Annotated in this window: 48 protein-coding genes (2 of these 48 cut by a window edge); 20 read left to right on the forward strand and 28 right to left on the reverse strand. The window is 61.0% G+C overall.

The features are described 5' to 3' along the window. Window positions 1–1,499, reverse strand: the 5' portion of a protein-coding gene (locus QD357_RS13045; RefSeq protein WP_107107054.1) for a methyl-accepting chemotaxis protein. Its footprint begins 148 nt before the window's first position; only the first 1,499 of its 1,647 coding nucleotides appear in the window; the start codon lies at window positions 1,497–1,499; its stop codon lies beyond the left edge, outside the window. A 726-nt stretch (window positions 1,500–2,225) separates the two neighbouring features. Between QD357_RS13045 and QD357_RS13050 the strand changes: the two genes are divergently transcribed. Beyond that, entirely contained in the window at window positions 2,226–3,722 is a 1,497-nt protein-coding gene (locus QD357_RS13050; RefSeq protein WP_414124415.1) for an ArnT family glycosyltransferase, read from the forward strand. A gap of 95 nt (window positions 3,723–3,817) precedes the next feature. Here the strand turns inward: QD357_RS13050 and QD357_RS13055 are convergent, their stop codons facing one another. Next, a complete protein-coding gene (locus tag QD357_RS13055; RefSeq protein WP_414124462.1) occupies window positions 3,818–4,087 on the reverse strand; it encodes a helix-turn-helix domain-containing protein in 270 nt (89 codons plus the stop codon). A gap of 79 nt (window positions 4,088–4,166) precedes the next feature. Here QD357_RS13055 and QD357_RS13060 point away from each other — a divergent pair, with 79 nt between their 5' ends. From QD357_RS13060 to secD, 3 genes are all read left to right on the forward strand, one after another. Beyond that, window positions 4,167–6,020: a cation:proton antiporter gene (locus QD357_RS13060; RefSeq protein ID WP_414124416.1), complete on the forward strand. Its 1,854-nt coding sequence runs from the start codon at window positions 4,167–4,169 to the stop codon at window positions 6,018–6,020. 66 nt (window positions 6,021–6,086) lie between these two features. Further along, window positions 6,087–6,458: a hypothetical protein gene (locus tag QD357_RS13065; RefSeq protein ID WP_245407407.1), complete on the forward strand. Its 372-nt coding sequence runs from the start codon at window positions 6,087–6,089 to the stop codon at window positions 6,456–6,458. 93 nt (window positions 6,459–6,551) lie between these two features. After that, entirely contained in the window at window positions 6,552–9,107 is a 2,556-nt protein-coding gene (gene secD / locus QD357_RS13070; RefSeq protein ID WP_107106961.1) for a protein translocase subunit SecD, read from the forward strand. A 62-nt stretch (window positions 9,108–9,169) separates the two neighbouring features. On the opposite strand, the gene QD357_RS13075 is transcribed toward secD, so the two are convergent. Then, window positions 9,170–10,039: an SMP-30/gluconolactonase/LRE family protein gene (locus QD357_RS13075; RefSeq protein WP_107106960.1), complete on the reverse strand. Its 870-nt coding sequence runs from the start codon at window positions 10,037–10,039 to the stop codon at window positions 9,170–9,172. 268 nt (window positions 10,040–10,307) lie between these two features. Here QD357_RS13075 and QD357_RS13080 point away from each other — a divergent pair, with 268 nt between their 5' ends. Then, window positions 10,308–12,377, forward strand: a complete 2,070-nt coding sequence (locus tag QD357_RS13080) for an ATP-dependent helicase (RefSeq protein ID WP_414124417.1) — start codon at window positions 10,308–10,310, stop codon at window positions 12,375–12,377. Between the two features lie 224 nt (window positions 12,378–12,601). On the opposite strand, the gene mmsB is transcribed toward QD357_RS13080, so the two are convergent. The 8 genes from mmsB to QD357_RS13120 all read right to left on the reverse strand — a co-directional run bounded on the left by mmsB (window position 12,602) and on the right by QD357_RS13120 (window position 20,955). Beyond that, window positions 12,602–13,483, reverse strand: a complete 882-nt coding sequence (gene mmsB / locus QD357_RS13085; protein WP_107106958.1) for a 3-hydroxyisobutyrate dehydrogenase — start codon at window positions 13,481–13,483, stop codon at window positions 12,602–12,604. 22 nt (window positions 13,484–13,505) lie between these two features. Next, entirely contained in the window at window positions 13,506–14,564 is a 1,059-nt protein-coding gene (locus tag QD357_RS13090; RefSeq protein ID WP_107106957.1) for an enoyl-CoA hydratase/isomerase family protein, read from the reverse strand. A gap of 39 nt (window positions 14,565–14,603) precedes the next feature. Next, window positions 14,604–16,199, reverse strand: coding sequence for a GMC family oxidoreductase (locus QD357_RS13095; protein WP_414124463.1), 1,596 nt, complete (start codon window positions 16,197–16,199; stop codon window positions 14,604–14,606). 162 nt (window positions 16,200–16,361) lie between these two features. After that, window positions 16,362–17,351 (reverse strand): branched-chain amino acid ABC transporter permease, encoded by a 990-nt coding sequence (locus QD357_RS13100; RefSeq protein WP_107106956.1) that lies wholly within the window; start codon window positions 17,349–17,351, stop codon window positions 16,362–16,364. Window position 17,352: 1 nt separating this feature from the next. After that, complete coding sequence (locus QD357_RS13105) at window positions 17,353–18,240, reverse strand: branched-chain amino acid ABC transporter permease (RefSeq protein ID WP_107106955.1); 888 nt, start codon at window positions 18,238–18,240, stop codon at window positions 17,353–17,355. Window positions 18,241–18,244: 4 nt separating this feature from the next. Next, window positions 18,245–18,946: an ABC transporter ATP-binding protein gene (locus QD357_RS13110; protein WP_107106954.1), complete on the reverse strand. Its 702-nt coding sequence runs from the start codon at window positions 18,944–18,946 to the stop codon at window positions 18,245–18,247. Between the two features lie 2 nt (window positions 18,947–18,948). Next, on the reverse strand, window positions 18,949–19,731 hold the full coding sequence (locus QD357_RS13115; protein WP_107106953.1) for an ABC transporter ATP-binding protein: 783 nt from the start codon (window positions 19,729–19,731) through the stop codon (window positions 18,949–18,951). Between the two features lie 15 nt (window positions 19,732–19,746). Beyond that, window positions 19,747–20,955 carry an ABC transporter substrate-binding protein gene (locus QD357_RS13120; RefSeq protein WP_414124418.1) on the reverse strand — a complete coding sequence of 403 codons (1,209 nt, stop codon included), beginning with the start codon at window positions 20,953–20,955 and terminating at the stop codon, window positions 19,747–19,749. A 172-nt stretch (window positions 20,956–21,127) separates the two neighbouring features. On the opposite strand from QD357_RS13120, the gene QD357_RS13125 reads away from it, so the two are divergent. After that, window positions 21,128–22,045, forward strand: a complete 918-nt coding sequence (locus QD357_RS13125; protein WP_107106951.1) for a LysR family transcriptional regulator — start codon at window positions 21,128–21,130, stop codon at window positions 22,043–22,045. A gap of 61 nt (window positions 22,046–22,106) precedes the next feature. Here QD357_RS13125 and QD357_RS13130 read toward each other — a convergent pair whose 3' ends face one another. From QD357_RS13130 to QD357_RS13150, 5 genes are all read right to left on the reverse strand, one after another. Then, complete coding sequence (locus QD357_RS13130; protein ID WP_107106950.1) at window positions 22,107–24,068, reverse strand: putative bifunctional diguanylate cyclase/phosphodiesterase; 1,962 nt, start codon at window positions 24,066–24,068, stop codon at window positions 22,107–22,109. A gap of 143 nt (window positions 24,069–24,211) precedes the next feature. Further along, window positions 24,212–25,246 carry a UDP-glucose 4-epimerase GalE gene (galE, locus tag QD357_RS13135; protein WP_107106949.1) on the reverse strand — a complete coding sequence of 345 codons (1,035 nt, stop codon included), beginning with the start codon at window positions 25,244–25,246 and terminating at the stop codon, window positions 24,212–24,214. A 192-nt stretch (window positions 25,247–25,438) separates the two neighbouring features. Then, on the reverse strand, window positions 25,439–26,605 hold the full coding sequence (locus tag QD357_RS13140) for a pyridoxal phosphate-dependent aminotransferase (protein WP_107106948.1): 1,167 nt from the start codon (window positions 26,603–26,605) through the stop codon (window positions 25,439–25,441). 143 nt (window positions 26,606–26,748) lie between these two features. Continuing rightward, window positions 26,749–27,183, reverse strand: a complete 435-nt coding sequence (gene mscL, locus QD357_RS13145) for a large conductance mechanosensitive channel protein MscL (RefSeq protein WP_107106947.1) — start codon at window positions 27,181–27,183, stop codon at window positions 26,749–26,751. Between the two features lie 226 nt (window positions 27,184–27,409). Next, window positions 27,410–28,012, reverse strand: a complete 603-nt coding sequence (locus tag QD357_RS13150; RefSeq protein WP_107106946.1) for a TetR/AcrR family transcriptional regulator — start codon at window positions 28,010–28,012, stop codon at window positions 27,410–27,412. Window positions 28,013–28,155: 143 nt separating this feature from the next. Between QD357_RS13150 and QD357_RS13155 the strand changes: the two genes are divergently transcribed. Beyond that, window positions 28,156–29,367, forward strand: a complete 1,212-nt coding sequence (locus QD357_RS13155) for an MFS transporter (RefSeq protein WP_107106945.1) — start codon at window positions 28,156–28,158, stop codon at window positions 29,365–29,367. A gap of 7 nt (window positions 29,368–29,374) precedes the next feature. On the opposite strand, the gene QD357_RS13160 is transcribed toward QD357_RS13155, so the two are convergent. From QD357_RS13160 to QD357_RS13180, 5 genes are all read right to left on the reverse strand, one after another. Further along, the gene (locus QD357_RS13160; protein WP_414124419.1) at window positions 29,375–29,818 is read right to left on the reverse strand and encodes a YybH family protein; all 444 of its coding nucleotides are present in this window, start codon (window positions 29,816–29,818) and stop codon (window positions 29,375–29,377) included. Window positions 29,819–29,940: 122 nt separating this feature from the next. Continuing rightward, on the reverse strand, window positions 29,941–32,151 hold the full coding sequence (locus QD357_RS13165; protein ID WP_107106943.1) for a 3-hydroxyacyl-CoA dehydrogenase NAD-binding domain-containing protein: 2,211 nt from the start codon (window positions 32,149–32,151) through the stop codon (window positions 29,941–29,943). 14 nt (window positions 32,152–32,165) lie between these two features. Beyond that, the gene (locus tag QD357_RS13170) at window positions 32,166–33,374 is read right to left on the reverse strand and encodes an acetyl-CoA C-acetyltransferase (RefSeq protein ID WP_414124420.1); all 1,209 of its coding nucleotides are present in this window, start codon (window positions 33,372–33,374) and stop codon (window positions 32,166–32,168) included. Window positions 33,375–33,471: 97 nt separating this feature from the next. Continuing rightward, entirely contained in the window at window positions 33,472–35,268 is a 1,797-nt protein-coding gene (locus tag QD357_RS13175) for an acyl-CoA dehydrogenase C-terminal domain-containing protein (RefSeq protein WP_107106941.1), read from the reverse strand. 257 nt (window positions 35,269–35,525) lie between these two features. After that, complete coding sequence (locus QD357_RS13180; protein ID WP_146143972.1) at window positions 35,526–36,554, reverse strand: acyltransferase family protein; 1,029 nt, start codon at window positions 36,552–36,554, stop codon at window positions 35,526–35,528. A gap of 466 nt (window positions 36,555–37,020) precedes the next feature. On the opposite strand from QD357_RS13180, the gene QD357_RS13185 reads away from it, so the two are divergent. From QD357_RS13185 to QD357_RS13195, 3 genes are all read left to right on the forward strand, one after another. Beyond that, window positions 37,021–40,761: a peptidoglycan-binding protein gene (locus QD357_RS13185; protein WP_414124421.1), complete on the forward strand. Its 3,741-nt coding sequence runs from the start codon at window positions 37,021–37,023 to the stop codon at window positions 40,759–40,761. A 367-nt stretch (window positions 40,762–41,128) separates the two neighbouring features. After that, window positions 41,129–42,055 carry a sulfite exporter TauE/SafE family protein gene (locus QD357_RS13190; protein WP_107106938.1) on the forward strand — a complete coding sequence of 309 codons (927 nt, stop codon included), beginning with the start codon at window positions 41,129–41,131 and terminating at the stop codon, window positions 42,053–42,055. Then, window positions 42,052–42,861: a TIGR02186 family protein gene (locus QD357_RS13195; RefSeq protein ID WP_107106937.1), complete on the forward strand. Its 810-nt coding sequence runs from the start codon at window positions 42,052–42,054 to the stop codon at window positions 42,859–42,861. Before QD357_RS13190 ends, QD357_RS13195 begins: the two co-directional genes overlap by 4 nt. Before the next feature lie 78 nt (window positions 42,862–42,939). Here the strand turns inward: QD357_RS13195 and QD357_RS13200 are convergent, their stop codons facing one another. Beyond that, window positions 42,940–43,443 carry a winged helix-turn-helix transcriptional regulator gene (locus QD357_RS13200; RefSeq protein ID WP_107106936.1) on the reverse strand — a complete coding sequence of 168 codons (504 nt, stop codon included), beginning with the start codon at window positions 43,441–43,443 and terminating at the stop codon, window positions 42,940–42,942. A gap of 111 nt (window positions 43,444–43,554) precedes the next feature. Here QD357_RS13200 and QD357_RS13205 point away from each other — a divergent pair, with 111 nt between their 5' ends. Further along, window positions 43,555–44,115, forward strand: a complete 561-nt coding sequence (locus QD357_RS13205; RefSeq protein WP_107106935.1) for a dihydrofolate reductase family protein — start codon at window positions 43,555–43,557, stop codon at window positions 44,113–44,115. On the opposite strand, the gene pdeM is transcribed toward QD357_RS13205, so the two are convergent. Together pdeM and QD357_RS13215 are read right to left on the reverse strand one after the other, a co-directional pair. Beyond that, the gene (gene pdeM / locus QD357_RS13210; protein WP_107106934.1) at window positions 44,112–44,852 is read right to left on the reverse strand and encodes a ligase-associated DNA damage response endonuclease PdeM; all 741 of its coding nucleotides are present in this window, start codon (window positions 44,850–44,852) and stop codon (window positions 44,112–44,114) included. The genes QD357_RS13205 and pdeM overlap by 4 nt on opposite strands. A 32-nt stretch (window positions 44,853–44,884) precedes the next feature. Continuing rightward, on the reverse strand, window positions 44,885–47,395 hold the full coding sequence (locus tag QD357_RS13215) for a ligase-associated DNA damage response DEXH box helicase (protein ID WP_414124422.1): 2,511 nt from the start codon (window positions 47,393–47,395) through the stop codon (window positions 44,885–44,887). Between the two features lie 202 nt (window positions 47,396–47,597). On the opposite strand from QD357_RS13215, the gene QD357_RS13220 reads away from it, so the two are divergent. Both QD357_RS13220 and QD357_RS13225 read left to right on the forward strand, forming a co-directional pair. Further along, a complete protein-coding gene (locus QD357_RS13220) occupies window positions 47,598–48,098 on the forward strand; it encodes an RrF2 family transcriptional regulator (RefSeq protein ID WP_107106932.1) in 501 nt (166 codons plus the stop codon). A 23-nt stretch (window positions 48,099–48,121) separates the two neighbouring features. Further along, entirely contained in the window at window positions 48,122–48,583 is a 462-nt protein-coding gene (locus QD357_RS13225) for a carboxymuconolactone decarboxylase family protein (protein ID WP_107106931.1), read from the forward strand. An 88-nt stretch (window positions 48,584–48,671) separates the two neighbouring features. Here the strand turns inward: QD357_RS13225 and QD357_RS13230 are convergent, their stop codons facing one another. Further along, window positions 48,672–49,712: a glutamine synthetase beta-grasp domain-containing protein gene (locus QD357_RS13230; RefSeq protein ID WP_107106930.1), complete on the reverse strand. Its 1,041-nt coding sequence runs from the start codon at window positions 49,710–49,712 to the stop codon at window positions 48,672–48,674. Window positions 49,713–50,155: 443 nt separating this feature from the next. Between QD357_RS13230 and QD357_RS13235 the strand changes: the two genes are divergently transcribed. Beyond that, a complete protein-coding gene (locus tag QD357_RS13235) occupies window positions 50,156–50,347 on the forward strand; it encodes a DUF2735 domain-containing protein (protein WP_107106929.1) in 192 nt (63 codons plus the stop codon). A gap of 161 nt (window positions 50,348–50,508) precedes the next feature. Here QD357_RS13235 and QD357_RS13240 read toward each other — a convergent pair whose 3' ends face one another. After that, entirely contained in the window at window positions 50,509–51,453 is a 945-nt protein-coding gene (locus QD357_RS13240) for a methyltransferase domain-containing protein (protein WP_107106928.1), read from the reverse strand. Between the two features lie 181 nt (window positions 51,454–51,634). Between QD357_RS13240 and QD357_RS13245 the strand changes: the two genes are divergently transcribed. The 3 genes from QD357_RS13245 to QD357_RS13255 are packed head-to-tail and all read left to right on the forward strand — an operon-like array spanning window position 51,635 to window position 53,773. Further along, a complete protein-coding gene (locus QD357_RS13245; protein WP_107106927.1) occupies window positions 51,635–51,901 on the forward strand; it encodes a DUF6460 domain-containing protein in 267 nt (88 codons plus the stop codon). A gap of 4 nt (window positions 51,902–51,905) precedes the next feature. After that, on the forward strand, window positions 51,906–52,406 hold the full coding sequence (locus QD357_RS13250; protein ID WP_181316003.1) for a CAP domain-containing protein: 501 nt from the start codon (window positions 51,906–51,908) through the stop codon (window positions 52,404–52,406). A gap of 17 nt (window positions 52,407–52,423) precedes the next feature. Further along, complete coding sequence (locus tag QD357_RS13255; protein WP_107106925.1) at window positions 52,424–53,773, forward strand: MATE family efflux transporter; 1,350 nt, start codon at window positions 52,424–52,426, stop codon at window positions 53,771–53,773. Here QD357_RS13255 and QD357_RS13260 read toward each other — a convergent pair. Then, on the reverse strand, window positions 53,749–54,837 hold the full coding sequence (locus QD357_RS13260; RefSeq protein WP_414124423.1) for a quinone-dependent dihydroorotate dehydrogenase: 1,089 nt from the start codon (window positions 54,835–54,837) through the stop codon (window positions 53,749–53,751). The genes QD357_RS13255 and QD357_RS13260 overlap by 25 nt on opposite strands. Continuing rightward, window positions 54,834–55,190 carry a DUF952 domain-containing protein gene (locus QD357_RS13265; RefSeq protein WP_107106923.1) on the reverse strand — a complete coding sequence of 119 codons (357 nt, stop codon included), beginning with the start codon at window positions 55,188–55,190 and terminating at the stop codon, window positions 54,834–54,836. Before QD357_RS13265 ends, QD357_RS13260 begins: the two co-directional genes overlap by 4 nt. 117 nt (window positions 55,191–55,307) lie before the next feature. Here QD357_RS13265 and QD357_RS13270 point away from each other — a divergent pair, with 117 nt between their 5' ends. The 3 genes from QD357_RS13270 to QD357_RS13280 all read left to right on the forward strand — a co-directional run. Further along, window positions 55,308–55,736: a hypothetical protein gene (locus QD357_RS13270; protein ID WP_107106922.1), complete on the forward strand. Its 429-nt coding sequence runs from the start codon at window positions 55,308–55,310 to the stop codon at window positions 55,734–55,736. Window positions 55,737–55,877: 141 nt separating this feature from the next. Beyond that, window positions 55,878–56,543 (forward strand): helix-turn-helix transcriptional regulator, encoded by a 666-nt coding sequence (locus tag QD357_RS13275; RefSeq protein WP_107106921.1) that lies wholly within the window; start codon window positions 55,878–55,880, stop codon window positions 56,541–56,543. A gap of 15 nt (window positions 56,544–56,558) precedes the next feature. Continuing rightward, window positions 56,559–57,671 carry the 5' portion of a thermonuclease family protein gene (locus tag QD357_RS13280; protein WP_107106920.1) on the forward strand. It continues 51 nt past the right edge of the window, so the window shows 1,113 of its 1,164 coding nt (coding positions 1–1,113); the start codon lies at window positions 56,559–56,561; its stop codon lies beyond the right edge, outside the window.

Consider the following 57,671-nt stretch of genomic DNA (forward strand, 5'->3'; position numbering starts at 1 on the left):
GCATGGCGACGCTCGCGCTCCAGGCGGAATTCGCGGATCGTCTGGCCAAGTTCCAGGATGACGGTATGAAGATGATCGGCGCCCTCATTCGAGCGACGGGCAAGGCTTTCGGTGGCAGCGGCGCGTTCGCCGAAGCCGCCGATATCCGTCGTCACTGTGCGCAAGCCGGCTGCCTGTTCATCGGTGGCGGCGGCGATGCCGGAAATAGCATCGTTGATATCGGTCACCTGACGGACGATGCCGCCGATCGCTTCCTGCGTGCGGCCGACCATCTGCACGCCGGCATCGACCTGCGCCTTGGTGCCCGTCACCAGCACCTTGATCTCGCGAGCCGCATCGGCGGAGCGTTGGGCAAGCGCGCGGACTTCCTGCGCGACGACGGCAAAGCCGCGGCCGCTATCGCCGGCGCGCGCGGCTTCGATACCGGCGTTGAGCGCCAGCAAATTGGTCTGGAAAGCGATCTCGTCAATGACGCCGATGATCTGGCCGATCTTTTCCGCCGACGTCTCGATATCGGCCATGGCGGAAATCGCCTGGCCGACGACCCGGCCGCTGTCTTCGGCAGCAACACGGGTGGAGGCGGCGGCGCGCTCGGCCGACCGAGTGGTCGCGGCATTGCTGCGAACCTGATCGGCCAGTTCGGCGAGCTGCCTTGCCGACAAGGCAAGCCCTTGGGATTGCTCCATGGAATTTTGAGCGAGGGAACGGGAATCGCGTGCGAGCGCATCCGTCGCCGCATCGGCGGCCTGCACCCTGCCGGACAGTGCCGCAAATTGCTCCTGGATGTCGTCCAGAGCGGCATTCAGCGTCTGCGCCAGTTCTGCATAGGCTTCTGGACCATCAGCAGGCAGGCGGGCGGTCAGATCGCGTTCCGCAAGGCTGCGAATGACATCGGCAAAGAGTCCGGCAGCTTCGGCATGATCGGAGCTACGCTGTTCGGCAAGCGCCCGCTGATGGTTGAGCCGCAGCTCGTTGAAACGCAGCGACACGGCGATTTCGACATCAACCATGACGAGGCGGACGGCAGCCGTGATCAGTTCGCTCAGCTCACGGGCGCGGCGCTTGGTGCCGGGCAGGATGGCGCGGCCGCCCATCTCCTCGACGATCCCAGAGAGAAGATGCTCCAGCACCACGCCGTGACCGGCGACGTGCCAGCGCGGGTCGAGCCCCATCTTGCTTTCGGTATCGGAGAGAACCTTGACGCGCTCGGCATAGAGGCTGTCAAAACGGGCATCCGTCAACACGCCCCAGTGCGAGGATTGCAGGTCCTGCAGCCGTTCGAGCTGGCTTTCACTGTTAAAATTACGGGAGGCGTCCGGAAAAGTCTGGAGGCGGTGGAAGAGATCGCGCAGGCCGGCTTTCAGATGCGCGTCGAACATCGGCCGGTTGCGGCGCACGATTTCGCATTGCTCGGCATCGAGACCAGCAAAACGCAAACGGTCGCGAAGGCTGCCCGCCTGCGCCCGTCCTGCCTGATCTGATGGCGAATCCTGCGCCAAAATCGTCCCCACCGAACTGCCGGGCGTAGAAACGCCGGCGAAACCACTGAATGATCCGGTTCAGACGCGATGAAGAGACGAGGACAGGTGCACGCCGCCTCCGGTTTATTGACCGGGACGCTGAAGCTCGCTCGTTCATCAAGGCCTGTTCGGACCGTTTGATGACATTGATACCGGATCTGACCCGGTACGACGGGGCGGCTTCATGCCTGGTGAGAACGAGTGACAGTTTTCCCATTCCGACGTGCTAGTCCAATGTTTATGGTTAATTCCTTGCTTGAAGGTTAATAAGACCCGGTAGCTATCCCGTTTTGATTTAAACTATCTCGGTTCGATTTCCGTTGGCGGTCGTTTTGAGTAAAAACCGCAATATCCGCAAGTCACGGGCAAGCTTCATATTCTAAATTGCTAAGTAGAGACACTTTCGATGTCGATACGGAGAGAGCAATGATTGTTCTTGGTTTGACTGCTTCGCTGACGGCCGGCATGACGCTTGCTGCCTTCGTGTTCCTAAGCCTCATCGATGAGGCTCGCAGCAAAATCGCTCCGCGCGTCCTCTGAGAATCCTGCCTCAAACGCCTTTAGGCGGCAGAAACCTCTTACAAAGAGGCTTTCTTCGCGGCATCCGGGCGCGCTTTTGCCATCGTTCTCTCTCGGCCAGAGCTAGCGTCGGGCTCGATAGTTCCGTATGAAGCCTGACGACCCGGCACAGAGATCGACCTGTTGATGTCCGACACCACCTATTCCGAAACGAGCCACAAGACACTGTCGCTGCCGCTTGCTCTTGCAATCATCTTCGGCGTCACGCTTTGGCGCGTGGTAATGCTGTTCTTCAACAGGACGGATCTCTTCGTCGACGAGGCACAATATTGGTTCTGGGGTCAGAACCTCGACTTCGGCTATTATTCCAAGCCGCCGATCATCGCCTGGGTCATTCGCTTCTTCAATGCGATATCGGGGTCGGACTCGACCTTCTGGATCCGCGTGTCCGCGCCTCTCTTCCATCTTGCCACCGCCCTGATGCTGATGCGGACGACGCGGCGACTGTTCGAGGGGGATGCCGGGCGGGAGATCGAGCCCTGGGTCGGCGTCATCTTCGTTACCCTGCCGGCGGCCTCGCTTTCGGCCGTGCTGATGTCGACGGATACGATTCAAATCCTGTTCGTCACCATTGCCATCTGGGCTTTTCTCGGCCTCACCAAGCGCTCCTCGATCATCGAAGCGCTAATCCTCGGCGTTAGCCTCGGGATCGCCTTCCTAACGAAATATTCGGTGCTTTTCCTGCTGCCCGGCGTCGGTATCGCGATGCTGACGCTGCGTTCGGCACGTATTGCCTGGCGCGACGTGCTCATCGCCGCCATCGCCGGCGCGATCGTCGTTTCCCCTAATCTCTGGTGGAATTTCGCCCATGATGCGGCGACGGTGCGTCACACCGAAAGCATTGCCCACTGGAACGGCGAAGGAAACGGTGGCGGTTTGGCGAAGCATCTGCTCGGCGCGCTCGGATTCCTCGGCGCGCAATTCGGTGTCGTCGGCCCCGTCATGTTCTATGGCATGCTCTGGGCCGCCTGGCGGATGATCAGCGGACAAAGCGACGACCGGGAAAAGCTGCTCGTCTGGCTGTCCATCCCCGTTATCGCATTGATCACGCTGCAGGCGCTGTTTGCAAAGGCCTATGCCAATTGGGCGGTTACCGCCTATGCCGCCGGCACCATCCTCGCCGTCTGGGTGCTCTACCGCCTGACGAAGAAGGGGCTTGCCGTCTCGCTGATCATCGGCTCGGTCGTCGCCTTCCTGCTGCCGATCCTGACCGTGTTTGCCTATGACATCAAGCTGCCGAACGGCGATCTCGTCATGAAGCGGTATGTCGGCCGCAGCGCCATCAGCCTGGAGATCGCCGATATCGCTGCCCAGGCGAATGCCTCGACCATCGTCGCCGATAACCGCGATATACTCGCCGATCTCTTCTATACGCTGAAGGGCAAGCCCTATCATATCTACGCCCGTAACTCTGGCGGCTTCCCGAAAAGCTATTACGAGCAGAATTTTTCGCTGCCATCCAGCGCGACTGATGATGTGCTTTATGTCGATGACGAACCGTTCGATTGCACCACGGGCCGGTCGGAGCTCATCAAGAGCTGGTCGCCCGATTTCGGCAACATGAAAGGCAGGACGCTCTACGCCTACCATCTTTCGCCAAGCTGCCTGGCGCCGAAACCTTAGAGCAATTCCAGGAAAAGTGCAGGGCGGTTTTCCGTCCAGAATGCAAAAAACAAAGGGATAGAGCGGGAAACGATTCCGTGAAACACTAAACCGCTCTAGCCGCGGTCGGAAGTCGGGCGCAGGCAGACGCCCCAACCAAATTCCTGCATTTTCACGAAGACGACTCCACCCTCTTCGAAGGCCAGACGCAGTTGCGCCTCGGTTGCCCGATGAATGTCGTGGCGCCCGCCTTCGTAGTCGCGGATCGTGCTTCGTGATACGCCTGCTCTCTCGGCTATGTCCAACTGGGTCCAGTCGAGCAGCCCGCGTGCCGCGCGGCAGAGCGCAGGAGTGAGAATCGTTGGGTTGCCGCCTTGATTCACGATGAAAAACTGCCCATATTGGTCAACTTAAGCCAAATATGTCATAAACCACACGGGATTTCCAGTATCGAAGGAGACAGCGATGCCACACGATACGCCTTTGATTTCGACCATCGTCATGGGCCTTGTGCTGGCATTCATCTTCGGCGCCATCGCCAATCGCTTCAAACTGCCGCCGCTTGTCGGCTATCTCATTGCGGGCGTGCTCGCAGGCCCGCATACGCCGGGCTTCGTCGCCGACCAGAGCCTTGCGCCGGAACTCGCCGAAATCGGTGTCATCCTGCTGATGTTCGGGGTCGGCCTGCATTTTTCGCTGAAGGATCTGCTGTCAGTCCGTGGCATCGCCGTTCCCGGCGCGATCGTCCAGATCGGCTTCGCAACGCTGCTCGGCTGGGGCCTCGGCGCGCTGATGGGCTGGCCGCTCGGCGGTAGCCTCGTCTTCGGCCTAGCGCTCTCCGTCGCGTCGACGGTCGTTCTCCTGAAAGCCCTGCAGGAGCGGCGGCTGATCGAGAGCGAGCGCGGCAAGATCGCGGTCGGATGGCTGATCGTCGAGGATCTGGCCATGGTGCTGGCCCTCGTGCTCATTCCGGCCGCCGCCAGCATCTCCGCCGATGGTCATGGCGCTACGGAGCCGCTATCGGCCGGCCTCAACCGATTGCTTGGCCTCGATCTCGGCATCACCGGCATTATCGCCATGACGTTGCTGAAAGTCGCGGCCTTCGTCGGGCTCATGCTGGTGTTCGGCCGGCGGATCATTCCCTGGATCCTGCACCTCATCGCTCATACCGGCTCGCGTGAACTCTTCCGCCTCGGTGTCCTCGCCATTGCGCTTGGCGTCGCGTTCGGGGCTGCGAAACTCTTCGGCGTGTCCTTGGCGCTCGGCGCCTTCTTCGCCGGCATGATCCTGTCGGAAAGCGAGCTCAGCCACCGGGCCGCACAGGAAAGCCTGCCGCTGCGCGATGCCTTCGCCGTGCTGTTCTTCGTCTCGGTCGGCATGTTGTTCGACCCCAACATCCTGATCGACAATCCGCTGCCGCTGCTGGCGACTATTTTCATCATCATCATCGGCAAGTCCGTCGCCGCCTTTTTTATCGTGCTCGCCTTCCGCAAGCCGATGAGCACGGCGCTGACCATCTCCGCCAGTCTGGCGCAGATCGGCGAATTCTCCTTCATCCTCGCCGCGCTCGGCTCCGATCTCGGGCTGCTGCCGGCCGAAGGCCGCGACCTGATCCTTGGCGGCGCGATCATCTCGATCATTCTCAACCCGCTTGTCTTCATTGCCTGCGACTGGCTGCGGAAGATTCAAGAAACTAAGCCGCACGCCGAAATGCCGGAAGGCACGGAACCGGCCATCCAGGCAGAGCAACCGACGGCGGGCGAAGCCTCGCCTTCCCCTACCAATCCGTCAACGCCCGACGATGTCGGTGAGGAACTGCACGCCGTTACACTGACGGATCATGCGGTGCTGATCGGCTTTGGCCGCGTCGGCAGCATTGTCGGAGAGAAGCTCAAATCTTCCGCCACACCCTTTGTGGTCATCGAAGATTCCGACAAGCGGATCGGCGACCTCGCGCGGCAGGGAATCGAGGCGATTTACGGCAATGCCGCCTCCCCGGAAGTTCTGGCATATGCCAATATTTCCGCCGCGAGCAGCCTGGTCATTGCCATTCCGAATACCTTCGAGGCCTGCCGCGCCGCCGAGCAGGCACGCGCCATCAACCCGTCGATCCTGATCGTCGCCCGCGCCCATTCCGACGCCGAAGTCGATGTGCTCAAGCAATATGGCGCCGATACGGTGATCATGGGAGAGCGGGAAATTGCGCTGGGGATGGTTGACCGGCTGGCGCAAGTGCATCATGACAGGCCGCACTATGAAGACGCGCAGCGTCCTGATATCATGACCGAACCGTCGGAACCCGCTCCGGCAAAGGAATGAAGGCCCTTTTAACCGTTGAACCCGTTCGAATTCGGCGCTGCCGACAGCGAAGAGAACGATAGCAGGATGACGCGACGTGCCGGAGCGCGCGTGATCGCCTCGCTGTTCGTCGCCTTCTTCGCCTACCTCGGACTGGCGCTCGGCGGCGGCATCAATCTTGCCGCGCGGGCCGATGCGGAGGCCTTCTCTTCCGGCAGGGACAACCAACCGCTCTATCTCGCCCTGCGCGATCCGGTGCGTGGCACTGTCGTCGCTGACCGTACGGTCACGCCGAAAGCCACCTGGCACGATATCGGACCGGCGGCGCTTACAGCCGTTCCGTCGCTCGGGCTCCTGACCAATCCGGGGCAGCCGCGCACCCGCGGCGAACTCGCGCGGCATGAATCGCTTGCTTTCCGCGCCTATCTCGCCCGCGCTCCACCGACCGCTTTCATCTGACCGGTTCGCGCGCCTGACGGCGCATTTTCGACATGACCTTACGTCCGCCGGCGGCATGCTCTGCTGGTATCAGTGTATTCAAGGATAATACTCATGCGCACCTCACCATGGCTGGTGTTCACCTATACGGTGATCATCGTGCTTGGCCTTTTCATCGCCCTGCCGAACGTGCTGCCACAGTCGGTCTTAAGCAAAATGCCGTCCTGGCTGCCGCATAGCCAGGTTTCCCTCGGCCTCGACCTTCGTGGCGGCTCCTACCTCGTCCTCGAAGTCGACGAGAAGGACCTGACCAATGGCCGGCTGCAATCGCTGCTGCAAGACTCGCGCCGTGTCCTGCGCGACAAGAACATCCTGACCCGTTCGATCGTCCGCAATGGTGACCAGATCGTCGTCACGCTGACCGATCCGTCGCAGAGCAACGATGCGGTGACGCAGTTGCGGACCCTCGCCAATACGATCTCGTCCGGCCTTTCCGCCGGCCAGTCTGATCTGACGATTACGCCAAATGGCGGCGCGATTGCCATGTCCTTCTCGCCGGCCGGCATCGCCGCCAACGTCGATTCCGCCGTCCAGCAGAGCTTGGAAGTCATCCGCAAACGCGTCGACCAGGTGGGCGTCGCCGAACCGACCATCCAGCGCGTCGGTCCCAATCGCGTTCTCGTGCAGCTTCCGGGCGCACAAGACCCATCGCGCCTGCGCGAACTGCTCGGCTCGACCGCGAAGATGTCCTTCCATCTGCTCGCCGAGAACGTCGATCCGAAGAACCCCGGTCCTGGCGTTTCCATCCTCAAGGATGATCAGGGCAACAGCTTTCCGGTTCTCGATCGCATCGAGCTCGCCGGCGACCGCCTGACCGACGCCCGCGTCAGCTTCGATCCGAACACGCACGAGCCGCTCGTCACCTTCCGCTTCGACAGTGCCGGCGCAAACCGCTTCGCGGAAATCACCCGCGAAAACGTTGGCAAGCCTTTCGCCATCGTGCTCGACAACAAGGTGCTGAGCGCGCCGAATATTCGCGAGCCGATCACCGGCGGTTCGGGCCAGATCTCGGGCAACTTCACCGCCGACAGCGCGACGACGCTTGCAGCCCTGCTGCGCGCCGGCGCCCTGCCGGCCAAGCTCACCGTCATCGAAGAACGCACTGTTGGCGCCGACCTCGGCAGCGACGCGATCCAGAAGGGTATCTATAGCGGCCTGATCGGCTTCGCCTTGGTTGCCGCCTTCATCTTCGTGCTCTACGGCGCCTGGGGGATTCTCGCGAATGTTGCACTGCTCATCCACACGATCCTGACGTTCTCGGCCCTGACGCTTGTCGGCGCCACGCTTACGCTGCCCGGCATCGCGGGCGTCGTCCTTGGTATCGGCCTGGCGGTTGATGCCAACGTTCTGATCAACGAGCGCATCCGCGAAGAAACCCGCAAGGGCCGCGGCGCCTTCGCCGCCATCGATAACGGCTTCAAGAAGGCTTATTCGACGATTATCGACGGCAACATGACGGCCCTGATCGCCGCCGCCATCCTGTTCTACTTCGGCTCCGGCCCGGTTCGCGGCTTTGCCGTGACTATGGGTCTCGGCCTCATTATCTCGATGTTCACCTCCGTCGCCTTCGTGCGCGTCGTGATGATCGCCATCACCCGTCGCCGCAAGCTGAAGGTGCTCAACATCAGGCCGCTGATCCCCTTCAGCCCCTATGACAAGCACATCCAGTTCATGAAGGCCCGCTTCTTTGGCGTCACCGTCTCGGCGATCCTGTCGATCGCCTCGGTGGTCCTGTTCATCCATCCGGGCCTCAACTACGGCGTCGATTTCCGCGGCGGCATCCAGATGTCCGTCAAGACCAAGGACGCGGCCGATTTGGCTACGTTCCGCGAGGGCCTGAACACGCTCGGCCTCGGCGAAATCGCACTGCAGTCCTTCGGCGACAACAACAGCCTCCTTGTCCGCGCCCAGCGCCAGGACGGCGGCGAAGAGGCGCAGACGGCCGCGGTCACCAAGCTCAAGGCAGAAATCATCAAGATCGACCCAACCGCGACCATCGAAGGCACGGATGTCATCGGTCCGAAGGTTTCGGGCGAGCTTGCCTGGGCCGGCATCCTGTCGGTCGTGATCGCCAGCTTGGCGATGCTGTTCTACATCTGGTTTCGCTTCGAATGGCCGTTCGCGGTCGGCGCCATCGTCACTCTGGTACTCGACGTCACCAAGGCGATCGGCTTCTTCGCGATCACCGGCCTCGATTTCAACCTGACGGCCATCGCCGCTATCCTGACGCTGGTCGGTTACTCGGTGAACGATAAGGTCGTGGTCTATGACCGCATGCGTGAAAACATGCGGCTCTACAAGTCGATGCCGCTGCGCGACATCATCGACAAGTCGATCAACGAGACCCTGGCGCGAAGCCTCTATACCAACGCCACCGCCTTCCTGGCGCTGGTGCCGATGGCAATCTGGGGCGGCAGCGCCGTCTCCAGCTTCGCGATCCCGATGGTGTTCGGCATACTCGTCGCTGGTGCCTCGTCGGTCTTCATCGCCGCTCCGATCTTGCTGTTCCTCGGCGATTGGCGCCGCCGCCATGCCAAGGCGGTCGCCAACGACGCCGAGTCGGACGACAAGTCCGGCAAGGACAACAAGCAAATCCCCGCCGCCGAATAAGCGACAGACGGACACGAACAAGGGCATGCCCGGTTTCCGGGCATGCCCATTCTGCCTCCGGATCAGATGGACGGCATGTGCAGCGGCAGTCCTGGACGCGGTGCCGCTATTCTCTCCAAAACACCGTTTTCCTGCTCTGTGATGAGCGCATATTTGCCATCGAGGGTGAAGGCGATATTGCCCGGCCGGGTACCATTGGTGCGTATACGGCCGGCGATCTTCCCGGTGGGATCGATCAGGCAGATCTCGCCTTGCCCGTAGATCGCACAATAGAGCGTGCCATTGCGGTCGAAGGCCATGCCGGCCGGCCCGCGCAACGCCTTCACGGCAGGCGTCTGCATCACCTGTGCAAACAATTCCTGCCGCCCGCCGACGATCTGGCGATAGATTTTCCCGGTCAAGGTCTCGCTGTAGTAGAGCAAGCCATCCGGCCCGAAGGCAATGCCGTTGGCATAGAGCAAGCCGGCCGCCAGCACGCGCAGCACCCGTCCCTCCGCCGGATCGATCTGGTAGACACGACCGTTATAAGGCGCCCGGAAGAAATCAGGATTGATGTCAGCGCCGTCGAGCAGATCGGAGATGCGGACGCCGGAATCGGTCATGTAGAGCAGGCCGTCCGGGCCGAAGGCGAGGTCGTTCGGATAAAGAAACGGGCCATCGCTGCCGCCTTCGATCACCTGCAGGGTGCGGCCTTCTGGAGAGACCTTAACAAGGGAGTTTTCCGGACCGCCCGCCACCCAGAAACATTGATCGCCATCGACCGCGAGCCCAGTCGGTCGGCCGCCGGGCCGGCAGATTTCGCGGCGGACACCGGCCACAACCATTGTCAGGCAACGGCGGCTCTCACCGGTCTCCACAAGCGCGATACGCCCGTCCGTCAGGGCTACCGGCCCCTCAGGCTGGCGCAGTCCGGTGGCGATCGTCTCGTTCATGGTCGGGAACCCTCACCCAGCGCGCCGAAACCCCAAAATCATGTGTCAAAATGGTAAATAAGTACCCCAAAGGCTTTTTTCGAGCCGACGTTGGTTAAATCTGAACCAATTTCATGACGGGAGGGTCACATCTCTGTGCAGATCCGGCCGAGCTTGACAGTTTCAGTCAATTCGGAACATTCATCGAACATTCGGATATTATTGCGAACTTGATTCGTCACCGATTCTGTGGTCGCGCGCCTGCCGTCCGAAGCCTTCAGGAGAGCCCATGACTGCTGCCTATCTGGAAAAGCTGAACCCGGAGCAGCGGCTGGCGGTGGAGCACGGCACGACGGTCGAAGGCAGCCATATCGCCGGCCCGCTGCTGGTGATTGCCGGTGCAGGCTCCGGCAAGACCAATACGCTGGCCCATCGCGTCGCGCATCTCATCGTCAAGGGCGCCGATCCTCGCCGCATCCTGCTGATGACCTTTTCTCGCCGGGCGGCGGCCGAAATGGGCCGCCGCGTCGAGCGCATCTGTCGCGATGTGCTTGGCGCCAATGCCGGCATCATGGCCGACGCGCTTGCCTGGACCGGCACGTTCCATGGCATCGGCGCGCGGCTCCTGCGCGATTATGCCGAACAGATCGGCCTTGATCCGGCCTTCACGATCCATGACCGCGAAGACAGCGCCGACCTGATGAACCTCGTGCGCCACGAGCTTGGCTTCTCCAAGCTGGAAAACCGCTTTCCGACCAAGGCGACCTGCCTCTCGATCTATTCCCGCGCCGTCAATTCGGAAGCGCCGCTCGAAGAGATGCTGCGTGATTTCTTCCCCTGGTGCGCCGCCTGGGAAAAGCAGTTGCGCGACCTCTTCGCGGCCTATGTCGAGGCCAAGCAGGCGCAGAATGTGCTCGATTACGATGATCTGCTGCTCTATTGGGCGCATATGCTGCATGAACCGCTGATCGCCGAAGATATCGGCGGTCGCTTCGACCATGTATTGGTCGACGAATATCAGGACACCAACCGGCTGCAGTCGTCGATCCTGCTGGCGCTGAAGCCTGACGGTCAGGGACTGACCGTCGTCGGCGACGATGCGCAGTCGATCTATTCCTTCCGCGCGGCCACGGTGCGCAACATCCTCGACTTCCCGACCTCCTTTACCCCGGCTGCCAACATCGTCACGCTCGACCGCAACTACCGCTCGACACAACCGATCCTGGCCGCCGCCAACGCGGTGATCGATCTTGCTTCCGAGCGTTTCACCAAGAACCTGCGTACCGAACGCCAGAGCGCGGAGCGGCCGCGGCTGGTAACGGTGCGCGACGAAAGCGATCAGGCGCGTTACATCGCCGATCAGGTACTGGAAAATCGGGAGAGCGGTGCGAAGCTGAAGCAGCAGGCCGTGCTTTTCCGCGCTTCGCATCACAGTGGACCGTTGGAAGTGGAGCTTACCCGCCGCAATATCCCCTTCGTCAAATTCGGCGGGCTGAAGTTTCTCGACAGCGCCCATGTCAAGGACATGCTCGCCGCCCTGCGCTTTGCACAGAACCCGCGCGATCGCGTCGCCGGCTTCCGGCTGATGCAGCTTTTGCCGGGCGTCGGCCCTTCGACCGCCCAGCGCGTACTCGACCACATTGGCGAACAGGCCAGTCCAATGGCGGCCCTTGCCGATTTTCCGGCGCCGCCGCGCTCGGGCGAGGACTGGACGACTTTCGTAGCAACCATGCAGGAGCTCAAGACCGGAAAAGCGGGATGGCCTGCGGAAATCGGTCTCGTTCGGCAATGGTACGAGCCGCATCTGGAGCGGGCGCATGAGGATGCGGCGACACGCCAGGCGGACTTGATCCAGCTCGAACAGATCGCCGGCGGCTATGGCTCGCGAGAGCGCTTCCTCACCGAACTGACGCTCGATCCACCCGATGCTACTAGCGATCAAGCGGGCGTGCCGCTGCTCGATGAGGACTATCTCATCCTCTCGACCATCCATTCCGCCAAGGGTCAGGAATGGACGAAGGTGTTCGTCCTCAATGCCGTCGACGGCTGCATTCCGGCGGATCTCGCGGTCGGCTCTTCCTCCGAGATCGAGGAGGAACGACGGCTGCTCTATGTCGCCATGACACGGGCGAAAGACAATCTCGATCTTGTCATTCCGCAACGGTTCTTCGTGCACGGTCAGCATGCGCAAGGCGACAAGCACGTCTTTGCCTCACGCACGCGCTTCATTCCGGCGACATTGCTGCAGTTTTTCGAGGTTTGCGGCTGGCCGCAGGCAAGGGCCGAAAGCGCCGCCGCCATTAGGGCGCGGCAGGTGCGCGTCGATGTCGGCGCGCGGATGCGCGGCATGTGGCGGTAAGTGGGGCTTATTTGTAGAGGTCGCTGTTCCGGCAAGGCCCCTCACCCTAGCCCCCTCCCCGCTCGCGGGGAGAGGGGACGACCTCACAAAGAACTAAGCCTCCCCCGAGCCGAAACTACCTGGGGCACAACTCCCCCTCACCCCGGCCCTCTCCCCGCCTGCGGGGAGAGGGCCGGGGTGAGGGGCATCGGGCTTTCAACTCGCTCGATCGTCACGAGCAATCCTCAGCCCGCCTCCCGAAACATCTCGATAATGGCCGAAAAATCGCGGCCTCCATTGCCGAGCTTCTCGAAGAGCGCATAGAGCTGCGCCGCTTCCGCGCCCAGAGGTGTCGATGCGCCGCTCGACAAAGCGGCCTCCTGTGACAGGCGCAGATCCTTCAGCATCAGGGCTGCCGAGAAGCCGGGCTTGTAGTCGTTGTTAGCCGGCGAAGTCGGCACGGGGCCTGGCACCGGGCAATAGGTGTTGATCGACCAGCACTGGCCGGACGACGTGGAAGCCACATCAAAGAGAGCCTGATGCGAGAGGCCGAGCTTTTCACCGAGCACGAAGGCCTCGCAGACGCCGATCATGGAAATGCCGAGGATCATGTTGTTGCAGATCTTCGCTGCCTGCCCGGCGCCAGCGTCGCCGCAATGGACGATCTTCCGGCCCATGACTTCCAGCAGCGGCTTGGCGCCCGCGAAACTTTCCTTTGAGCCACCGGCCATGAAGGTGAGCGTTCCGGCCGCAGCTCCGCCGGTGCCGCCGGAGACCGGCGCGTCGAGCGATAGGCAGCCGGCATCGCCAGCCATGGCATGGGCCTTGCGGGCGCTGTCGACATCGATGGTCGAGCTGTCAATCAGCAGAGTACCCTTCGGCACGGAGCGCAGGATATCGGTCCAGACCGTCAGCACATGTTGCCCCTTGGGCAACATGGTGATGACCGCTTCCGCATTGGCCAAGGCCTCGGTCAGCACGTTTGCGGCCTTGACGCCCGTCGCCTCCGCGGCCTTCAGCATATCATGGGAGAGATCGAAGCCGATGACGTCATGGCCGGCCTTGACCAGATTGGCGGCCATGGGACCGCCCATATTGCCGAGCCCGATGAATGCGATCCGTGTCATGATGCTTTTCCTCCCATTCTCTTTACATCGCGAAAAGCGGCGGCTGCGGCGGTACGAAGAAGCGATCGATGGCGGCATCTTCGACCTCGGCAAGGCTCGCCGGCGACCATTTCGGATTGCGGTCCTTGTCGATGACGGCTGCGCGAACGCCTTCGTAAAAGTCGGGATTATACAATATCCGCATGCAGGCGCCGAGTTCACGATCCAGGCATTCGGCGAGGTTTGCGCTATTGCGCCCGGCGCGCAGCAGCCGCAACGTCAGTTTCAGGCTGGTCGGCGAGCGCGTGCCGATGATCTGCAGGGTCTCGGCAGCGAAATCGCCCGCCTCCCGCGCCAGCGCCTCCTGAATGTCCTCGACAAGATCATAGGCCAGCGCCCGATCGATCATGTCGCGGTTGGCGGCCAGGCGGCTTTCGCCGGCGGAAATCGCCATGCCGGCAATCACCCCGTGCACATCGTCCGGCGATGCAGAACCGGGTAGCGCCCCGATCGCCTCGATCAGTGCGGAGAGATCGGAGGACGCAACACAATGATCGGCCAGCCGCGCATGGATCGCATCGGCCGCATGGATGGCGAGGCCGGTCAGGCCCATCCATGTGCCAGCTTCTCCGGGCGCTCGCGGCAAAAGCCAGGTAGCGCCGACATCGGGAAAATAGCCGATGCCGGTTTCCGGCATAGCGAGCCGGGTGCGCTCGGTGACGACGCGATGGCTGCCGTGCGAGGACAGTCCGACGCCGCCGCCCATCGTGATGCCGTCCATCAACGCCACATAGGGTTTGGGATAGCGGGCAATGGCATGGTTGAGGCGGAATTCCTCGCGCCAGAAGGTCTCGGCGTCTGCAGAGCCTCGTTTGCCGCTCTCATGCAACAGGCGGATATCGCCGCCGGCGCAGAAGGCGCGATCGCCCTCGCCCCTAACGATGACGCAGGCGATGGAAGGATCGGCGGCGAAATCATCAAGAGCCGATGCGATCGCCCGGATCATCGGCAACGTCAGGCTGTTCAGCGCCTGCGGCCGGTTGAGCCGGATGAGACCCGCCGATCCCCGACGTTCGATGATGACCTCGTCTATGCTGTCCATTCGAAACTCCCCATCCTACCTCCACTCATCAATAGGCGCTCAGCGGTTATCGGCAAGGATCATCTCCGCGGCTTTTTCGGCAATCATGATGGTCGGCGAATTGGTATTACCCGAGGTGATCGACGGCATGACGGAAGCATCGGCGATCCGAAGCCTTGCCAGCGCCCGAAACCGCAGCCGCGGATCGACCACGCTTTGCGGATCGCCGCCCATGCGGCAGGTGCCGACCGGATGAAAGATCGTCGTGCCGATATCGCCGGCGGCGCGCTCTAGATCGGCGTCAGTCTGATAGGATGGGCCGGGCTTGAATTCTTCCGGCTTGAACTTGGCGAATGACGGCTGCTCCACGATGCGCCGCGTCAGCCGGATGGAGCGCACGGCAATTTCGCGATCGCGCAATGCCGAGAGATAGTTGGGGCTGATCTTTGGCTGGGCTGTGAATTGGGGGCTCTGGATGTGCACAGAGCCGCGGCTCTCCGGCCTCAGGTTGCAGACGCTGGCGGTAATCGCCGGAAACGGATGGACGGGATCGCCGAACTTGTCGAGCGAGACCGGCTGCACATAGTATTGCAGGTCCGGGGTTTCCTTGTCGGGGCCGGAGCGGGTGAAGATGCCGAGTTGGCTCGGCGCCATCGCCATCGGTCCGGAGCGGCGCACGAGATATTCCAGACCGATCGCCGCCTTGCCGAAGAACTTCGTCGCCTTCTCGTTCAGCGTCGGCACGCCGGTCACTTTGTAGGCCATGCGCAGTTGCAGGTGATCCTGCAGGTTCTCGCCGATCGCCTTGACCTCCCGCACCACCTCGATGCCGGCCTGGCTCAATACGTCGCCGCGACCGAGACCGGATAGTTCAAGGATCTGCGGCGAGCCGATCGCGCCGGCGGAAAGCACCGTCTCCTTGTCCGCAAAAGCGCGTTTGGTCACGCCGTCATGCTGGAACTCGACACCGATGACGGCATCGTCCTCGATCAGCAGGCGGCGGACCTGGGCCTTGGTGAGAACGGTGAGATTGCCCTGTTTCAGCGCCGGCCGCAGGAAGGCCTTCGCGGTGTTCCAGCGAATGCCCGCGCGCTGGTTGACGTCGAAATAGCCGGAACCTTCATTATTGCCGCGATTGAAATCCGCTGTCTCGGGAATACCGGCTTCACGCGCGGCCGCCTGGAAAGCGTCGAGCACGGCCCAGCGCACGCGAGCCTTCTCGACTCGCCATTCGCCGCCGGCGCCATGCATCTCGTCCTTGCCTCTGTAGTAGTCTTCGGACTTCACGAAATAGGGCAATACATCGTCCCAGCCCCAGCCAGCGCAGCCGAGCTGCCGCCAGAGATCATAATCGCGTGCCTGGCCGCGCATATAGATCATGCCATTGATCGACGAGCTGCCGCCGAGCACCTTGCCGCGCGGATAGTTCAACGAGCGGCCGTTCAGCCCGGCTTCCGGCGCTGTTGTGAAGCACCAGTCGGTGCGGGGATTGTTGATGCAATAGAGATAGCCGACCGGGATGTGGATCCAGTGGTAATTGTCGCTGCCCCCCGCCTCCAGCAGCAGCACCCTGTTGTTGCGATCCGCCGACAGCCGGTTGGCAAGCACGCAGCCGGCACTGCCGGCGCCGATGATGATGTAGTCGAAGCGATCCATCTGCATGCCCCTCACCCTAACCCTCTCCCCGAGGGGAGAGGGGACCATTTCGGCATTTGCGCCGGCCACCGATCCGGTGAATTTCAGGAACAATTCCCCCTCTCCCCTCGGGGAGAGGGCTGGGGTGAGGGGGTGCATACCAAAAACGCATGGGCCTAATCTTTACCGCCGATACTCAAATCCCAGCTTCCGCCCCAGCCGCGAAGCGTAGAACTCGCCGATAATACCGCGGCGGAAGAGCAGGACGCAGACCATGAAGACGATGCCGGTGATGACGGTGACCGGGAATTCCGAGGTGGCGAGATAGTTTTCCAGCGTTGCCACGAAGCCGGCGCCGAAAAGCGGGCCGACCAACGTGCCGATGCCGCCGAGCAAGGTCATCAGGATCACCTCGCCCGACATCTGCCAGGCGACATCCGTGAGGGTCGCGAACTGGAAAACCAACGCCTTGACCGCACCCGCAAGCCCGGCAAGTGCGGCCGACATGACGAAGGCGCCGAGCTTGTAATGCGCTACGGAATAGCCGAGCGAAATCGCCCGCTGCTCATTTTCCCGGATCGATTTCAGGATCATGCCGAAGGGCGAATTGATGAAGCGCCAGATGATCAGCACGCCGATGATGAATACCGCCAGCACGAAATAGTACATGTTGAACGAATTGTTCAGATCGATGACGCCGAAGAGATAGCCGCGCGGCACCGACTGAATGCCATCTTCGCCCTGGGTGAACTTCGCCTGCAGGCAGAAGAAATAGAACATGTAAGAGAGCGCCAGCGTGATCATGGCGAAATAGATGCCCTGCCGGCGGATGGCGACGAAGCCCATGATCAGGCCAAGCAGCGCAGCGCCCGCAACGCCGATCAGAATGCCGAGTTCCGGCGGCACGCCCCATTCCTTCACGGTATACGCCGTGAAATAGGCCGCTCCACCGAAGAAGGTGGCATGGCCGAAGGAGAGAAGGCCGGTATAGCCGAGCAGCAGGTTGAAGGCGCAGGCGAACAGCGCGAAACAGAGCACCTTCATGACGAAGATGGGGTAGATGAAAAACGGCGCCCATATCAGCAGGACCAGGCCGACGACCAGAAAGGCCTTCTGGACTGATGGCGACGGGCGGCGGCTTTCGGATTTCAGCGTATCGGTCATATCAGCCATATCACGCATCCCGGCCAAAGAGGCCCGCGGGCCTGAGGAGCAGCACGATCGCCATGATCACGAAGATGACGATGTTGGATGCTTCCGGATAGAAAACCTTCGTTAGGCCTTCCGCGACACCGAGCACATAGCCGGTGATGATGGCACCCATGATMGAGCCCATGCCGCCGACGACCACCACCGCAAAGACGATGATGATCATGTTCGATCCCATCAGCGGCGAGACCTGATAGATCGGCGCGGCCAGCACGCCGGCAAGAGCGGCGAGCGCGACGCCGAAGGCATAGGTCAACGTCAGAAGCACCGGCACGTTGACGCCGAAGACCTGCACCAGCACCGAATTTTCGGTTGCGGCGCGCAGATAGGCGCCGAGCTTGGTCTTCTCGATCAGTAGCCATGTGCCGATGCAGACGATAAGCGACACGACGATCACCCAGCCGCGATAGATCGGCAGGAACATGAAGCCGAGATTGACCCCGCCCGCCAGCGCCGTCGGCACGGAGTAAGGCTGACCCGAAGAACCATAGAGATAGCGGAACGTGCCTTCGATGGTCAGCGCCATGCCGAAGGTAAAGAGCAGACCGTAGAGCGGATCGACCTTGTAGAGCCGGCGCAGGCACAGGCGCTCGACGACCGCGCCGAACAGGCCAACAATCAGCGGCGCCAGCACCAATGACGGCCAATAGCCGATGCCGGCATAGGCAAGCAGCAGATAGGCGGTAAAGGCGCCGAGCATGTAGAGCGCACCGTGGGCAAAATTGATCACCCGCAGCATGCCGAAGATGATCGCGAGCCCGAGGCTCAAGAGCGCATAGAAGGAACCGTTGATCAGCCCGATCAGCAATTGTCCGAGAAGCGCCTGCAGCGGGATGCCAAATATCATGGTCATGGCGTCAAACCCCCAGAACCTTGTGCAGCATGCCCATCCGCTCCGGCAATTCGCCGACTGGAAATTCCGAGACCATCTGGCCATGATCCATCAGATAGAAGCGGTCGGCAATGCGGCTGGCGAAGCGGAAGTTCTGCTCGACCAGCAGAATGGTCATGCCGCGCTCCTTCAGCTTCTTCAACACCTCGCCGATACGCTGGACGATGACGGGTGCCAGTCCCTCGGTCGGTTCGTCGAGCAGCAGCATCCGCACGCCGGTGCGCAGAATGCGGGCCATGGCGAGCATTTGCTGCTCGCCGCCGGAGAGTTTCGTACCGGGGCTGTTGCGGCGCTCGTACAGATTGGGAAACAGTTCGAAAATCTCGTCGACCGTCATCCCGCCCTGCGCGACGACCGGCGGCAGCATCAGGTTTTCATGAACGTTGAGCGTCGAGAAGATGCCGCGCTCCTCGGGCACGAAACCGATGCCGCGGTGCGCCGTCTTGTGCAGCGGCACCTGCATCATGTCGGCGCCGGCAAAGGCGATCCTGCCCTTGCGCGCCCGAACGATGCCGATGATGGTGCGCAGCGTCGTCGTCTTGCCGACGCCATTGCGGCCGAGAATGGTGATAGTTTCGCCCTCGCCGACGTTCATGTCGACGCCATGCAATATGTGGCTTTCGCCATACCAGGCATTGAGACCCTGGACTTCAAGCAGTGCCGCCATGCTCAAGCCTCCTCCGTGCCCATATAGGCCTCGCGGACGCGCGGGTCCTGGCTGACCGTGGCGTAATCGCCTTCGGCAAGGATTTCGCCACGCTGGAGCACCGTGACGTGATGGCAGATATCGGCGACGACGGAGAGATTGTGTTCCACCATCAGCACCGCCCGGTCGCGCGCGACGTCGCGGATGATGGCGGAGACGGTGTTGACGTCCTCCAGCCCCATGCCGGCCATCGGCTCGTCGAGCAGCAGCACCTTGGGATCAAGCGCCAAGGTCGTCGCAATCTCCAGCACGCGCTTGCGGCCATAGGAGAGATCGGCCGCGATGGCGTCGCGCTCCTTCGTCAGACCGACCGCTGCCAGCAATTGCTCGGCGCGATCGTCAAGGCTCGCCAGCGCCGAKATCGGCCGCCAGAATTGATGTGCCAGATTGTTCGGCCGCTGCAGGGCGACACGGACATTGTCGAGCACGGAAAGATGCGGAAAGACGGCCGAAATCTGGAACGAGCGCACCAGCCCCATGCGCGCCACCTTGTCCGGCTTCGTCCTGGTAATGTCGGTGCCGAGCAACGTGATCGTGCCATGCGTCGGCTGCAGGAACTTKGTCAGGAGATTGAACACCGTCGTTTTGCCGGCGCCGTTCGGGCCGATCAGGGCATGCACGCGGGCATGGCGCACATCGAGATCGACATTCTTGACGGCCGTGAAGCCGCCAAAATCGCGTCGGAGGCCGCGGGCGGATAAAACCACCCGTGGCTCTTCCTGTTTCTCTGTCGCAGAGATCGCCATCGGCTGATCGCAAACTTACTGCTTGACGAGATCGCAGCCGCTCTTGGCTGGATCGATGTAGGCTTCCTTGCCGGGAATCGTTGCCAGCACGTTGTAGTAATCCCACGCCCCCTTGCTCTCCTCAGGCTTCTTGACCTGAAGAAGGTACATGTCGTGGATCATACGGCCGTTAGGCCCGACCGTGCCGCCGCGGCCGAAGACGTCGTCGACCGGCATTTCGTGCAGCTCCTTGGCGACCGCTTCGGTATCGTCGGTGCCGGCCTTCTGCACGGCCTTCAGATATTGCAGCACGGCGGAATAGGTGCCGGTGTGGATCATGTTCGGCATCTTGCCGGTGCGATCGAAGAAGCGCTTGCCGAACTTGCGGCTTTCATCGTCGCGGTTCCAATAATAGCCTTCGGTCAAGGTCAGACCTTGGGCCGCCTGCAGGCCGAGACCATGAACTTCGGCGAGCGTGAAGAGCAGCGCCGCCAGATGCTGGCCGCTCTGGGTGATGCCGAATTCCGACGCCTGCTTGATGGCGTTCGAGGTGTCGAGACCGGCATTGGCAAGGCCGATGACCTTGGCGCCTGACGATTGCGCCTGCAGCAGGAAGGACGAGAAGTCGTTGGTCGACAGCGGATGGCGGACGGAGCCTAGAACCTTACCGCCGCTCGCCTTGACGAAATCGCTGGTCTGCTGTTCCAGCKAATAGCCGAAAGCGTAGTCGGCGGTCAGGAAGAACCAGGTATCGCCACCCTGCTTGACGAGCGCGCCGCCGGTGCCGACGGCCAGTGCATGCGTGTCATAGGCCCAATGGAAACCATAGGGCGAGCATTGCTTGCCAGTGAGATCGGTCGTCGCCGCGCCGGTGACGATATCGATCTTCTTCTTTTCCTTGGCGATCGCCTGCACGGCCAGCGCGACGGACGAGGTCGTCAGCTCCATGATGGCATCAACCTTGTCGGTGTCATACCATTGGCGAGCGATGTTCGAGGCGATATCGGGCTTGTTCTGATGGTCGGCATCGACGATCTCGATCGGTACGCCCAGCACCTTGCCGCCGAAATCCTCGACGGCCATCTTTGCCGCCTCCACCGAGGACTTGCCGCCGAAGTCGGCATAGACACCCGACTGGTCATTCAGGATGCCGATCTTCACCACACCGTCGGACGCGCCAGCGGCGAACGCTGAAGTACCGGTTGCAAGCAGAAGTGCCAGGGATGCAATGAGACTCTTTCGCATATCCTCTCCTCCCAGAGATTTTGGCAAAAACGAATCTGTTCAAAATTGGCCAGCCGTTATCCTCAAAACGACTTTCCCGGCCGTCAAGATCATTGAAATCCTGCGTTGACGCAAGTGAAGTTTACAATTAATTCCAAACAGTATCTGTTCATTTTTGAACAGAAAGGAAGAGATGAAGACCGCGCCGCATTTCACCTGGGACGATCTGCAGTTTTTTCTGGCGGTGGCCCGGACCGGCCAGCTTTCGACCGCCGCCCGGCAATTGCGCACCAGCCACGCCACCGTCTCGCGCCGCATCGACCGGCTGGAATTTGCGCTACAGGTCAAGCTTTTCGAGCGCAATCCACGCGGCTATATGCTGACGGGCATGGGTCAACGCTTCGTGGATACGGCCGAGCGGATGGAGCAGGAAACGGAGCGGCTGCGGTCGGATCTAACGGCCGGCTCAGCCGCACAGCGCGGCGTGGTGCGGATCAGCGCGCCGGAAGGTTTTTCGAATTTCTTCTTCACCACCATGCTTTCGGAGTTCAGCGCGCGGTATCCGAACATTTCGCTGGAATTGGTGACGATCCAGCAGATCATGTCGCTATCGCGCAAGGAGGCCGATATCGTCATCGTGCTCGATCCGCCAAAGGCTGGCCCTTATTTCACCGAGAAACTGACCGACTACCATCTGCAGGTCTACGGATCACAGGATTACCTCGCCAGCCACCCGCCGGTGAAGAGCCGCGATGATCTGCCGGAGCATGCGTTCATCGGCTACATCGAAGACATGATCTTTGCGCCCGGCCTCGATTATCTCGGCGACATCCATCCGCGCATCAAACCGCAATTCCAGAGTTCCAGCATCTTTGCGCAGTTGACGGCGACCAAGAACGGGCTTGGGCTCTGCGTCCTGCCATTCTTCATCGCGAGCCGGCATCCGGACCTGCAGATGGTGCTGCCCGATGAAGTCGATCTGAAACGCCATTATTGGATCACCTGCCACCGCGACCTCAGGCAATCGCCGCGCGTGCGCACCGTCATCGATTTTCTGGTGGATGCCGTGCATCGCAACGCACCGGCCTTTCTTGGGCATGCGCCGGCTTAAAGCCGGTTCAGAGCCGCTMTATCTCACGCCATTCCGGATGGAAAATCTCTACGCTTTTCCTCTAGGCGTTTGCCACGCGTCGCGCTGCAATGCCGCTCTCGCTCGCTTCGGCAAAAGCGATCGCGTCGTGCAAGCGCAGCGGCCTGGAAAAATGATAGCCCTGCGCCAGCCGCACGCCGAAAGCATGCAACGCCTCGCCGATCGCAGCGCTCTCGACGCCTTCGGCGACAGAGACGATGCCGAGATTACGGCAGAGATTAGCGACCGAGCGGGTGATATTCATGCAGCGGACGTCGCGATCGAACTGCATGACGAAGCTCTTGTCGATCTTGATCTTGTCGAATTCCAGCCGGTGGACGTGGCTGAGGCTGGAAAAGCCGGTGCCGAAGTCGTCAAGCGCGATGGTAATGCCGGCGGTGCGAAGAAGGCTGATGACCTCGTAAGCCGTGTCGAAGTCCGAGAGCAATGCCGTCTCGGTGATCTCGAATTCGATACGGCGCGGATCGATCTTGGCGCCATGAATCATGCCAAGCAGGGCCATCGAAGTCTCATGGTCGCAGATATCGCGGGCCGAGAGATTGAAGGACATCCGCAGCGGCAGCGGCATGATAGACAGTGCCTGCAACGCCTCGGCAAAGAGGATGCGAGTCATCTTGCCGATCATTGCAGTGCGTTCGGCGGCGGGGATGAATGCATTGGGGTTGACGCGTCCGAGGCGGGCGCTGTTCCACCGCGCCAGGGCCTCGAAGCCGACGACATGGCCATCATCGAGATCGATGATCGGCTGGTATTCCAGCGACAATTCCCTCGCGAAATTATCGCCCTGCAATTCCAGCTCKATCAGGTGCCGTTGCTGCAGGATTTCTTCGAGATCGTGGGAGAAGAACTCGACACTGCCGCTGCGGCGGCTCTTGACCTGATAGAGGGCGAAGTCTGCCTTTTCGTATAGCTGCTCCGCCGTATGGCCGCCGCCCTCCGGAACGACGATGCCGCAGGAGCCGGAAATGCGGATGGAACCACCCGGGACATCGTAGGGCTCGCGCAGCGCTGCGCAGAAAGCCTGCCCCAACTCGGAGACGCAGTTGCGGTCGAGATCGCTTGGAAAAATCACGCCGAATTCGTCTCCGCCGAGGCGCGCAATGGTGCCCTTGCCGTCCATCAAAGCCACGAAACGTTCGGCCGTCTCCTTCAACACGAGATCGCCGGCGGCATGGCCAAAGACGTCGTTGACCGGCTTGAAGCCATCGAGATCGACAAGACCGACGATGGGCGGCTCTTCCGGCCGTTGCTGCAACAGATCCTGCAATTCGCGAAAGAAGCTGCGACGATTGGCGAGACCGGTCAGTTGATCCTGCATTGCGTTGCGGCTGTTGATGAGATTCAGCCGCTCGGCTTCCGCCTGCTTGTCGCCAAGTTCCTCCGTCAGCCGCACCAGCCCGGCAAAGTTCCGGAAATAGCTATTGATGACGCGGACAAAGGGGAAGGAGAGAAAGATGACGCTGGTCGCCGTCGCCACGAACACGGAATTGCCGGAGAACATGAAGGTGACGACCATGAAGGAAAAGGTGATCGCCGTTGTCAGCAGGGCAGCGGCCGGCAAATGCATCAGGCAGAAGACGCAGGAGATGCCCGTCACCACAAGGAAATAGGAAATCTGCCCCTGCTGATAGGCATTGCCATATTGATAGAGCGCGACGGCCCAACTGCCGAAAGCAAGGGTCAGTACGCCGGCGAGTACGACCGTTCGGCGCATCACGCTATAGGCTCGATCCGCGCTGACGGGATCCTGGCTATGCATATGCCACCACATAATGCGGAAAATGCAGAGGATGCTCAGGCTGACAGGCACGTAAAGTGCCAGCCACATCGGTGCGGTGTGGATATGGGTGGCCGCGACGGCCAGGGCGTTGATGATCAGAAGAATATAAAGGACCGGTATCTGTGACGACAGCGCCTTATATTGCGCCACCATAAACGCCGGGTTCTCTTTCTGTAGGCCCAGGCCTGAAAGCAAGTTCCTCATGGCTTCTTTCCCCCACACATACAAAACCACAAAAAACTTGATTTTCGGTTATTTTTATTGGGAAATATTACCAAGGATTGCTGAATACTTTGCATTTCTACCCAGGCATCAAAATATAGAACGCGCTTCCAACGTAAGAGACCTTAGATGCTTGGTGCTGCGAACACCTTCAGCAAGCCGCTGGCTTCGAAACCGGATCTGTGGGCGAGGTAGTTTTCCCACTCCAGCGACGAGCGCACGATGGTCTCCATACAATTGTATTTCGGTACCCAGCCGAGTTCGCGATGGGCGAGCGTGGTGTCGGCGACGACGCTGGCGGCATCGCCCGGTCGGCGCGGCGCCATATGTATCCTGAACGAGCGGCCATAGACCCGCATGACCATGTTCAGAACGTCGAGCACAGAATAGCCCATGCCATAACCGCAATTGGCGACCAGCGGCCCGCCGCCGCTTCTCAGGTGTTGCAGCGCCATCATATGCGCTTCGGCGAGATCGGAGACATGGATGTAGTCACGCACGCCGGTGCCGTCATGTGTCGGATAGTCGGTGCCGTAGATATCCACCTGGCGGCGGCGGCCGAGGGCCGCTTCGCAGGCTACCTTCACAAGATGTGTGGCACCGTCGGTCGATTGGCCGGCCCTGCCCTTCGGATCGGCACCGGCGACGTTGAAATAGCGGAGTGCCACATAGCTAAAATCGTAAGCGGCGGCGGCATCGCGCAGCATCCATTCCGACATCAGCTTGGATTGTCCGTAGGGTGTTTCCGGCCTGAGCGGCGCGTCTTCCCGCACCGGCTCTCCGGAGGGCTGCGGGCCGTAGACGGCAGCGGTGGAGGAGAAGACGAAATGGCGAATACCGGCCTTGATCGCCGCACTCATCAGGATGCGGGTTTTGCAGGTGTTGTTGTCGTAATAGGCCAGCGGATCTTCGATCGACGCCGGCACGACGGCGGAGCCGGCGAAATGAATGACGGCGTCGATATCATTTTCGGCGAAGATTTTCTCCAGCAGCACTTCATCGGCGACATCGCCGAAATAGAAGCGTGCCGCCGGCGCGACTGCCCAGCGAAAACCGGTGGAAAGACGGTCGATGACGACCACATCCTCGCCGGCGTCCAGCAATTTCCAGACCATATGGCTGCCGATATACCCGGCACCGCCTGTCACCAACACTGTCATTCTTCGCGTCCCTGCAAAGTCGTACAGGCACCATATGAGGCCGGGTTTCTTACGGATTTGATTAAAAGAAGAGACCGAGCGGGCTGCCGCGAAGGGAAGATTGTTCCTATGGTTAGGCAGGGTTTTCGGGGATTGGTCGAATTTTATCGAATGGCGGAAAATGCCTTCGCCCCAATGGGACGAAGGTAAATACTACAAGCTCAGGATATAGCGGCTCAGCCGTTCCGCAGCATCCGCCACCTGTGCAGGATCACGCAGGAAGCAGGCGCGCATGAAGAGTTCGCCGCCCTTGCCGAAGGCCGTTCCGGGCGCCAGGCCGACGCCGGTCTTGTCGACGATATCGAGAGCAGCCTTGCGGCTGTCGGTGACGCCGTCGATCTTCAGGAAGGAATAGAGCGCGCCATCCGGCTTCAGCGTGTGGACGCGGTTGGTGGCGATCAGCGCGTCGCAGAGGATATCACGCGAACGGGCGGCCTTGGCGATGTTGGAGCGGACAAAATCGTCGCCTTCGTTCAGTGCGGCAACGGCGCCCTTCTGCATGAACTGCGCCACGCCGGAGGTCGAGTATTGCACGAGGTTTTCGATCACCTGGCCGAGTTCGGGGGGCGCCACGATCCAGCCGACGCGCCAGCCGGTCATCGACCAGTTCTTCGAGAAGGAGTTGACGAACAGGATCTTGTCATCCGCCTCCTTGACATCGAGGAAGGAGGGCGCCCGGCCGCCGGCATAATAATAGAGCGCGTAGATCTCGTCGGCCATGATCCAGAGACTGTGCTCCCGGGCGAGCGCCAGAATATCCCTGAGGTCCTGATGCGTCGCCGTCCAGCCGGTCGGGTTCGATGGCGTATTGATGAAGAGACCTTTGGTTTTCGGCGTGATCGCCGCCTTCAGACGCTCAAGATCAAGCGTCCATTTGCCGTTTTCGAACTGCAGCGGCACCGCGACCGAGCGGGCGCCGGCGATCTCGAGCGCAGCCGCAATATTCGGCCAGGCCGGTGACAGATAGATCATTTCATCGCCGGGCGAGGTGATCGCCTGCACCGAGAGCTGGATCGCCTGCATGCCGGAACCGGTGACGTAGAAATGCTCCATCGGCAGAGACACGCCGAAATGCCGCGTATAGTAGTCGGAGAGCGCTTGGCGTAGCTCCGGGATGCCGCGCTGCCAGGTGTAGAAGGTTTCGCCGGCGTTGAGCGACGCCATGGTGGCGCGGTTGATGAAATCCGGCGTCGGCAGATCGCCCTCGCCAACCCAGAGCGGCAGCAGGCCATCGCGCCCACGGGCATAGTTCACGACTTCCACGATCCCGCTTTCGGGCGCAGTCAGAGCACGCGGGCTGAGGCTATCCAATATCGACATGCAAAGTCTCCGGTTTTCGCCTTCTTAGAGCAATTCGGCKGGCAAATCCCATGACTTTGACTKAGCGACCAATCGATTTTCGTGATGAATGAGCCCCKACCTTTGATAGGCCGAGGCTTGGAGACAGGAATCTGAAAAATGCCTTAGGCCGCGGGGCGCTTGGCCAAGAGATCACGGATTTCGGTGAGCAACTGCACATCGGCCGGCGGCGGTGCAGCTTCGGCTGCCTTCTCTTCCTTACGAGCGACCTGCTTTTGCAGCGCGTTCACACCCTTGACCATCAGGAAGATGATCCAGGCGAGGATGAGGAAATTGATAAGGACGGTGATGAAACTGCCGTAGGCGAAAACGGCGCCCTGCGCGCGGGCCGCAGCCAGCGATGGCGCATTGACGTTGGCTGAGAGCGGGAGGAAATAATTCGAAAAGTCGAAGCCGCCAAAAACCGCGCCGACGATCGGCATGATGATATCGTCCACCAGCGACTTGACGATACCGCCGAAGGCGCCACCAATGATCACGCCGACTGCGAGATCCATGACGTTGCCACGGGCGATGAATGCCTTGAATTCATTGAGCATCGAAGGTCCCCTTTGCGTTGCCATTGAATTTAATCGGCAACCATTAGCATCATCTTTGCCGGTGTTCTTCAATAGCGAAATAGCGCGACGGAGACATCGACGCTGCATATCCCAAGGGAATCACTGACCGCAGCTTTTTTCGCAGGCGATGCCGGCTTGCTTGTTGTCCAGTTGCGGACAGTGCAGGCTCAACCAGCGGGAGAAACGAATTCCATCAAGGAAGTCGTCAGACGCCGGACACATCAGCCGTTATTTCCGCAATTTCAGGACTTGCCGCAACCTTCGGCATGACCCGAGAGATCAGGCCATGAATATAGTCGTTGCTCGGCACCTGATCGAAGAGAATACGGTACATGATCGGCGAGATGACGAAGTCCATCAGTTCGGTGAGTGTCGGAAACGCCTCACCCTGTTCTTCCGCCCGGGCGACGATCACGCGCAATTGCTGCTGCGTATAGCCCGAGCACTTCTCTGCATTCGCAGTGTCGGATACCGCGAGGATATCGCGGATCATCTGCCGGCCGGCGCCGGAGGACATTTCGTCGGCATATTGCTCGGCCCAGGCCTGCAGGTCCATCCAGGCGCTGCCGGTTTTGAGCGGCTCCGTTTCCGGCTGCAACCGCGAGGCAGAAACATCTGCCAGCAGCTCCTGCAAATCGCCCCAGCGGCGATAGATTGTCGATGGCGTCACATTGGCGCGCTGCGCAATGAGCGGGATCGTCACGTCTGCGCGCTCCATCCTGGCCAACATCTCGCGCACCGCCTGATGCACCGCCGCCTGCACCCTGGCACTGCGCCCGCCGGGACGCGGATTTTCTTTTGAAGCCATAGATTTATGCCAATCTTTCCCTTTGTCGCTGTTATCGCATAGGAAGCGTCTACACGTTGCTAACGCAAATTATTTGCTTTTAGCCATGCGGCACCCTACATGTGCTTAACGCAACTTTTTTGCTTTAAGCCAGGATATAATCGATGACCACGATGGATTCCACCGCCAATTCGCCGCGGGCGGCTGGCCGGCGATTAGCACCGCTCTTTCACGCCGCCACCAGCGCCACCTTCTTTGCCGCCTCCTCTGCGCCGACACCGCTCTATCGAATTTACCAGCAGGTTTTCGCCTTCTCGCCGGTGCTGATCACGGTGATCTTCGCCGTCTATGCCTTCGCGCTCCTCATTTCGCTTCTGATCGTCGGCTCGATTTCCGATCATCTGGGACGACGGCCGGTTATCTTTGCCTCGCTCATCCTCAATATGGTGGCGATGGCGCTGTTTTTAATGGCCGACGGTCCAAATTGGCTGATTGCCGCACGCATCGTGCAAGGCTTCGCCACGGGTGCGGCAGCAAGCTCGATCGGCGCCGCCCTCGTCGATCTCGATCCGATCAAGGGATCGATCACCAACAGTCTTGCGCCGCTTACCGGCATGGCGATCGGAGCCCTCGGCACGAGCCTGCTGGTCCAATTCGCCCCGACGCCGACCCTGCTCGTCTATATCGTTATGCTTGCTCTGCTGGCCCTGCAGGCGGTGCTGCTCTGGCTGGTGCCGGAGACGACACGCCGGCGGAGCGGGCTGCTCGCATCGCTGAAACCGGAAGTCGCCGTTCCACAACAGGTGCGCCGGACGCTGCTGGCGCTGACGCCGATCAACGTCGCCGTCTGGGCGCTCGGCGGCTTCTATCTGTCGCTGGTGCCCTCACTGGTCAGCGCGACGACCGGCAGCACGGCGCCGCTAGTCGGCGGCTCCGTGGTCGCAGCCTTGACGATCAGCGGTGCGGCGGCCGTGTTCCTGCTGCGCAAGAGATCTGCCGCCACGGCCATGACGTTGGGTATACCCAGCATGACGCTCGGCATATTGACCGTCATCGCCGGCGTGCATGCGGCGCAGGTGTCGATCCTTGCCTTGGGAACGCTGATCGCTGGCGCCGGCTTCGGGGCGACCTTCCTCGGCACAGTTAGAAGCATCATGCCATTGGCCAAGCCGGACGAGCGCGCCGGCCTACTTTCGGCCTTCTACATCCAAAGCTACCTCGCCTTCAGCCTGCCTGCCATCCTGGCCGGGTTCCTGTCAAAGGCGGTCGGGTTCACGGCAACGACGGATATTTATGCGGCCGCCATTCTGGCCCTGATCATCTGCGGCGTGCTGGCGCTGAAGGCAGGACGGGAGAAGGTCACGGCGTCAGCCTAACCTGGGATTACGGCTTCAGCCCAAGTTCCGCCAATCCGCTGCCGTCCATGGCGAAGGGGACCGATGTGTGATCATGGGCGATCTTCCAGACACCGGCTTCCTTTCTGAGGCCAAGCGTCTCGCGGAACCAGAGGTCGACCTTGGTGCCATCAATCTTGGTGCCCAGCATGTGCGTCAGGCCGCTCCAGAAAGCGATATCCCCGCCGATCGTCAGCTTCTGGTCTTCGACATCGCCTTCGATCGGCCCCTGCCAAGTGTCGAACCAGCCCTGCAGGCTAGGTTGATCCTTGCCCTTATATTGCAGCGGCGGCGCCAGGGTGAATTCCACGATGTCGTCGTTCAGATGCGACAGGACGCCGGCGGCGTCCTTTTCGCCGATCGCCGTCGCCCAAGCGACAAGCACGGCAAAGATGGCGTCGGCCTCTTCGCGGTTTCCAATAATTTCGGCCATTACTTCTCTCCTCTGTGCAATGGAACTAAACAGAGGACGAATGGAAAAGGCCGCTCCCGACAGGAGCGGCCTATTATTTTCCGGAAATTGTCCAGCATGTTCTCTTTCGAGAGAACGCCCTCTTATGCCGCTGTTTTCACGCCATACGGGTCAAATCGCCCATAAAACGTCTCGCCCTTCGCCGCCATATCCTTCAGCAGCGCCGTGGGCTTGAACTGCCGTCCGTAAGCTTTAGCCAACGTTTCGCAGAGCTCCACGAAGGCTTTGACGCCCATTCCGTCGATGTAGGAGAGCGCGCCGCCGGTGTAGGGGGCGAAGCCGAAGCCGAGGATGGAGCCGACATCGGCCTCGCGCGGATCGGTGACGATGCCCTCTTCCATAGTCCGCGCGGCCTCCAGCGCGATGGTGGCAAGGAAGCGCTGCTTCAGGACGTTGACGTCGACCTCCTCGGCCTTCTTCTGCGGATAGAGGTCCTTCAGGCCCGGCCAGAGCGACTTCTTGCCGGGCTTCGGCGGATAATCGTAAAAGCCCTTGGAATTCTTGCGGCCGAAGCGGCCTTCGCCTTCCACCAGGCGCGTGACCAACTGCATGTGCCTGACATCAACAGCCTTGTCGCCGAGATCGGCGACGGCGGCCTTGAGGATCTTCAGCGACAGGTCGATGGCGACTTCGTCGTTGAGCGCCAACGGCCCGACCGGCATGCCCGCCATCTTGGCGGCATTTTCAATCATTGCCGGCGGCACGCCTTCGATCAGCATGTCATAGGCTTCCGACATGTAGCGCAGCACGCAGCGATTGACGAAGAAGCCGCGGGTGTCGTTGACGACGATCGGGGTCTTCTTGATAGCGGCGACGTAGTCGAGCGCGACGGCAAGGGCGCGGTCGCCCGTCTCCTTACCAAGAATGACTTCGGTCAGCAGCATCTTCTCGACCGGAGAGAAGAAATGGATGCCGATGAAATCAGCCGGGCGTTTGGAATTCTTCGCGAGACCGGTGATCGGCAGGGTCGAGGTGTTGGTGGCAAAGACGGCGCCCGCAGGCAGCACCGCTTCAACGGCCTCGATGACCGCCTTCTTCACATCACGATCCTCGAAGACCGCCTCGATGACGAGATCGGCATCGCTGAGATCGGCATAGTCGGCCGAAGGCGTGATGCAGGCAAGCAGTGCCGCGCCCTCGTCAGACGTAATCCGTCCCTTACCGATGGATTCCTTCACCAGACCTTCCGCGACCGTCTTGCCCTTACCGGCCGCTTCCATATCGCGATCGATGAGGGTGACGGCGATACCGGCGGCTGCGGTGACATAGGCGATCGAGGCGCCCATGAAGCCGGCACCGACGACGCCCACCTTCTTCAGCTCCGTCTTCGGCTGCCCGGCAGGGCGGCGAGCGCCCTTGCCGAGTTCCTGCATGGAGATGAACAGCGAGCGGATCATCGAAAAGGCTTCGGTCGTCTGCAGCACCTGCGTGAAATAGCGCTGCTCGATCTTCAGGCCGGTGTCGAAAGGCACCTGCAGGCCTTCGTAGACACATTTGAGGATGGCGAGCGCGGCCGGATAGTTGCCCGACGTCTCACGACGAAGGATGGCCGGGGCAGCCGGCCAAAGCTGCGCGGCAGCCGGCGTCCAGATACCGCCGCCGGGCACCTTGAAACCCTTTTCATCCCAGGGAGCGACAGGCTTCAGCCCATCCTTGATCATCTGCTTGGCGGCCGGAATAAGCTGATCCGGCTCGACCACCTGATGCACGAGGTTCATGGCCTTGGCGCGCGCCGCCGTCAGCGATTGACCCGTTGTCATCATCTGCAGCGCCGACTGCGCATCGGTCAGCCGCGCCACGCGCTGGGTGCCGCCCGCTCCGGGGAAAATACCGACCTTGACCTCGGGCAGCGCCATCTTGACGCCCTTGGCATTGGAAGCAACGCGGCCGTGACAGGCGAGCGACATCTCCAGCGCACCGCCCATGCAGGTGCCGTTGATCGCGGAAACCCAGGGCTTGCCGCAAGTCTCGAGCTTACGGAACAGGCCGGTCATGCGGCCGACGAGATCGAACAGCTTTTGCGCCGCCGTCGCCGGATCCTTCGCCTTCTCGTCCTGATAGACGGAGAAGAGCGATTTGATCATCGACAGATCGGCTCCGCCGGAAAAAGAGGATTTTCCGGAAGTAATGACCACGCCTTTGATCGCCTTGTCGGCAACGGTCGCATCGATGATGGCGTTCAGTTCCTCCAACACCTCGCCGGTAAAGACGTTCATCGATTTGCCGGGCATGTCCCAGGTGACGAGTGCGATGCCGTCTGCATCGGTCTCGATGGTGAAATTCGTATAAGCCATTGTTTCCGCTCCCCTCAGACGCGTTCGACGATCGTGGCGGTGCCCATGCCGGCGCCGATGCAGAGTGTCACCAGCGCTGTGTTGAGATCGCGCCGCTCCAGCTCGTCCAGCACCGTGCCGAGGATCATCGCGCCGGTGGCGCCAAGCGGATGACCCATGGCGATCGCACCGCCGTTGACGTTGATCTTGTCGTGGCCGATATCGAAAGCCTGCATGTAGCGCAGCACGACGGCAGCGAAGGCCTCGTTGAGCTCGAAGAGGTCGATGTCGGCGAGCTTCATGCCAGTGCGTTTCAAGAGCTTCTCGGTGACGTCGACCGGGCCGGTCAGCATCAGCGCCGGGTCGGAACCGATATTGGCAAAAGCCTTGATCCGGCCCCGCGGCTTCAGCCCCATGCTCTCGCCGCCCGCCTTGGAGCCGAGCAGCACAGCGGCCGCGCCATCGACGATGCCGGAGGAATTGCCGGCGTGATGCACATAGTTGATGCGCTCGACTTCAGGATGCGCCTGAATGCCGACCGCTTCGAAACCGCCCATCTCACCCGGCATCTGGAAGGATGGATTGAGCGAGGCCAGCGCCTGCATATCGGTGCCGGGACGCATATGCTCATCCCTGTCGAGGATGGTCAGGCCGTTCACATCCTTCACCGGGATCACGGAATTCTTGAAATAGCCCTTCTCCCAGGCATGGGCGGCCCGCTTCTGGCTTTCGACAGCATAGGCGTCGACATCATCGCGGGAGAAACCGTATTTGGTGGCGATGAGATCGGCGGATACGCCCTGCGGCATGAAATAGGCCGGAAAGTTCACCGAGGGATCCATGAACCAGGCGCCGCCGGACATGCCGAGGCCGACGCGCGACATGCTTTCGACGCCACCAGCGATGACGATATCGTCGGCTCCCTGCGCGATCTTAGCTGCGCCGAAATTCACGGCATCGAGGCCGGAGGCACAGAAGCGCGAGATCTGTATGCCGGGGGCCGTGGTCGAATAACCCGCCTCGAATGCGGCTGCCTTGGGAATGACGGCGCCGGCATCCATCACCGGATCGACGCAGCCCATGATGATGTCATCGACCGTCTTCGTATCGAGCCCGTTGCGGTCGCGGATTGCCTCCAATGTCTTGGCGGCAAGGCGAACGGAAGGCACTTCATGCAGCGCCCCATCCTTCTTGCCGCGCCCGCGCGGCGTGCGCACATGGTCGTAAATGAAAACCTTGGTCATGTCTCATCTCCCTGCGGCGGCAAGCCGCCTTCAAATTCTTTGTCCGGCGGTTGATCGCGTCGTCATTATCTCTCCCCAGCGGGGGAGAAGGTAGAAGTCAAAAAGCTTCCGCCGCCAGTTCCATCATCGTGTCGGCGCCGGTTTCGATGCGAGCCTTGCGCAGCGCCGTTTCCGGCATGATGCGCTCCATGTAGAACCGCGCCGTGACAAGCTTGTTCTTCAAATAATCCGCGCGGGCGCTGTCGCCGTCGGTAAGACCGGCTTGCGCCGCCTTCGCCATCTTCGCCCACATGTAGCCGAGAACGACGAGGCCGAAGAGGTGCATGTAATCCGTGGAGCCGGCGCCGGCATTGTCCGGCTTGGCCATGGCGTTCTGCATGAACCACATGGTCGCGGCCTGGACGTCGTTCAAGCCCTTCTTCAGATGCTTGGTGAAGAAGGCCATCTGCTCGTCATTGCGGTTTTCCTCACAGAAATCGCCGATCTCCTTGAACAGCGCCATGACGGCGCGGCCGCCGTTCAGTGCCAATTTACGCCCGACCAGATCCAGCGCCTGGATGCCGTTGGCGCCTTCGTAGATCATGGTGATGCGGGCATCGCGAACATACTGGCTCATACCATGCTCTTCGATATAGCCGTGGCCGCCGAAGACCTGCTGCGCCATGACTGCATGCTCAAAGCCCTTATCGGTCATGACGCCCTTCAGGATCGGCGTCGCCAGGCCAAGGATATCATCTGCCGCCTGGCGTTCCTTCTCGTCCGGCGAGCGGTGGGCAATATCGGACTTCAGCGCCGTCCACAGCAGGAAGGCGCGGCCGGCTTCGTTGAAGGCGCGGATGGTCATCAGCGAGCGGCGAATATCGGGATGGACGATGATCGGATCGGCTTTCTTGTCCGGCGCCTTCGGGCCGGAGAGCGAGCGCCCCTGGATGCGCTCGCGGGCATAGGCGACGGCATTCTGGTAGGCGATTTCGGCGATCGACAGCCCCTGCAGACCGACGCCGAGGCGCGCCTCGTTCATCATCACGAACATGGCGTTGAGGCCCTTGTTCTCGGCGCCGATCAGGAAGCCGGTGGCCTCGTCATAGTTCATGACGCAGGTGGCGTTGCCGTGAATGCCCATCTTGTGCTCGATCGCGCCGCAGGAGACCGCGTTGCGCGCGCCTGGCAAACCATCCGACCCGACCATGAATTTCGGCACGATGAACAGCGAAATGCCCTTCGTACCTTCCGGTGCGCCCTCGATGCGGGCGAGCACCAGATGCACGATATTGTCCGTCATGTCGTGTTCGCCGGCAGAGATGAAGATCTTCTGGCCAGAGATTTTGTAGCTGCCGTCGCCTTGCGGAACCGCCTTGGTGCGCAGCAGGCCGAGATCGGTGCCGCAATGCGGCTCGGTGAGGTTCATGGTGCCGGACCAGGTGCCCTCGACCATCTTCGGCAAATAGGTCCGCTTCTGCTCCTCCGAACCATGCACGAGAATGGCGGCGATCGCGCCCTGCGTCAGGCCCGGATACATCATCAGCGACATATTGGCCGCAGAGGTATATTCGCCGACAGCGCAATGCAGCGTATAGGGCAATCCCTGCCCTCCGAACTCCTCCGGCACCGCCAGGCCCAGCCAGCCGCCCTCGTAGTAGGCACGGTAGGCCTCCTTGAAGCCCTTCGGCGTCGAGACCGTGCCGTCGTCATGGCGCACGCAGCCTTCCTGATCGCCAGAGTAATTCAGCGGAAAAAGCACTTCTTCCGACAACTTGGCCGCCTCGCCGACGATCGCCTCGATCATATCGGGACTGGCTTCGGCAAAACCCGGCAGATTGTTGTAACGCTCCAGTCCGAGCACATCGTTCAGGACGAAAAGCGTGTCGTTCACCGGGGCCTTGTAGACTGGCATCTTTCGAATTCCTCCAATTGCCACCGGACTCGCATTCCGGCCTTTCACCTAGCCTTACAAAATATTGACGTTTGCGTAAACGTCAAATTCGTGAGGCAAAACGAATTTTTAGGCAGGATGGCGAAGCCGGCAATGGAAATGATGCCGCAGGCGACGGAGATGTGCTTACCCTATGGCTGCCCGCTTATCGAAAAATAGGATCATCGATCTCTCGACATCCGTCCGATCGGTCATGCGGAGCTTCTGTAAACCCGAAGTCAGGCGAGAGTTTGCTCGACGGGCCGGCGGCTGAACATGGCGTTAAGCGTGGCACGCAGAGGGCGTTCGATGAGGTCGTAGCTTGCCACACCACAGGCGATACCCAGTATGAGCGACAAAGCGGAGGGCAGAATCCCCGAACCGGCAAGCCTAAAAAAGGGTTCCTGCCATAGATAGATCGAGAAGGAGCACTGCCCGACAAAGCGGAGCATATTGCCTTCGAAATTCCTGCGGAACCATGGGGCGGAATATTCGATCCCGATCACAGCCATTGCCAGCAGGATCGTTTTGACGCCAAAAAAGACTATAGCATCTACGCCAAACATCCGCGCCAAGATCGCGCTCACCAGGGCGCATGGTGCAATCCATGTCCAATGATCCCGATGCAGGCTTGGTCGGAGAACAATGAAGAGGGCTGCGGAGATGAAGATCCCAGCCATGGCGACATCGGTGCGCCACATCACCACACCGGGGTCTCCCTCCGACATGTGGACTCGAATTACGCCATTGATCAGCGCCATCAATCCCGCCGCGAAAATGATGCCCCAGGTGATGGGTTTGCTTCGCGAGCGCGTGGCGAAGGCGATCAAGGCAAGCAGGATATAACTATGCTCTTCGACGCATAGGGACCAGATATGATCCAACAGGGAAAACGGGTGCCCATAGGCCATGGCGTAGTTCAGGGTGAATGTCAGCGCCGAAGCGGCGACTTTCAGGTCATATTCTCCGAACGTACCGTGAAATGCGAGACTGGTAATCAATATGAACACAAACAATGCGGGATAGACGCGCGCAAACCGTTTGGCGAAGAACATCGGTATCGGCATCTGCTTGACGAACAGAATGTCCGCCATCAATCGCCCCGACAACACAAAGAACAGATCGACGCCGAAGGAGCTGAAGTTTGGCAGATATCGGTCGGCCCCGAAATGGCCCATCAAAACCACGATAACCGCCAGCCCGCGCCATCCATCGAGGGCCGGGATGTGATGCGCCTGATCCGGTTCACGGGCGATGGATGGCGGCACGCACTCGGCTCCCAAGAATATTCAAATCAATCTATGATTCCACAACTCAGTTGAGAAAAGGATAATGGAGTTCAATTTTAAGGCTACGCATCTCGACCCTTCAACCAGCGCGGGACAGAAGGAATGATTGATGTTCAATGCGCCCATCTCACCAGCGGCAGCACCCGTCAAATCCATAAGAACATGAGCATATTCAACAACAAGGCCGAAATAAAAGGTTAAGATTTCGCCAAAACTTAACGGGTTGTTTACTACGTTTCGTGAATTGTGCGGGATGAGCAGCGATGCTTCGCGTTTCTTTCATCTTTAGCTTGATGGAGCGCCGTTTCGCGGTTCAGCCTGAGGAAAGCCTAATAAACTATTTCTTTCCGAACGGTGGGATGCGGTCTGCGCGTGAACCCGCGAAGCAGCGTTCCACAAGCGAAGATGGCCTTTGAGTGGTCCATATGTCGAAGCGAGCAAGAAGATGAGCGGATCGCGATCAAATCCTACCGGCACGGGCGACTGGACGTCGCTGGATGCGTTGAGCCGCACCATCGAGGGGCTGGAAGCGCGCATCGAAGGCCTGATGGGCACGGCTGGCGCCCGGGACACGCGCCAGCGTGTGGCAAACGGTTATGCCGCGGCGCCCGAGCGGACACCGATGCCGGAGCGCGCTCCTCTTTCCGACCGCACGCCACGCACCGAGCGCGACGCCTACGCGCGCCCTTATGAACGTCCCCTCCGCACTGAACGTGCGGAAGCCGATTTACGGCCCGATCCGCTTGCCGAAATCCGCCAGCGCCAGCGCGCGCTCGAGGCGAGCCGCGAGCGCCTGCACACCCGCCGTGAGGAAGCACCAATTGCGGAGCGGCAACCGCTTGGCGGGCGCTTTAGCGAAAATCCGGCGTCGCGGCCGCCTCTGCCTTCGGCGCTGCGCTCTGCCCCGGAAAGCTCCATCGATATCGCTCAGGCGCTGGTCAACCTGCGGCAAGACCTGAAACGGGATATCGCGGATAGCATTGCCCGCGAAGTCAGCGCATTGCGCGCCGAAATCCGCGACATCCGCGACAATGCCGAGGACAAGCATTTCGCCGCCGATGTGCGCGAGGACATGGCGCGGCTTGCCGACAGCATCAGCCAGCTCGCTGGCCATCCCGGCCAGCCGGAAACGGCCGGCCTGAAGGCGGAGTTCGAAGAACTGCGCTCGCTGATGGACGGGCTCGCCCGCGAGGATTCGTTGCACCACGTCGAACGTCAGGTGCAAGCGATCGACACGAATGGTCTACAGGACGAGCTGGTATCGCTCGCTTATCGCCTGGATGATATCAAGCAGCATCTTGGCAGCATGAGCGACAGCCCCGCCGTGCACGCGCTGGAAAACAAGCTGCTCTCGATCGCCACCGCTGTGGAAAGCTTCGGCGGCATGATACAGCCACAGGATCAGGCGATGCAGCGGCTTGAAGGCCGCATCAGTGACCTTGCCGACCAGCTCGACATGATGAGCCGTGAAGCGGCGCGGCGCCAGCCGGCGGACGATCTTTCCGGACGTCTCGAAGCGCTGGCGATGCGCATCGACGAACTCGGCAATGCCAAGGCGGCCGCCCGACTGGAAGAGCGCCTGGATCAGCTCTCCTATCTGATGGAGCGCTCACAGAAGGCAGCACCGCAGCCGGAACTGGTCAACCACCTCGCCGACATCTCCCGCAAGATCGATGCGCTGGAACACGGCTCGGTCGACCATGCGCTGGCCGAACGGCTGGATTATCTGGCCCGGCGCATCGATGAAATGGATTTCCATCCACCGCACCCGGCCGCAAACCTCGACGATGGTGCTGTCCGCCGGCTGGAAGGCCGTCTTTCCGATATCGCCATGCGGCTGGAAGCGAGCACCGCGGCACCGCCGACCGATACGCAGTCGCTGCGCAATCTCGAAGAGCAGATTGCCCATCTCTCGACGCTGCTGATGAACGAGCAGCGGACCGTCGCCGATGTTCCCGCCGATTTCGACCGCCGCATGAGTGCGATCGAAGATTATATGGCGACCAATGACGAGTATATCATCGAAGCCGCCCGCCACGCGGCGGAAGCGGTCGTCGAAGCCTATTCCCGCGAAGGCATGCTCGGCCATGGCGTGCCGGCCGTCGACATGTCGGCGATGACGGCGCTTGCAGAAGACCTTCGCCATCTCGAAGACCTCAGCCGCAGCAGCGACGAGCGCACCCATCGCACTTTCGAAGCGCTGCACGACACGCTGCTGCAGATCGCAGACCGGCTGGACCATATGGAACATCGCCAGCCGGCGCCTGCCATGCCTGCCGCAAAATTCGAGAGCGAGGTTTTTGCTCCGGCTGACACGGCAGCGGTGAAACCGCCTTTGGCAGCCCCACAAAAGGCCGGGCCGGTCATCCGCACCGTCGCGTCTGCCGAATCCGCGGCATCGCCGGAAGCCGCAGTCGCGCAAGCTGTGGAAGCCGTTACCAAGGCGGAGATCAAAGCGGCTGCGAAGAAGGATGGGGCGAAACCCAGCCTGCTCGCCAGCCTCGGCAGACGTTTCTTCATGCCTGAGAAGGCTGAGCCGATCTTCCTGCCCGACCGGCCTGTCATCGAACAGGCGCCGTCGATCGACCCCGTCGACATGATGCCGGCCGAGGACGCGAATGAGCTGCTCGAGCCGGGCTCGGGGGCGCCGGATATCAAGAAGATCCTGGAACGCGTGCGCGCCAGCCAGAATGCCGCGCGCAGCGGCACCATCAAACAGCCGACCGAAAACGAACGCGCCGATTATATCGCCGCTGCTCGCCGTGCCGCGCAGGCGGCCGCAATGGAAGTGGATCAGACACAGCGCTCGGCTCCTGCCTCTAAGAACGGCGAGAAGAAACGCGGTGCATTCTCGCGCTTCCGCCGTCCCATTCTGCTTGCTATCGGCGCAGCCCTGCTTGCCATCATGGCCTTCCCGCTCGTCAACACGCTGACGCGCGGCCAGAAGGCACCGCCGGCCGAAGTTTCGGTGCTGACCTCGGCTGCCGAAAATACCGCGACAAACGGAGCCTCCGCCAATGCCGCTCAAATGCCGGCCTCGAACGCTCAGGCGGCAGCGAATGCGCCTGCCACCCAGGTACCGACACAGGCTCCGGCCGCCGATGCTGGAGACGCTGCACAATCCTCCGCTGCGCCGGCAAATCCGGCCGCGGTGCCGACKAACGATCATCTGACAGCGGCAGCCCCCCTCGACGGCAAACCGACCAGCGAAACCCTGACGCCGGCCGGGAGCGCCACGCCTGCTCAGCAAACTGCTGCCTTCGTGCCCGCCAATGCCACGACGACCCCGGCGCCTGACGCGGCTCAGGCATCCGCGCCGGCCGCTGCGATCGCCGTGCCTGATGGCATCCAGCCGCCAACGCTCGTTGCCGCCGCCAAGTCCGGCGACCCCGTCGCTCTGTTCGAAATCGGCGTGCGCTACACGGATGGCCGCGGCGTTACGGCCGATCTCAAGCAGGCAGCGAGCTGGTATCAGCTTTCCGCCGACAAGGGTTTTGCGCCGGCGCAATACCGGCTCGCCAGCATGTACGAGAAGGGCAACGGTCTCGAGCGCGATCTCGTCAAGGCCAAAGGCTATTACGAGCAGGCCGCCAATCAGGGCAATGCCAGCGCCATGCACAACCTCGCCGTCCTCTACGCTTCCGGTGCAGCCGGTCCGCAGGACTATCCGACGGCGGCGAACTGGTTCATCAAGGCGGCCAATCTCGGCGTGTCCGACAGCCAGTTCAACCTTGCCATCCTCTATGCACGCGGCAACGGCGTGAAGCAGGACCTGCAGGAATCCTACAAATGGTTCGCGATCGCCGCAAAGGGTGGCGACAAGGACGCCTCGCAGAAGCGCGACGAAGTGGCGAACGCCATGAAGCAGGACGAACTCGAAAGCGCCCGCGCCAAGGTCGACCTCTGGAAGGCGCAGCCGCTGGACGCCAAGGCAAACGGCACGACCATCCCTGAGGAATGGACGACCGGCAAAGGCGTCAACACCGCCTCGATCGACATGAAGAAGGCGATCCGCAACATCCAGGCGATCCTTAACAACAACGGCTTCGACGCCGGTCCGCCGGACGGCAATATGGGCGGGAAGACCGTCGCCGCGCTGAAGAGCTTCCAGAAATCGGTCGGCCTGCCGCAGGACGGCAGGGTGAGCGATCAGGTCGTCAAGGAACTTCTGGCCCGCAACAAATAGATCGAAGGCTTCATTTCCGATCGATGAAGCCCTCGGGCATACCGCCGTCGCTGCGCGTAAGAGCAGCATCGGCGAAGGCCCGTTCCTTTGGCGGGCGCCGATCGGCTTGATCAGACCGTCGTCATATTTGAGCGAATGCCAGCGGTAACCCGCGGTTTCGCGCCGGCTTTGCCTTACGGCGAAATTCGTCACACAATCGCGGAAAATGCCACGTTAGAGTGGAATGACGAATTCGATCGCTGAAAGACGCCATGATTTTTCCTAAGGCTCTGGCAATCATTTCAGATTAGAATCGTCTGTTTAAAGGGGAAATTGTTCATAGGCATCCGGTCGCTTACGCTCGGATAGCTGCAACTGGGATCAGACCGTGACGATCTATCTGCCGATCGCAGAACTGTCGGTGAATATCTTCATTATTCTCGGCATGGGCGCAGCCGTTGGGTTTCTCTCCGGCATGTTCGGCGTTGGCGGCGGCTTTCTGATCACGCCACTCCTGATCTTCTATAACATCCCGCCCGTCGTCGCCGTCGCCACCGGTGCCAACCAGGTCGTCGCCTCGTCGATTTCGGGAGCCATCACGCATTTCCGCCGCGGCTCGCTGGACATGAAGCTCGGCACGGTGCTGCTGATCGGCGGTCTTACCGGCGCTACCGTCGGTATCTGGATATTCTCGCTGCTGAGACGCATCGGCCAGCTCGATCTCTTCATCTCCCTGCTCTACGTCATCTTTCTCGGCACGATCGGCGGATTGATGCTCTGGGAGAGCCTGAATGCAATGCGTCGTGCCGCCCGCAACGAACCCGCCATGCCCCGCAAGCCGGGTCACCACAGTTGGGTGCACCGCCTGCCGCTGAAGATGCGTTTCAAGAAATCGAAGATCTACCTGAGCGTCATTCCAGTGATCGGCCTTGGTTTCGGCATCGGTATCCTGACATCGGTTATGGGCGTTGGCGGCGGCTTCATCATGGTGCCGGCGATGATCTACCTGCTGCGCATCCCGACCAATGTCGTGGTCGGCACCTCGCTGTTCCAGATCATCTTCGTCACCGCCTATACGACCGTCGTGCAGGCCGCGACCAACTATTCCGTCGATATCGTGCTGGCCTTCCTGTTGATGGTGGCGGGCGTCGTCGGCGCGCAATACGGCGTGCGTGTCGGCCAGAAGCTGCGCGGCGAACAATTGCGCGCCCTCCTCGGCCTGCTCGTCCTTGCCGTTGGCCTGCGTCTGGCGATCGCACTGGTGGTCACACCGGCCGATATCTATTCCGTCGTGCTCGAAGGGGCGGGCCGATGAAACGTTTCGGGCCAATCCTCGCAGCCGGTCTCCTGCTTGCGCCATTGAGCGCACAGGCACAGGTGCTGCTCGACCAGCCGACGACCTCCACGACAGCGCGCGAGACAATGGAGATCGGCACCTCGACCAGCGAAATCGCCATCACCTCCGATTTCACCGGCGCCGACCTGACGATCTTTGGCGCGCTTTCCAACACCGACCAACTGCTGTTGGCGATCGGCCAATACGATATCGTCGTCGTGCTGGAGGGACCGCGCGAAAATGCCACCGTGCGCAAGAAGGAACGTGTCTTCGGCATCTGGGTCAATACCCGGTCGATGACGTTCGAGCATGTGCCGCAGGCCTATTCGCTGTCGAGCACGCGCGCCGTCGACTACATCACCGCGCCGCTGGAGCTGAACGACCGCGGCATCGGCATGGATCATATTCAGCTAACCCCCGTCGGTTTCGTCGGCAATGGCGCGGATGTGGCGGAATTTCGCCGGGCTTTCCGGCGGCTGCAGCAGAGCGGCGGCCTTTACGAAAGCGATCCGGCCGGCGTGCGCTTCGTCAGTTCCAGTCTGTTCAGGGCAACACTGAGGCTGCCCGCAGACGTGCCGAACGGCGTGCATACCGTGCGCGCCTTTCTCTTCAAGAGCGGCAAATTCCTGACCGAAAAATCCCTGCCACTGCGCGTCATCAAGACCGGCATCGAGCAGACGATCACCGATGCTGCCCATGAACGCCCCATTTTCTATGGCGCGTTTTCGGTGTTGCTGGCGGTCATTACGGGATGGACGGCGAGCTTCGTGTTCCGGAAGAGCTAGGTTCTATTTCGCAAGCTGAAACGAAACTTGGCATATGCCGCACCGCTGATACCCCCTCCACGAATTCGGAGTCGATGATCAAGCGCTCTTCTTGCGCTCGACTACCTCCAGATAGGCTTCCGTCAGCCGGCCGAGCACCGACGGCGTTCCCGGCGGTAATACCTTGCCCAGATGCTTCGCCCTCAGCTCATCCATAAAATCCTCCCAGAGCTTCGGCCCGCCATCTTCCAGCAGTTCCGCCCGGATCGACAGCTCCTCCGAAACCGGCAGATGCTTGCGGCCCCATGCACCCATATGGGCAAAGAGCGGCACGAGGTCGATCGCCATTTCGGTGAGGCTGTAGACGGCCTTCTGTTTATGGCTCGGGTCGCCGTCGCGGGTCAAAAGCCCGCGCTCGACCAGCCGCTTCAGCCGGTCAGCGAGGATGTTGGAGGCAATCCCCTCCTCCGAGTTCTGCAGAAGCTCGCGAAAATGCCGGCGATTGCCGAACATGATGTCCCTGATGATGATCAGACTCCAGCGGTCACCCAGGATTTCCAGGGTGAGATTGATCGGGCAGCCGGAGCGATTGAGCGCGTCCATAAATATCTCCAAAAACTGCTTGCACTTTGCCACCAGTCACGCTAATTTTCAACTGCTTGCTTTTAGCAACCAGTTTTGATTATGATACGGTTATCGCGAAGGAGGAAAACGATGAGAAAGCTTGTTGTCTGGAATCTTATGACGCTTGACGGTTATTTCGAGGGAACCAAACCCTGGGACCTCGATTTTCATATGCTCGCCTGGGGCGATGAGCTGGAGCAGTACGCGACCGAGCTCGGCAAGGAGGGCGATCTGCTAATCTTCGGCCGCAAGACCTATGAAGGCATGGCAGCCTACTGGCCGACGGCGCCGGAGACACCTGAAATCGCCGCCTATATGAATGGCATCGCCAAGATCGCCGCCTCGCGGACAATGGACAAGGCGGAGTGGAACAACACTCGCATCGTTCGCGATATCGTCGCCGAGGTCAAGAAACTGAAGGAAGAGCCGGGCAAGACCATGTTCGTCTTCGGCAGTGCCGAAGTGACGGATACGCTGCTGAAAGCGGGATTGGTGGACGAAATCCGCCTCTGCCTTGTTCCTGTCGTTCTCGGCGCCGGCAACCCGCATTTCAAGCCTGCGGCGGAACGGATTCCGATGAAGCTGCTCGGAACCACACCCCTGAAGACCGGTGCGGTGATCCTGCGCTACGAGCCCGCAAAAGCGGGTTAAGCCGAGAGATTGCCGAAGCGTACCGAATAGATGCGGTCGCGACCGAGCACATGGGCAATGAGACTTTCGCGATCGAACAGGCCGGCCATGGCCTTGTGGCGCAGGTCGAGCCCGCCGGTCATGATGCCGAACGCGGGCATCAGCAGGCGGGCGCCATCGGCGGCGAAGCACGGGCGGCGGACGGATTTGTCGCGGCGGCGGACGGTGGCGGACGGATGCAGATGGCCGGCGATCTCGCCGGCCTGCTGGCCGCCCCTCGGTTCGTGGCGGAAGGTCAATCCGCCATAATGCATCTCATCGACAGAGTGACCGGGCAGATCGACCGTGCCATCCGGATCGTGATTGCCGTTGATCCAGATCCATTCGCGGCCGCGTGCCATGTTGACGATCAGGCTGCGGAACTCCTCCGGCAGATGCATGGAGCCCACGCGGTCATGGAAATTGTCGCCGAGTGAAACGACGAGCTTCGGATCGTAGCGGGAGATGACCGCGGCAAGCACAGTCAGCGTCGCCAACGTATCGTAAGGCGGCAGCAGCATGCCGCGCCGTGCGAAGGCTGCTCCCTTTTCCAGATGCAGATCGGAAACGACAAGGATGCCGGCGTCCGGCAGATACAGCGCGCCAAGCGGATCACAGACTGCGGCGACGCCGTGAACGGCGGTCTCTACGCCGGATGCGGGAGTCAATCCGTTCCTGACTTGGCCGTTCATCTCTCGCGCAAGCGCCAGGCGGTTCATCAACTCGGTCTGCCTTCGTTGTTTGGCATGCTTTATTCCATGGCCTCGCGGATCAGATCGTCAGCCGCTTCCGCCAATACCACATCATGCGCCTCGCCCGGCACCGGCACCTTGCCGATTTCCAGCATGACCGGCACGGCAAGCGGCGAGATATGATCCAGCGCCCGGTGGGTGATGTGGCCTTTGATTCGCTTCAGCATATCCCCAAGGCGGCCAATCTCCAAAAGCCCCGTGGCCGCGTCCTGCCGGGTCGCCTGCATCAGGATGTGGTCGGGCTCGTGACTGCGCAGGACGTCATAGATCAGATCGGCGGAGACCGTCACCTGCCGGCCAGTCTTTTCCTTGCCGGGGTGACGGCGCTCGATCAAACCGGCAATGACGGCGCAATTGCGGAAGGTGCGCTTCAGCAGGAAGGATTCATCCAGCCAGGCTTCGAGATCGTCACCGAGCATGTCCTCATCGAAGAGATCGGCAAGGCTGAGACGGCCATTGGCGATCATCAGGCTCATGTCCTCCAGCCCCCAAATGCCGAGCGAATAATCCGTGGCGATGAAGCCCATCGGCTTTGCGCCGGCGCGCTCCAGCCGCCGGGTCAACAGCATGCCGAGTGTCTGGTGCGCCAGCCGCCCTTCGAAGGGATAGGCCACCATGTAGGCGCGGCTGCCGCGTGGAAAGGTCTCGATCAAAAACTCGTCGCGCTTCGGCAGCAGTGACCTGTCCTTCTGCAGCTCCAGCCAATCGCGTACCTGATCCGGCAACCGATGCCGGCGATCGGGATCGTCGATCATCATGCGCACCTGATCGGCAAGGTAGGTGGACAGCGGAAACTTGCCGCCGGCATAGGAAGGAATTTTCGGGTCCATGGAAAAGGTCTGCGAGGCCAGGCATTCATTCTCGCGAATGCCCTCGAAGCGCAGCACCTTGCCGGAGAAGAGGAAGGTGTCGCCGGGCGAAAGCTGTTCGAGAAAATACTCTTCGACCTTGCCGAGGGGGGCGCCGCCGCGACCGAGCGATCCCAGCGCATTGCGCTTCACCAGCCGAATGTTCAGCATCGCCTCCTCGACAATGGTGCCGAGGTTCAGACGATATTGCTGCGCGACCTGCGGATTGGAGACGCGCCAGCGGCCTTCGGGCGTCTTGCGGATGCGGGCATAGCGCTCGTAGGTGCGCAGGGCATAGCCGCCGGTGGCGACGAAATCGACGATGCGTTCGTATGTCTCCCATGACAGGTCGGCATAGGGCGAAGCGCTGCGGATCTCGTCATAGAGTTCCAGCATGTCGAAGGGTTCGGCGCAGGCCATGCCGAGGATATGTTGGGCAAGGACGTCGAGTGCACCGGCGCCGACCGGCGGCGTATCCTGCGCGCCGACATAATTGGCGTCGAGTGCCGCCTGGCATTCCATGACCTCGAAACGATTGGCCGGCACGAGGATCGCCTTGGATGGCTCGTCCATGCGGTGGTTGGCGCGACCGATACGTTGGGCAAGGCGCGATGCGCCTTTCGGGGCGCCGACATGGATGACCAGATCGACATCGCCCCAGTCTATGCCGAGATCGAGCGTCGAGGTGGCGACCACGGCGCGCAGCTTGTTGGCGGCCATGGCGGCTTCGACCCTGCGGCGCTGTCCGACATCGAGCGAGCCGTGATGCAGCGCGATCGGCAGATTGTCATCATTGGCCGACCACAGCTCCTGAAACAGCATTTCCGCCTGCGAGCGGGTGTTGACGAAGAGAAGGGTCGTCCGATGCTCTCTGAGCTCGCGGTAGATATCGGGGATGGCGTATTTGGCGGAGTGGCCGGACCAGGGGATGTGTTCCTCGGTCCTGAGGATCGAGATATCAGGCTTGGCGCCGCCGTCGACCATCACGAGGCCGGCATGCCGGTCCATCCCCTCCTCCTGCGCCACCAGCCATTTCTGCAGGTCCATCGGCTCGGCAACCGTTGCCGACAGGCCGATGGTTTGCAGATGAGGCGCCAGCTTGCGCAGGCGCGCAAGGCCAAGCGAGAGCATATGACCGCGCTTCGACGTCACAAGCGAATGCAACTCGTCGAGGACGATGTATTTCAAATCCCTGAAGAAGCGTTCGGCTTCGTGATTGGCGAGCAACAAGGCCACCTGTTCCGGCGTGGTCAGAAGAATGTCCGGCGGATTGAGCTTCTGGCGTTGCCGCTTGCCGGCGGGCGTATCGCCGGTGCGGTTTTCGACAGAGACCGGCAGGCCCATCTCCGTGACCGGCTTCATCAGGTTGCGCTCGATATCGACGGCCAGCGCCTTCAGCGGCGAAATGTAGAGCGTGTGGATGCCGGTAAAGGCCGAACCCGGCGGGATCTTGCCGCGCCGGGTCAGATCGGTGAGCGAGGGAAGGAAACCGGCCAAGGTCTTGCCGGCGCCGGTCGGCGCGATCAGCAACGTGCTCTCGCCGGCCTCGGCACGGGCAAGCAACTCAAGCTGATGAGCACGCGGCTGCCAACCCTTTTCCTCAAACCAGCGGATGAAAGGGGCAGGCAAAGCAAGGCGGCGCTCGGAATCGATCTGGTCCACGGGGGCAAATGTAGTCGAAATGCGAGGGATAGGAAGCGGGGGGATTGTTCACTTCCCAACAGTGGCTTCAGTGTTCGCAGAGAGTGCACCGGGCGCACGGCATACGCTAACTCCGGGTTACATACAGCCTCGCTTAAAAAAGCAATTGACTCCTCCAATAATCACGGATAAAAAATATCCACGATATAAAAAGGACGAACCAATGAAACTCGGCGAAGGCGTTGAACAGGCCATACACAGCGTCGGGATGCTGGCCGGATTGTCCGAGGGCGGAGTGCTTTCGGCGGCGGCGATTGCCGAGTTTCATGGGGTGTCGGTGAGCTATCTCTTGAAGCATCTGCAGGCGCTTTCCGGCGCCGGCATTCTTGATACCGTACCCGGCCCCAAGGGTGGCTACCGGCTGGCGCGTCTACCGGCCAAAATCACCCTTCTCGATATCGTGCTTGCTGTCGAAGGACCGGCGCCCGCCTTTCGCTGCGCCGAGATTCGCCAGCGCGGGCCAAACCCGCTGCCTGGAAAATACTTTGCAAAGCCGTGCGGCATCAGCGCGGCGATGCTGGCAGCCGAGCGGGTGTACCGCGCCGAGCTCGCCAAGACCACCATTGCCGATATCCTCGCCGATCTTGCGGCGGGCGACGACGGCAGCATCGCGGCAAGGGGCTGCGCCTTCCTTGCCCTCAATGAACGCAGAACCACCCGATAGATCCAGAACCCAAGGAGAAAACCATGCAACCTCGTTTCAACTTTGCCAAGGCTTCCCCGGACTCCTACAAGGCCGTTACCGCGCTGGAGAACTTCGTCCAGACCTCCGGGCTGGAGCGTCGTTTCATCCACCTGATCAAGCTCAGGGCGTCGCAGATCAACGGCTGCGCCTATTGCGTCGACATGCATGTCAAGGAAGCCCGGCATGACGGCCTCAGCGAGCAGTGGATCAACCTGATGTGCGTCTGGTGGGAATCGCCCGTTTACGACGACCGCGAACGCGCCCTGCTACGCTGGGTTGATTCCGTCACCAAGATTGCCCAGACCGGCATACCGGATGCGGATTTCGAACCGCTCAAGCAGCATTTCAGCGAGGAAGAGATCGTCAAGATCACCGTCGCAATCGGCGTGATCAATGTCTGGAATCGGCTGGCCGTCGGTTTCCGCGCGCAGCATCCGATCGACAAGGATGCGAAGGCCGCATAGGCACTGAAATGGAAACAAAAAAGCGCGGGACCGAAATCCCGCGCTTTTTTTATTTTTCTCKGTCTCGGCAAGCCGAGACCGATAATGATTAAGCAGCAGCCGAAGCGAAGCCAGCCGTCGGAACTTCCGAGATGGTCTTCAGAACCTGGGAAGCGATCTGATAGGGGCAACCCTGAGAGTTCGGACGACGATCTTCGAGGTAGCCCTTGTAGTCGTTCTTGATGAACGAGTGCGGAACGCGGATGGAAGCACCGCGGTCGGCAACACCGTAGCTGAACTTGTTCCACGGAGCCGTTTCATGCTTGCCGGTCAGGCGCATGTGGTTGTCCGGGCCGTAGACCGCAATATGGTCGTGCAGGTTCTTGTCGAACTGAGCCATGAGCGCTTCGAAATAGGCCTTGCCGCCGACTTCGCGCATGAACTTGGTCGAGAAGTTGCAGTGCATGCCCGAGCCGTTCCAGTCGGTGTCGCCGAGCGGCTTGCAATGGAACTCGATGTCGATGCCGTACTTTTCGCACAGACGCAGCAGCAGGTAACGTGCCATCCAGATCTGGTCGGCGGCGCGCTTGGAGCCCTTGCCGAAAATCTGGAATTCCCACTGACCCTTGGCCACTTCGGCGTTGATGCCTTCGTGGTTGATGCCTGCTTCGAGGCAAAGGTCGAGATGCTCTTCAACGATCTCGCGAGCGACATCGCCGACGTTCTTATAGCCGACGCCGGTGTAGTACGGGCCCTGCGGAGCCGGGTAACCGGATTCCGGGAAGCCGAGCGGACGGCCGTCCTTGTAGAAGAAGTATTCCTGCTCGAAGCCGAACCAAGCGTCTTCGTCGTCGAGGATGGTGGCGCGGCTGTTGGACGGATGCGGCGTTACGCCGTCCGGCATCATGACTTCGCACATGACGAGGGCGCCGTTCGTACGCGCCGGATCCGGATAGATCGCTACAGGCTTCAGCACGCAATCGGAGCTACGGCCTTCGGCCTGCATCGTCGACGAACCGTCGAAGCCCCAAAGCGGAAGCTCTTCAAGCTTCGGAAAATCAGCAAATTCCTTGATCTGCGTTTTACCGCGCAGGTTCGGTACCGGGGTGTACCCGTCGAGCCAGATATACTCGAGCTTAAACTTCGTCATTACGCACCTCATAAGGGTTTAACTACCCGAAGCAGAGAAAATTCGAAGGCGCCCGCCCGGAAATCTTCGCCACCTACGGCCGCCATGTGACATGCATTTGACATGCCAATTTGAACGAGATGCGCTGCCGTTCGAAGAAAAATGCACAAATCGGAGTCAATTTTTGCCAATTTTCCATCGCCCTGGCTCGGATTCTCTCAAAATCGTGAGGAACTTGGCCGAAAGGTGCTGCCAACTTGTCGCAGTGCGGCAGATTCGAAGCAGCGCAACAATTAGGCGCCCGAAAACCACATTCTGGCGTCGCAAAATCTCAAAATGCCTATAAATTCAACCTTTTGCATTTTATTTGTGCAAATACCTCAAAAACGGGCTCCGACTCTGCTACATATAAGCTGTCTCTTGAAGCGCTCCCGCTTGAGCACAAAAAGGGGAGAGACATTGCAATGGCAGTCAGCCCTCAACACGAAACGGCAAAGATTTTTAAGTTTCCCATCAAGACCCGGCCCATTCCTGCCGGCCAACGCGATCAAGTGAACCTCAATCCCGATATCGGCCCGACCATCGCGACGGCTGCTTTCGATAGCTGGTATCATGAGGCCGCCATCTCGGAGTCCGACGAGACCCGCAAACAATAGTCGTCGCCGCTCCCTGCAGCGCGATATAGCGATCCGCCCGATGGTTGGTCGTGACGAAGTGATTGAGCGCGACTACCTCCGCCGAGGGCGCCCAGGTTCCCCACGATGTTTTCCCTTGTTGAGGGATGCGGGCCTATCGCGAATTCGCGAAAATGGGTCGATCAGGCCGATTTCCATGTAACAAACAAAATGCCGTGCACCGGTCTTCCGGCATCCATGCGAATGATGCTGCGCGCAAGAGCGAGGACAGCGAAGCCATGAGCGGCCAATATCGTCCTGATATAGGCCTCCGAGTGGGCGAAACGCAGGGAATCGCGCAGGAGATACCCCTCCTCTTCTTCCGCATCCTCGACGGAAAAGGCAAACACAGCCCCGGATGCGGCCAGTTCCCTGACGATCGCCATGACGCCCTGGAGATTGCCGAGATACATCAGCACGTCGGCCGCCGTGATCAGATCGGCCCGTGCCGGCGCGAGCCCGCCGTCGAAGACGCCGGACTGGAGCGGCGACAGCGACAGATCGGCTTGTCCCAGGTGATCATAGACACCCTTCTCCGCTGCCTTGGCGAGCATGCCTTTCGACAGGTCGAACCCTTCCAGCCGATCGACGCGTCCGCGGATTTCCGGACCGAACAGGCCCGTGCCGCAGCCGAGATCGACKACAAGACGGAAATGCCCGGGCATGCCGGCCGTATCGGCKACCAGAGCCGCGAGCTTCTGCGGCACGCTATAGCCGAGCTTTTCGACCAGCGACGTCTCGAAGCGGTCGGCATAGTCGTCGAAGAGACGCTCGACATAGCGGCTCGGCGGCTGATCGGGCAGATCGGCCGCTCCCAGAACTGAAAGCTTCAGCCGGGCGCCGAAGACATCGCCGGCATCAAGCGCCAGAACCTTGTTCAGCGCCTCGATGGCGCCTTCCGTATTCCCGGCTTTTTCACGATAGGTCGCGAGCGTAAACCAGCCGGCGGCCCAGCCCGGCGTCAACTCCAGCGCCTGCTCCATCAATTCGGCAGCACTGGCCGGCTCGCCGTTTTCGGCGAGCATCTTCGCATAGTCGGCGCGACGGTCGGCGATGACGTCGCCGGAGGAAAGCTGGCTCGGCAGCATGATTTCGGTCCTGTTTGGCACCCGCCTTTGGACGCGGTCACAAAAAAACTCAAGTCCTATTTCAGGCAGACACCTGTTTCGAGTAAGTACGGTTTCAGTACGTATCGGGCAAAAGCGCTTGCGAGTCGCAGGCCACAGCCTTATCTCAAAACCGCTCGACAGGCATTATGGAGACAGCCGCATGTCCGATCAGGTGAACAGGTTCCTCGGCGACTCGCCCGGCCGTACACTCGTGAAGCTTATTATCGTGTCGCTGATCGTCGGTTTCGTGATGAAATTCTTCGGCTGGCGGCCGCTCGACTTCCTCTATGGTGTCCGCCGCTTCCTCCTTGATCTCTGGCACAGCGGCTTTGCCGCGCTCGGCGAGTTCGGCGATTATGTGCTGCTCGGCGCCAGCATCGTCATTCCGCTCTTCATCATCCTCCGCCTTTTCAATTATCGCCGCTGATATGATCTCAAACATTCCGCTTTCTACACGGCGCCACGCGCTGCGTCTCACCGGCCTTGCGCTCGCTGCCATCGTCGCAAGCTGCGCCACGCCGCCCACCCATGTTTCCAACACGCCGGCCAACGACGAGACCGCTTCCGCGCTGCCGCTCGTCAACTCCTTGCGCGCCAAAAACGGTCTGCCGCCGCTCAAGATCGATCCGGCTGCCAGCACGGCCGCGATCTACCAGGCCAAGCGCATGGCTGATGCCGGCAAGATGGAACATCTGATCGGCATCGGCGACAATTTCGGCACGCGCGTCAAGGCGAGCGGCGTCAAGCTGCCGGCGGCCGAAAATATTGCCGAGGGCCAGCGCGACGTGAACGCCGCGGTGACGGCCTGGATCAATTCGCCGAAGCATTTGCACAACATGCTCGGCAAATATAACGGCCTCGGCGTCGCCCTTGCCTATGCTCCCTCTTCCAGTGACAAGCCCTATTGGTCCATGGTGCTGTCTTCGAATTGAAGACGGGCTGATTGGACATGGATCATCGAGAGCATAGCGGAAGGGTTCTGCCTTTCGATGTGACGCACCGGCTGGTGCTGTCGATCGCTATTCCGATGACGCTCGGCTTCATGACGACACCGTTGCTCGGCCTCGTTGATACGGCCGTCGTCGGGCATCTCGGCCTGCCGGACGCACTCGCCGGGCTGGCGATCGGTGCGGTGCTCTTCGATCTCCTCTTCGCGAGCTTCAACTTCCTGCGCTCGTCGACGACTGGCCTGACGGCGCAAGCCTATGGCCGCCGCGACGGGCATGAGCAGCAGGCGGTGTTTTGGCGGGCGCTGCTGTCGGCGCTCGGATGCGGTCTGCTGCTTCTGCTGTTGTCGCCCATATTGCTCTGGCTCGGCATCAGGCTGATGGGACCGGAAGGCGGCATTGCCGACGCGACACGCACCTATTTCTCGATCCGCATGCTATCCGGCCCAGCGGCGCTCGCCAACTACGCCATCCTCGGCTTCGTGCTCGGGCGCGGCCAGGGCCGCATCGGGCTTCTGCTGCAAACCTTGATCAACGGCGTCAACATCATCCTCGCCGTCCTGCTCGGCCTCTGGCTGGGCTGGGGTGTGGCAGGTGTCGCCTGGGGTACTTTGATCGGCGAAGCGACAGGCGCTCTCACCGGCCTTGCCATTGTGCTGCGCGGCTTTGCCGGCGAACCAAGACCTACCCGCGCGGACCTCCTCTCCCGCGCCAAACTCACGCAGCTTTTCGCGCTCAACCGCGATATCCTCATCCGCACGTTCGTGCTGATCGGCGCCTTCACGCTGATGACGCGCATCGGCAATACGTTCGGCGCGGTGACACTTGCCGCCAACGCCGTGCTGATGAACTTCTTTCTGCTTTCCGGCTATTACCTCGACGGACTGGCGAATGCCGCCGAGCAGATCACCGGCCGCTCGATCGGCGCCAACTATCGCCCGGCCTTCGAGCGCGGATTGAAGCTGACCGGGCTTTGGTCCTTTGGGCTGGCATTTGCCGCGACCGTGTTCTTCTTCACCCTCGGCCCGGCGCTGATCCGGCTGCTGACGACCTCGGAGGAGGTGCGCACTGCGGCCGAAACTTACTTGCCCTGGGCCGCTGTCACCGGGCTCACCGGCGCGCTCGCATTTCTGATGGATGGCGTCTTCATCGGCGCCACATGGTCGCGCGACATGCGCAATCGCATGCTGATGTCGTTCGCCGGCTATCTATTGGCACTTGCCGTCTTCGTGCCGACCCTTGGCAACCACGGCCTGTGGCTGGCCATGAACGCCTTCCTGCTGTTCCGCGGCATTTTCCTGGTCATGGGGCTGAAGAAGCGGGCCTATCAGACGTTTCTGTCGGCCCAATGATCGAGCCTGCTGTCGCGCAACTCGCGGATCGAGCCGACACGCTCGCGGTCGAGCAGCTTCGACAGGCCGCTCACGATACGGCCCGGCAGGCCCGGGCCTTCATAGACCATGCACGAATAAAGCTGCACGAGATCGGCGCCGGCCTTGATCTTCTCCAGCGCCGTCTCCGCCGATGAAACACCGCCAACGCCGATAATCGGCAGGGCCGCACCGACGCGGCGACGCATCTTTGCGAGGACGACTGTGGATTTTTCGAAGAGCGGCTGGCCGGAGAGGCCACCGGCTTCCTTCGCCTGGGCCTGATCTCTCAGCCCGTCGCGCGAAAGCGTGGTGTTGGAGACGATCAACCCGTCCAGCGCATGAGCCAAAACTTCKGCAGCGATGTCATCCATGCCCTCTTCCGTCAGATCGGGGGCTATCTTCAAAAAAACCGGGATCTTTTTGCCTGCCTTTGCCGCCTCTTCGTCGCGTGCGGCAAGCACTGCCGACAACAGCGCCGAAAGGCTTTCCCGCGCCTGCAGATCGCGCAGGCCCGGCGTGTTCGGCGAGGAGATGTTGGCGGTGAAATAGCGCGCCACGGAATAGAAACGGCGGATGCCGGCGACGTAATMGGCGATCCGGTCGGCGCTATCCTTGTTGGCGCCGATGTTGACGCCGATGATGCCCTTGCCGCGGATCGGCTGCAGACGCCGGAAGGCCGCATCGTGGCCTTCATTGTTGAAGCCGAGGCGGTTGATGACGCCCTCGTCCTCGACCAGGCGGAAGATGCGCGGGCGCGGATTGCCGGATTGCGGCTTCGGCGTCACCGTGCCGATTTCGGTAAAGCCGAAGCCGAGCTTCAACAGCGCCTCCGGCACCTCGGCGTTCTTGTCATAGCCGGCGGCCATGCCGAGCGGATTGGCAAAATCCAATCCGGCCACAGTCTGACGCAGTCGGGGATCATTGCTGATCCGGCAGGCCGGAACAAGACCGGATCTCAGCGCCGCGATCGACATTCCATGCGCCGTTTCCGGATCGAACATGAAGAGACCACGCCGGCCGAGATCGCGGAAGGCGCCGATCATTCCGGCATCTCCGGAAAGACATGCGCGCCATCGGGGCCAAGCGGCAACGGCTTTTCCCAGAGCACGGCCGAAAGCTGCAGCGGCGCGTAGAGATGCGGGAAAAGATCGCCGCCACGCGAGGGCTCGAACACCAGCTTGTCGCCGAGCGCGTCGCCGTCGATCGCCACCAGCAGCAGGTCCTCCTGGCCGACAAAATAGCGTGCGGCGGTTTCCTTCGCCTGCTTTGCCGTCGAAAGGTGGATGAAATTGTCGGTCAGATCGATCGACGCGCCATTAAAAACACCGGTTTGTCTGGCTTGCTGCCAGAGCGTATCCGGCACGATCTTGTAAACCACTGGCATCGCAGTCATCATCCTTACATGACTTGTGTCCTTGATAGGGCTTTGCACGAAAACCGTTGCCGATGTCCACGGGGATCACCGGGAAAAGTGCAGATGGATGCACATTAAGCAGAAAATTCGGAGGATGACATGACGAAGGAAATGGTATCAGGCCTTGCGGCCCTCATCCTGCCTGCCGCTCTTCTTCTCGCCACGCCCGGCTACGCCGCGGAGCCGGACCCCACGCGCTTCCAGCTCGAGCGCAGCGGCGATCATTTCGTCCGTTTGGATAAGCAAACCGGTGCCATGTCGATCTGCCAGGATCAGAACGGCAATCTGGTCTGCCGCATGGCCGCCGATGAGCGCGCGGCCTATGAAAACGAACTCGATCGCCTCTCCGAGCGCGTCTCGAAGCTGGAAAAGACGGTCGCCTCAAGCAGCGGATCGAACCTGCCGAGCGACGCCGACATCGATCGGACCCTTGGGATCATGGAGAAATTCATGCGTGGCTTCATGGGAATGGCGAAGGAATTCCAGAAGGAAGCGCCCGACACCCAGGCGCAGCCGCAGAAGACCTGAAGCTACTGGAATCAAAAAGCGAAAGCAAGGGGACAAAGGACCTTATTCCTACGCCGCCCTTTACTCGTGAAAAAGCCTCGGTTAACCTTTCTTTAGGGGTCAAACGCCGAACATTCCGGCTTCCGAGTGTGCTGAACCGCAATGTTGTCACATGAGCAGATATGGAGCGCGATCGACAGGCTTGCCGAACGGCATGCCCTGACGGCATCCGGTCTTGCCCGGCGCGCCGGCCTCGACCCCACATCGTTCAACAAGTCGAAGCGGCTGAGCCAGGACGGACGTTTGCGCTGGCCCTCGACGGAATCGATCGCCAAGGTGCTGGATGCGACCGGAGCCAGCATGGAGCAGTTTCTCGGCTGCATGCGCTCGGTGGAAAGCACAAGCAGCGCAGCCGACCGCGCTTTTCCTTTGCCGACAAGCTCCATCCCCTTGCTCGGCTTCGCCCAAGCCGGCGCTGGCGGCTTTTTCGATGACGGCGGCTTTCCGGTCGGCCAGGGGTGGGACATGGTGGAGTTTCCGGTGTCCCCCGGGCAAAAGGGCGGCGTCTATGCGCTTGAAGTGCAGGGCGAGAGCATGCTGCCGCTCTACCGGGATGGCGATGTGCTGATCGTCGAACCGGGGGCACAAATCAGGCGCAATGATCGGGTAGTCGTCAAGACCCGCGAGGGCGAGGTCATGGCCAAGGTGCTGCTGCGACAGACCGCGCGGTCGATAGAACTGCTGTCGCTCAACCCCGAGCATCCGAATCGGAGCTTCGATCTTGCGGATGTGGAGTGGATTGCGCGCATCATCTGGGCCAGCCAATAGGAAAGTTTTCTCGTTATGCGTCGTGATGTTTGGCTGGCAAGTTTGGCAGGTGTGGTCCTCGGTTCGTGGGTGACGCTGGTTGCCGTGCAGGTCGAGGAGCATGGTTTCAGTTTGTCGAACAGAGCCGGAACCGAAAGCGCACCTGTCGTGAGCGCACCAACGGAAACGGCAAAGGCAGTCACCCCGGCAACAGCCACCTCGGCCCAGCAGCCTGCCGATACGACGAAGCCGGACGGCAAGACCGCGGTGCAACCTGCTGCCGTCGCCGCGCAAGCGACGCCAGCCGCAACGACTACTGTAGCCGCCAACGGCGATCAGTCGGCTACAACAAGCTCAGACGCAACGGCATCGCCCCCCACTCCGGCGCCCACCGCAACGCCGACGTCAACGCTGGAAGGCACGGCGAAAGCTCTTGTCGCCACCAGCTCGGATCAAATTAACAAAGACCAATCCGCAGCGGTCCAGCAGCCGACCATATTGCCCGAAAGCAAGGCGTCCGCCGAGTTGGCGCAGCCGCAGGCGACACCAGTAAATCCGGGCGAGACGCAAGTGGCGCAGGCAACGCCGACAAACCCGGCGCCGTCGAACCAAACCGATGCGTACCAAACGCCGGCGAGCCGGATGCCGGCCGACCAGATGGACAGGGAGCAGGCGGCCGAGGCCCTCAGGACCGAGCCTGCTGAACCGCCATCGCAGCAGGCGTCGACCGGCAGCGACGAAAAGCCGATCGAGCAAGCAAAGCCGGTGGAACTGGTGCGGCCATTTTCGGACCGCGCCGGCATATTGACCATTGCCGGCAAGAGCGTGCAGCTCCCCGGCATCATTCCGACCGATGTCGAGCGGATGTGCACCGGGCCGAATGGCAAGAGCTGGCCCTGCGGGGCGGCGGCGCGTACCGCTTTCCGCATGTATCTGCGCGGCCGCACCATCGACTGCGACCTGCCGAACCCGACCTGGCAAGGTACGGTGACCGGCGCCTGCCGCTATGTTCGCGTCGATCTCAGCGAATGGCTGGTGCGTTTCGGCTGGGCCGAGCCTGAGGCTGGATCGCCCTTGGTCGCCCTTGCGGAACAGGCAAAGCAGCAGAAACGCGGTATCTACGGCGACGATCCGCGAGCGGGCGGAAAA

It is taken from the genome of Rhizobium sp. BR 317 (assembly GCF_047445835.1).
GTDB lineage: Bacteria > Pseudomonadota > Alphaproteobacteria > Rhizobiales > Rhizobiaceae > Rhizobium > Rhizobium paranaense.

Coding starts and splice junctions, on each gene's coding strand:
- QD357_RS13125 (WP_107106951.1), top strand. CDS start 21,128: ATGAAGACCGCGCCGCATTTCACCTGGGACGATCTGCAGTTTTTTCTG.
- QD357_RS13110 (WP_107106954.1), bottom strand. CDS start 18,946: ATGGCGGCACTGCTTGAAGTCCAGGGTCTCAATGCCTGGTATGGCGAA.
- QD357_RS13160 (WP_414124419.1), bottom strand. CDS start 29,818: ATGGCCGAAATTATTGGAAACCGCGAAGAGGCCGACGCCATCTTTGCC.
- QD357_RS13140 (WP_107106948.1), bottom strand. CDS start 26,605: ATGTCGATATTGGATAGCCTCAGCCCGCGTGCTCTGACTGCGCCCGAA.
- QD357_RS13220 (WP_107106932.1), top strand. CDS start 47,598: ATGAAACTCGGCGAAGGCGTTGAACAGGCCATACACAGCGTCGGGATG.
- QD357_RS13095 (WP_414124463.1), bottom strand. CDS start 16,199: ATGGATCGCTTCGACTACATCATCATCGGCGCCGGCAGTGCCGGCTGC.
- QD357_RS13165 (WP_107106943.1), bottom strand. CDS start 32,151: ATGGCTTATACGAATTTCACCATCGAGACCGATGCAGACGGCATCGCA.
- QD357_RS13225 (WP_107106931.1), top strand. CDS start 48,122: ATGCAACCTCGTTTCAACTTTGCCAAGGCTTCCCCGGACTCCTACAAG.
- QD357_RS13255 (WP_107106925.1), top strand. CDS start 52,424: ATGGATCATCGAGAGCATAGCGGAAGGGTTCTGCCTTTCGATGTGACG.
- QD357_RS13100 (WP_107106956.1), bottom strand. CDS start 17,351: ATGGCTGATATGACCGATACGCTGAAATCCGAAAGCCGCCGCCCGTCG.
- QD357_RS13195 (WP_107106937.1), top strand. CDS start 42,052: ATGAAACGTTTCGGGCCAATCCTCGCAGCCGGTCTCCTGCTTGCGCCA.
- QD357_RS13205 (WP_107106935.1), top strand. CDS start 43,555: ATGAGAAAGCTTGTTGTCTGGAATCTTATGACGCTTGACGGTTATTTC.
- QD357_RS13265 (WP_107106923.1), bottom strand. CDS start 55,190: ATGATGACTGCGATGCCAGTGGTTTACAAGATCGTGCCGGATACGCTC.
- QD357_RS13065 (WP_245407407.1), top strand. CDS start 6,087: ATGACGCGACGTGCCGGAGCGCGCGTGATCGCCTCGCTGTTCGTCGCC.
- QD357_RS13275 (WP_107106921.1), top strand. CDS start 55,878: ATGTTGTCACATGAGCAGATATGGAGCGCGATCGACAGGCTTGCCGAA.
- secD (WP_107106961.1), top strand. CDS start 6,552: ATGCGCACCTCACCATGGCTGGTGTTCACCTATACGGTGATCATCGTG.
- QD357_RS13235 (WP_107106929.1), top strand. CDS start 50,156: ATGGCAGTCAGCCCTCAACACGAAACGGCAAAGATTTTTAAGTTTCCC.
- pdeM (WP_107106934.1), bottom strand. CDS start 44,852: ATGAACCGCCTGGCGCTTGCGCGAGAGATGAACGGCCAAGTCAGGAAC.
- QD357_RS13080 (WP_414124417.1), top strand. CDS start 10,308: ATGACTGCTGCCTATCTGGAAAAGCTGAACCCGGAGCAGCGGCTGGCG.
- QD357_RS13245 (WP_107106927.1), top strand. CDS start 51,635: ATGTCCGATCAGGTGAACAGGTTCCTCGGCGACTCGCCCGGCCGTACA.
- QD357_RS13075 (WP_107106960.1), bottom strand. CDS start 10,039: ATGAACGAGACGATCGCCACCGGACTGCGCCAGCCTGAGGGGCCGGTA.
- QD357_RS13230 (WP_107106930.1), bottom strand. CDS start 49,712: ATGACGAAGTTTAAGCTCGAGTATATCTGGCTCGACGGGTACACCCCG.
- mscL (WP_107106947.1), bottom strand. CDS start 27,183: ATGCTCAATGAATTCAAGGCATTCATCGCCCGTGGCAACGTCATGGAT.
- QD357_RS13050 (WP_414124415.1), top strand. CDS start 2,226: ATGTCCGACACCACCTATTCCGAAACGAGCCACAAGACACTGTCGCTG.
- QD357_RS13150 (WP_107106946.1), bottom strand. CDS start 28,012: ATGGCTTCAAAAGAAAATCCGCGTCCCGGCGGGCGCAGTGCCAGGGTG.
- QD357_RS13090 (WP_107106957.1), bottom strand. CDS start 14,564: ATGGACAGCATAGACGAGGTCATCATCGAACGTCGGGGATCGGCGGGT.
- QD357_RS13155 (WP_107106945.1), top strand. CDS start 28,156: ATGACCACGATGGATTCCACCGCCAATTCGCCGCGGGCGGCTGGCCGG.
- galE (WP_107106949.1), bottom strand. CDS start 25,246: ATGACAGTGTTGGTGACAGGCGGTGCCGGGTATATCGGCAGCCATATG.
- QD357_RS13200 (WP_107106936.1), bottom strand. CDS start 43,443: ATGGACGCGCTCAATCGCTCCGGCTGCCCGATCAATCTCACCCTGGAA.
- mmsB (WP_107106958.1), bottom strand. CDS start 13,483: ATGACACGGATCGCATTCATCGGGCTCGGCAATATGGGCGGTCCCATG.
- QD357_RS13170 (WP_414124420.1), bottom strand. CDS start 33,374: ATGACCAAGGTTTTCATTTACGACCATGTGCGCACGCCGCGCGGGCGC.
- QD357_RS13060 (WP_414124416.1), top strand. CDS start 4,167: ATGCCACACGATACGCCTTTGATTTCGACCATCGTCATGGGCCTTGTG.
- QD357_RS13270 (WP_107106922.1), top strand. CDS start 55,308: ATGACGAAGGAAATGGTATCAGGCCTTGCGGCCCTCATCCTGCCTGCC.
- QD357_RS13175 (WP_107106941.1), bottom strand. CDS start 35,268: ATGCCAGTCTACAAGGCCCCGGTGAACGACACGCTTTTCGTCCTGAAC.